Origin of the sequence: Streptomyces sp. MP131-18, from assembly GCF_001984575.1 — a bacterium.
Classification (GTDB): domain Bacteria; phylum Actinomycetota; class Actinomycetes; order Streptomycetales; family Streptomycetaceae; genus Streptomyces; species Streptomyces johnsoniae.
Window position 1 is genome coordinate 4,191,954 of the sequence record NZ_LZNS01000001.1, and the last position, 54,322, is coordinate 4,246,275.

Annotated in this window: 65 protein-coding genes, 1 tRNA gene and 1 pseudogene (2 of these 67 only partly in view); 51 read left to right on the forward strand and 16 right to left on the reverse strand. The window is 70.7% G+C overall.

Going from position 1 to position 54,322, the window contains the following annotated elements; translation table 11 throughout:
• Positions 1-266, forward strand: the end of a protein-coding gene (locus STBA_RS18820; protein WP_077060361.1) for an oxidoreductase. The gene continues 571 nt to the left of window position 1, outside the view; only the last 266 of its 837 coding nucleotides appear in the window; its start codon lies off the left edge, out of view; it ends in the stop codon at positions 264-266.
• 275 nt (positions 267-541) lie between these two features.
• Here the strand turns inward: STBA_RS18820 and STBA_RS18825 are convergent, their stop codons facing one another.
• On the reverse strand, positions 542-1,384 hold the full coding sequence (locus STBA_RS18825; protein ID WP_077060362.1) for an HAD family hydrolase: 843 nt from the start codon (positions 1,382-1,384) through the stop codon (positions 542-544).
• Between the two features lie 468 nt (positions 1,385-1,852).
• Between STBA_RS18825 and ssd the strand changes: the two genes are divergently transcribed.
• The 7 genes from ssd (at position 1,853) to STBA_RS18860 (ending at position 6,712) form a co-directional block, all read left to right on the forward strand.
• Positions 1,853-2,932, forward strand: coding sequence for a septum site-determining protein Ssd (gene ssd / locus STBA_RS18830; protein WP_077060363.1), 1,080 nt, complete (start codon positions 1,853-1,855; stop codon positions 2,930-2,932).
• Positions 2,933-3,069: 137 nt separating this feature from the next.
• Positions 3,070-4,251, forward strand: a complete 1,182-nt coding sequence (locus tag STBA_RS18835) for a TadA family conjugal transfer-associated ATPase (protein WP_077063426.1) — start codon at positions 3,070-3,072, stop codon at positions 4,249-4,251.
• The gene (locus tag STBA_RS18840; RefSeq protein ID WP_077060364.1) at positions 4,248-5,105 is read left to right on the forward strand and encodes a type II secretion system F family protein; all 858 of its coding nucleotides are present in this window, start codon (positions 4,248-4,250) and stop codon (positions 5,103-5,105) included. Before STBA_RS18835 ends, STBA_RS18840 begins: the two co-directional genes overlap by 4 nt.
• The gene (locus STBA_RS18845) at positions 5,102-5,725 is read left to right on the forward strand and encodes a type II secretion system F family protein (protein WP_077060365.1); all 624 of its coding nucleotides are present in this window, start codon (positions 5,102-5,104) and stop codon (positions 5,723-5,725) included. Before STBA_RS18840 ends, STBA_RS18845 begins: the two co-directional genes overlap by 4 nt.
• 154 nt (positions 5,726-5,879) lie before the next feature.
• Positions 5,880-6,017 carry a DUF4244 domain-containing protein gene (locus tag STBA_RS18850; protein WP_311619601.1) on the forward strand — a complete coding sequence of 46 codons (138 nt, stop codon included), beginning with the start codon at positions 5,880-5,882 and terminating at the stop codon, positions 6,015-6,017.
• A gap of 43 nt (positions 6,018-6,060) precedes the next feature.
• Complete coding sequence (locus tag STBA_RS18855; RefSeq protein WP_253194824.1) at positions 6,061-6,354, forward strand: TadE family type IV pilus minor pilin; 294 nt, start codon at positions 6,061-6,063, stop codon at positions 6,352-6,354.
• Positions 6,338-6,712: an Rv3654c family TadE-like protein gene (locus tag STBA_RS18860; RefSeq protein ID WP_077060367.1), complete on the forward strand. Its 375-nt coding sequence runs from the start codon at positions 6,338-6,340 to the stop codon at positions 6,710-6,712. Before STBA_RS18855 ends, STBA_RS18860 begins: the two co-directional genes overlap by 17 nt.
• Here the strand turns inward: STBA_RS18860 and STBA_RS18865 are convergent.
• Entirely contained in the window at positions 6,672-9,062 is a 2,391-nt protein-coding gene (locus STBA_RS18865) for a DEAD/DEAH box helicase (protein ID WP_079252019.1), read from the reverse strand. The two genes, STBA_RS18860 and STBA_RS18865, sit on opposite strands and share 41 nt — an antisense overlap.
• A gap of 136 nt (positions 9,063-9,198) precedes the next feature.
• Between STBA_RS18865 and STBA_RS18870 the strand changes: the two genes are divergently transcribed.
• From STBA_RS18870 to STBA_RS18930, 12 genes are all read left to right on the forward strand, one after another.
• Entirely contained in the window at positions 9,199-9,540 is a 342-nt protein-coding gene (locus STBA_RS18870; protein WP_049577173.1) for an STAS domain-containing protein, read from the forward strand.
• Positions 9,541-9,674: 134 nt separating this feature from the next.
• Entirely contained in the window at positions 9,675-10,094 is a 420-nt protein-coding gene (locus STBA_RS18875; RefSeq protein ID WP_077060369.1) for an ATP-binding protein, read from the forward strand.
• A 297-nt stretch (positions 10,095-10,391) separates the two neighbouring features.
• Positions 10,392-12,791: a sodium-translocating pyrophosphatase gene (locus STBA_RS18880; RefSeq protein WP_077060370.1), complete on the forward strand. Its 2,400-nt coding sequence runs from the start codon at positions 10,392-10,394 to the stop codon at positions 12,789-12,791.
• 47 nt (positions 12,792-12,838) lie between these two features.
• A complete protein-coding gene (locus STBA_RS18885; RefSeq protein WP_077063428.1) occupies positions 12,839-13,765 on the forward strand; it encodes a phosphorothioated DNA-binding restriction endonuclease in 927 nt (308 codons plus the stop codon).
• Between the two features lie 24 nt (positions 13,766-13,789).
• Positions 13,790-14,491, forward strand: a complete 702-nt coding sequence (locus STBA_RS18890; RefSeq protein WP_077060371.1) for an HAD family hydrolase — start codon at positions 13,790-13,792, stop codon at positions 14,489-14,491.
• Positions 14,492-14,560: 69 nt separating this feature from the next.
• Positions 14,561-15,256, forward strand: coding sequence for a hypothetical protein (locus STBA_RS18895; RefSeq protein ID WP_077060372.1), 696 nt, complete (start codon positions 14,561-14,563; stop codon positions 15,254-15,256).
• 33 nt (positions 15,257-15,289) lie between these two features.
• Positions 15,290-16,852 carry a methyltransferase gene (locus STBA_RS18900; RefSeq protein ID WP_077060373.1) on the forward strand — a complete coding sequence of 521 codons (1,563 nt, stop codon included), beginning with the start codon at positions 15,290-15,292 and terminating at the stop codon, positions 16,850-16,852.
• 207 nt (positions 16,853-17,059) lie between these two features.
• On the forward strand, positions 17,060-19,969 hold the full coding sequence (gene topA / locus STBA_RS18905) for a type I DNA topoisomerase (RefSeq protein WP_077060374.1): 2,910 nt from the start codon (positions 17,060-17,062) through the stop codon (positions 19,967-19,969).
• Between the two features lie 84 nt (positions 19,970-20,053).
• Entirely contained in the window at positions 20,054-22,957 is a 2,904-nt protein-coding gene (gene tmk, locus STBA_RS18910) for a dTMP kinase (RefSeq protein ID WP_077060375.1), read from the forward strand.
• A gap of 213 nt (positions 22,958-23,170) precedes the next feature.
• Positions 23,171-24,373, forward strand: a complete 1,203-nt coding sequence (locus STBA_RS18915; protein ID WP_077060376.1) for a DNA polymerase III subunit delta' — start codon at positions 23,171-23,173, stop codon at positions 24,371-24,373.
• Between the two features lie 49 nt (positions 24,374-24,422).
• Positions 24,423-26,009 carry an alpha/beta hydrolase gene (locus STBA_RS18920; RefSeq protein ID WP_077060377.1) on the forward strand — a complete coding sequence of 529 codons (1,587 nt, stop codon included), beginning with the start codon at positions 24,423-24,425 and terminating at the stop codon, positions 26,007-26,009.
• Positions 26,010-26,275: 266 nt separating this feature from the next.
• Positions 26,276-26,349 (forward strand) — tRNA-Thr (locus tag STBA_RS18930).
• 43 nt (positions 26,350-26,392) lie between these two features.
• Here STBA_RS18930 and STBA_RS18935 read toward each other — a convergent pair.
• From STBA_RS18935 to STBA_RS35785, 4 genes are all read right to left on the reverse strand, one after another.
• Positions 26,393-28,267 carry a site-specific integrase gene (locus STBA_RS18935; protein ID WP_077060379.1) on the reverse strand — a complete coding sequence of 625 codons (1,875 nt, stop codon included), beginning with the start codon at positions 28,265-28,267 and terminating at the stop codon, positions 26,393-26,395.
• Positions 28,268-28,533: 266 nt separating this feature from the next.
• The gene (locus STBA_RS18940; RefSeq protein WP_253194826.1) at positions 28,534-28,809 is read right to left on the reverse strand and encodes an integrase; all 276 of its coding nucleotides are present in this window, start codon (positions 28,807-28,809) and stop codon (positions 28,534-28,536) included.
• A gap of 106 nt (positions 28,810-28,915) precedes the next feature.
• Positions 28,916-29,590: a hypothetical protein gene (locus STBA_RS18945; RefSeq protein WP_077060380.1), complete on the reverse strand. Its 675-nt coding sequence runs from the start codon at positions 29,588-29,590 to the stop codon at positions 28,916-28,918.
• Positions 29,591-29,713: 123 nt separating this feature from the next.
• Positions 29,714-30,097, reverse strand: a complete 384-nt coding sequence (locus STBA_RS35785; protein WP_079252020.1) for a transposase — start codon at positions 30,095-30,097, stop codon at positions 29,714-29,716.
• 40 nt (positions 30,098-30,137) lie between these two features.
• Here STBA_RS35785 and STBA_RS39300 point away from each other — a divergent pair, with 40 nt between their 5' ends.
• Positions 30,138-30,272: a hypothetical protein gene (locus STBA_RS39300; RefSeq protein ID WP_290443891.1), complete on the forward strand. Its 135-nt coding sequence runs from the start codon at positions 30,138-30,140 to the stop codon at positions 30,270-30,272.
• 261 nt (positions 30,273-30,533) lie between these two features.
• Here STBA_RS39300 and STBA_RS39515 read toward each other — a convergent pair.
• Positions 30,534-30,974 (reverse strand): annotated as a pseudogene (locus STBA_RS39515) (transposase); the annotation flags it as partial.
• Between the two features lie 345 nt (positions 30,975-31,319).
• Between STBA_RS39515 and STBA_RS18955 the strand changes: the two are divergent.
• Positions 31,320-31,649, forward strand: coding sequence for a helix-turn-helix transcriptional regulator (locus tag STBA_RS18955; protein WP_079252021.1), 330 nt, complete (start codon positions 31,320-31,322; stop codon positions 31,647-31,649).
• 472 nt (positions 31,650-32,121) lie between these two features.
• Here STBA_RS18955 and STBA_RS18965 read toward each other — a convergent pair whose 3' ends face one another.
• Positions 32,122-32,634 carry a helix-turn-helix transcriptional regulator gene (locus tag STBA_RS18965; protein WP_171987730.1) on the reverse strand — a complete coding sequence of 171 codons (513 nt, stop codon included), beginning with the start codon at positions 32,632-32,634 and terminating at the stop codon, positions 32,122-32,124.
• A gap of 212 nt (positions 32,635-32,846) precedes the next feature.
• On the opposite strand from STBA_RS18965, the gene STBA_RS39520 reads away from it, so the two are divergent.
• The 29 genes from STBA_RS39520 to STBA_RS19110 all read left to right on the forward strand — a co-directional run bounded on the left by STBA_RS39520 (position 32,847) and on the right by STBA_RS19110 (position 48,915).
• Complete coding sequence (locus STBA_RS39520) at positions 32,847-33,053, forward strand: helix-turn-helix transcriptional regulator (protein WP_077060383.1); 207 nt, start codon at positions 32,847-32,849, stop codon at positions 33,051-33,053.
• A gap of 106 nt (positions 33,054-33,159) precedes the next feature.
• Positions 33,160-33,525 carry a hypothetical protein gene (locus STBA_RS18975; RefSeq protein ID WP_077060384.1) on the forward strand — a complete coding sequence of 122 codons (366 nt, stop codon included), beginning with the start codon at positions 33,160-33,162 and terminating at the stop codon, positions 33,523-33,525.
• A gap of 191 nt (positions 33,526-33,716) precedes the next feature.
• On the forward strand, positions 33,717-33,905 hold the full coding sequence (locus STBA_RS37220) for a hypothetical protein (RefSeq protein ID WP_143659513.1): 189 nt from the start codon (positions 33,717-33,719) through the stop codon (positions 33,903-33,905).
• 2 nt (positions 33,906-33,907) lie between these two features.
• On the forward strand, positions 33,908-34,306 hold the full coding sequence (locus STBA_RS18985) for a hypothetical protein (protein ID WP_171987731.1): 399 nt from the start codon (positions 33,908-33,910) through the stop codon (positions 34,304-34,306).
• Entirely contained in the window at positions 34,303-35,250 is a 948-nt protein-coding gene (locus STBA_RS18990; protein ID WP_077060387.1) for an ATP-binding protein, read from the forward strand. The genes STBA_RS18985 and STBA_RS18990 overlap by 4 nt, the downstream gene beginning before the upstream one ends.
• A 72-nt stretch (positions 35,251-35,322) precedes the next feature.
• Positions 35,323-35,853, forward strand: coding sequence for a hypothetical protein (locus STBA_RS18995; RefSeq protein ID WP_077060388.1), 531 nt, complete (start codon positions 35,323-35,325; stop codon positions 35,851-35,853).
• Positions 35,850-36,311 (forward strand): hypothetical protein, encoded by a 462-nt coding sequence (locus STBA_RS19000; RefSeq protein WP_077060389.1) that lies wholly within the window; start codon positions 35,850-35,852, stop codon positions 36,309-36,311. Before STBA_RS18995 ends, STBA_RS19000 begins: the two co-directional genes overlap by 4 nt.
• A 167-nt stretch (positions 36,312-36,478) precedes the next feature.
• Positions 36,479-36,772, forward strand: a complete 294-nt coding sequence (locus tag STBA_RS19005) for a hypothetical protein (RefSeq protein WP_077060390.1) — start codon at positions 36,479-36,481, stop codon at positions 36,770-36,772.
• Positions 36,773-36,944: 172 nt separating this feature from the next.
• On the forward strand, positions 36,945-37,310 hold the full coding sequence (locus STBA_RS19010; RefSeq protein WP_077060391.1) for a hypothetical protein: 366 nt from the start codon (positions 36,945-36,947) through the stop codon (positions 37,308-37,310).
• Positions 37,307-37,651, forward strand: coding sequence for an HU family DNA-binding protein (locus STBA_RS19015; RefSeq protein ID WP_077060392.1), 345 nt, complete (start codon positions 37,307-37,309; stop codon positions 37,649-37,651). The genes STBA_RS19010 and STBA_RS19015 overlap by 4 nt, the downstream gene beginning before the upstream one ends.
• 76 nt (positions 37,652-37,727) lie before the next feature.
• Positions 37,728-37,970 (forward strand): hypothetical protein, encoded by a 243-nt coding sequence (locus STBA_RS19020; RefSeq protein ID WP_077060393.1) that lies wholly within the window; start codon positions 37,728-37,730, stop codon positions 37,968-37,970.
• Entirely contained in the window at positions 37,967-38,308 is a 342-nt protein-coding gene (locus tag STBA_RS19025) for a hypothetical protein (protein WP_077060394.1), read from the forward strand. Before STBA_RS19020 ends, STBA_RS19025 begins: the two co-directional genes overlap by 4 nt.
• Positions 38,309-38,521: 213 nt before the next feature.
• A complete protein-coding gene (locus tag STBA_RS19030; RefSeq protein WP_077060395.1) occupies positions 38,522-39,676 on the forward strand; it encodes a hypothetical protein in 1,155 nt (384 codons plus the stop codon).
• A gap of 545 nt (positions 39,677-40,221) precedes the next feature.
• Entirely contained in the window at positions 40,222-40,779 is a 558-nt protein-coding gene (locus STBA_RS39305) for a WhiB family transcriptional regulator (protein ID WP_079252022.1), read from the forward strand.
• A 141-nt stretch (positions 40,780-40,920) separates the two neighbouring features.
• Complete coding sequence (locus STBA_RS19045) at positions 40,921-41,631, forward strand: hypothetical protein (RefSeq protein ID WP_077060397.1); 711 nt, start codon at positions 40,921-40,923, stop codon at positions 41,629-41,631.
• A 91-nt stretch (positions 41,632-41,722) separates the two neighbouring features.
• Positions 41,723-42,013, forward strand: a complete 291-nt coding sequence (locus STBA_RS19050; protein WP_077060398.1) for a hypothetical protein — start codon at positions 41,723-41,725, stop codon at positions 42,011-42,013.
• The gene (locus STBA_RS19055) at positions 42,013-42,615 is read left to right on the forward strand and encodes a hypothetical protein (RefSeq protein WP_077060399.1); all 603 of its coding nucleotides are present in this window, start codon (positions 42,013-42,015) and stop codon (positions 42,613-42,615) included. Before STBA_RS19050 ends, STBA_RS19055 begins: the two co-directional genes overlap by 1 nt.
• A complete protein-coding gene (locus tag STBA_RS19060; RefSeq protein WP_077060400.1) occupies positions 42,615-43,346 on the forward strand; it encodes a hypothetical protein in 732 nt (243 codons plus the stop codon). Before STBA_RS19055 ends, STBA_RS19060 begins: the two co-directional genes overlap by 1 nt.
• Positions 43,343-43,720, forward strand: coding sequence for a hypothetical protein (locus tag STBA_RS19065; RefSeq protein ID WP_077060401.1), 378 nt, complete (start codon positions 43,343-43,345; stop codon positions 43,718-43,720). Before STBA_RS19060 ends, STBA_RS19065 begins: the two co-directional genes overlap by 4 nt.
• On the forward strand, positions 43,710-44,510 hold the full coding sequence (locus tag STBA_RS19070) for a hypothetical protein (RefSeq protein WP_253194828.1): 801 nt from the start codon (positions 43,710-43,712) through the stop codon (positions 44,508-44,510). The genes STBA_RS19065 and STBA_RS19070 overlap by 11 nt, the downstream gene beginning before the upstream one ends.
• Positions 44,503-44,991 carry a hypothetical protein gene (locus STBA_RS19075; protein WP_077060402.1) on the forward strand — a complete coding sequence of 163 codons (489 nt, stop codon included), beginning with the start codon at positions 44,503-44,505 and terminating at the stop codon, positions 44,989-44,991. Before STBA_RS19070 ends, STBA_RS19075 begins: the two co-directional genes overlap by 8 nt.
• Positions 44,992-45,162: 171 nt before the next feature.
• Positions 45,163-45,321: a hypothetical protein gene (locus STBA_RS37845; RefSeq protein WP_171987732.1), complete on the forward strand. Its 159-nt coding sequence runs from the start codon at positions 45,163-45,165 to the stop codon at positions 45,319-45,321.
• A 292-nt stretch (positions 45,322-45,613) separates the two neighbouring features.
• Positions 45,614-46,033, forward strand: coding sequence for a hypothetical protein (locus STBA_RS19080; protein WP_077060403.1), 420 nt, complete (start codon positions 45,614-45,616; stop codon positions 46,031-46,033).
• Positions 46,034-46,109: 76 nt separating this feature from the next.
• On the forward strand, positions 46,110-46,424 hold the full coding sequence (locus STBA_RS19085; protein WP_077060404.1) for a hypothetical protein: 315 nt from the start codon (positions 46,110-46,112) through the stop codon (positions 46,422-46,424).
• A 110-nt stretch (positions 46,425-46,534) separates the two neighbouring features.
• Complete coding sequence (locus STBA_RS19090) at positions 46,535-46,798, forward strand: hypothetical protein (RefSeq protein WP_143659514.1); 264 nt, start codon at positions 46,535-46,537, stop codon at positions 46,796-46,798.
• Positions 46,798-47,253, forward strand: a complete 456-nt coding sequence (locus tag STBA_RS19095) for a hypothetical protein (RefSeq protein WP_077060406.1) — start codon at positions 46,798-46,800, stop codon at positions 47,251-47,253. The genes STBA_RS19090 and STBA_RS19095 overlap by 1 nt, the downstream gene beginning before the upstream one ends.
• Before the next feature lie 63 nt (positions 47,254-47,316).
• Positions 47,317-47,586 carry a hypothetical protein gene (locus tag STBA_RS19100; RefSeq protein WP_077060407.1) on the forward strand — a complete coding sequence of 90 codons (270 nt, stop codon included), beginning with the start codon at positions 47,317-47,319 and terminating at the stop codon, positions 47,584-47,586.
• A gap of 171 nt (positions 47,587-47,757) precedes the next feature.
• Complete coding sequence (locus tag STBA_RS19105; protein WP_077060408.1) at positions 47,758-48,522, forward strand: hypothetical protein; 765 nt, start codon at positions 47,758-47,760, stop codon at positions 48,520-48,522.
• A gap of 162 nt (positions 48,523-48,684) precedes the next feature.
• On the forward strand, positions 48,685-48,915 hold the full coding sequence (locus tag STBA_RS19110; protein ID WP_077060409.1) for a hypothetical protein: 231 nt from the start codon (positions 48,685-48,687) through the stop codon (positions 48,913-48,915).
• A 168-nt stretch (positions 48,916-49,083) separates the two neighbouring features.
• Here STBA_RS19110 and STBA_RS19115 read toward each other — a convergent pair whose 3' ends face one another.
• From STBA_RS19115 to STBA_RS19145, 8 genes are all read right to left on the reverse strand, one after another.
• A complete protein-coding gene (locus STBA_RS19115) occupies positions 49,084-49,407 on the reverse strand; it encodes a MazG-like family protein (RefSeq protein WP_077060410.1) in 324 nt (107 codons plus the stop codon).
• Positions 49,408-49,432: 25 nt separating this feature from the next.
• A complete protein-coding gene (locus STBA_RS19120) occupies positions 49,433-49,750 on the reverse strand; it encodes a hypothetical protein (RefSeq protein WP_077060411.1) in 318 nt (105 codons plus the stop codon).
• 309 nt (positions 49,751-50,059) lie between these two features.
• Entirely contained in the window at positions 50,060-50,953 is an 894-nt protein-coding gene (locus STBA_RS19125; protein WP_143659515.1) for a hypothetical protein, read from the reverse strand.
• A 97-nt stretch (positions 50,954-51,050) separates the two neighbouring features.
• Entirely contained in the window at positions 51,051-51,230 is a 180-nt protein-coding gene (locus tag STBA_RS37225; protein WP_143659516.1) for a hypothetical protein, read from the reverse strand.
• Between the two features lie 167 nt (positions 51,231-51,397).
• Positions 51,398-51,766, reverse strand: a complete 369-nt coding sequence (locus tag STBA_RS37230) for a hypothetical protein (protein WP_143659517.1) — start codon at positions 51,764-51,766, stop codon at positions 51,398-51,400.
• 154 nt (positions 51,767-51,920) lie between these two features.
• Complete coding sequence (locus STBA_RS19135; RefSeq protein WP_077060414.1) at positions 51,921-52,382, reverse strand: hypothetical protein; 462 nt, start codon at positions 52,380-52,382, stop codon at positions 51,921-51,923.
• 462 nt (positions 52,383-52,844) lie between these two features.
• Positions 52,845-53,366 carry an NUDIX hydrolase gene (locus STBA_RS36615; protein WP_077060415.1) on the reverse strand — a complete coding sequence of 174 codons (522 nt, stop codon included), beginning with the start codon at positions 53,364-53,366 and terminating at the stop codon, positions 52,845-52,847.
• A gap of 294 nt (positions 53,367-53,660) precedes the next feature.
• A protein-coding gene (locus tag STBA_RS19145; protein WP_077060416.1) for an ATP-binding protein crosses the window boundary here: on the reverse strand, positions 53,661-54,322 show its 3' portion. Its footprint extends 145 nt past the window's final position; only the last 662 of its 807 coding nucleotides appear in the window; the start codon falls outside the window, past its right edge; its stop codon occupies positions 53,661-53,663.

The following is a 54,322-nucleotide window of genomic DNA, read 5'->3' on the forward strand; positions in this document are numbered from 1 at the left end:
CGTTCGGTACGTTCAATGCGCTCGTCGCACGCGCGGCGGAGCGCCTCGTGCTGGTGGGCAGTGGGCTCGATCCCAAGGGGGTGACGCCTGCCGAGGTCGGGCACGCGGAGCTGGGGAACGAGGCGTATCTGTCGGCGCTGCGCGGCTACGCCTCCGGCACGGGCGAGGGAGTCGCGGGCTGGATCGCCCACTGCGGTCGGGCGGTCGAGCTGGGGGCGCGCGAATCGGTGGCGGTCTGCGAGGCGTTGCAGCGGGGCGCCGCCTGACGGCGCGTGGTGCGCGCCGGGGCGCATGAGGCGGCGGCACCGCCTCATGCGCGGTGCCGCCGCCGGGCATGGCCGTCGGGTGATCAGGGCGTGCACCGTACAGAGCCGATCAGGTCGGGAACCGCTGCCCGTTCCTGATGCGGCGGCCCGATTGGCGGGTCGGCTGCGCGTGGGTGCCCGGCGGTCATGTGTCCGGCCCCTGAGGACCGTTACGTCCTTTTGTACTCTGATCGGATCAAAACGCCAACCTCGCGGGCGAGATTTTACTTTCAGCGTCAAACAGTGGTGAATCGGGCGGCCGTGGCGCGAGCAGACCTGCGTCGGCTGGCGTACCACACGAGCCCGGCTGCGCAGGCCGCCGCGGCGACCGCCGCACCCGCGGCGAGCGCCGGCCGCGGAGGCATGGCGAGCGTCGGCAGCCGCTGCCGCAGCCGCACGGGGCGCTCGAACGTCAGGACCGGCCACTCCCGTGCGGTGGCCTCCTTGCGGAACGCACGGTCCGGGTTGACGACGTGCGGGTGGCCGACGGCCTCCAGCATCGGGACGTCTGTTATCGAGTCGCTGTAGGCGTAGCAGCGGGCCAGGTCGTAGCCCTCGGAGACGGCCAGCTCGGCGATGGCCTCGGCCTTGGCGGGCCCGTAGGCGTAGTACTCCACCTCGCCCGTGTAGCAGCCGTCCGCCACGACCATGCGCGTGGCCACCACCCGGTCGGCCCCGAGCAACTCCCCGATCGGCTCGACCACTTCGGCCCCGGAGGTGCTGACGATCACCACGTCGCGGCCCTCGGCGTGGTGCTGCTCGATCAGGGAGGCTGCCTCGTCGTAGATGATCGGATCGATCACCTCATGGAGGGTCTCCGCCACGATCTCCTTGACCTGGTTGACGTTCCAGCCGCGGCAGAGGGACGACACGTACTCCCGCATCCGTTCCGTCTGGTCGTGGTCCGCTCCGCCGAGCAGATAAACGAACTGGGCGTAGGCGGAGCGCAGCACCGCGCGCCGGTTGATGAGGCCGCCCTGGTAGAAGGAGCGGCTGAAGGTGAGCGTGCTCGACTTCGCGATGACCGTCTTGTCCAGGTCGAAGAAGGCGGCGGTACGCGGCTGGGCGAGTATTTTCACGCCCCGAGCATAAGGCCCGCCATTCGGCGTACGCTGGGGCGCGGTGGTTTGCCTCCGAGGGCTCTCGGGTACACCATGGAAGTCACGGATCGTTCGCGACCGTGCTAACCCGGTCCGACTCCTCCCCCCCCGAGTCGGCCGAGGAAGACGACCCCCGCTCTCCCCCCCGGCGGGGGTCGTCGCATGTCCGGGGGCATCACCCCGCTTCCGAGCGCAGCGCGGCAACGCGCCCCGGGGGAGCTGGGCACGAGGGCCATCCTACCCCAGCTCGTGACTGTATGTAACCCCAAGTAACTGCCGAGTATGTGTTCGTCAACGGCGTGCAGCGAGGGTGATCGAGTTTTCCACAATCGCGGAGTTATCCACAGATTTCCGTTGAGGCCCCCGAAATGCGACGAGTGACGGCACCGTGAATGGCGTGGCTGTCGATGCGTTCGGCGACTGACCGAACGCGCAGTGCGAAGGGGGATGGCCGTGCCCGAATCCATTTTGATTCTCACGGAAGACGAGGATCTTCTCGACGACCTGCTGCGCCTGTGCGCCGCGGCGGGCGCGCAGGCCGAGGTGCTGCACGGCGCCCCGGTGGCGGCCGACCAATGGGAGCGCGCCCCGCTCGTCCTGGTGGGGGACGACCGGGCGGCGGCACAGACCGCGACGGGGCAGTGGCCCGGGCGGCGGCCGGGCGTGCTCCTCGTCGGGCGCGACCTCGACGATCACACCGTCTGGGCGCGCGGCGTCGCCCTGGGCGCCGAGCAGGTGCTGCACCTGCCAAGCGACGAATCCTGGCTGGCGGACCGTATCGCGGACGCCGTCGAACGCCCGGGCCCGCCCGCGCTGACCATCGGCGTGCTCGGCGGACGCGGCGGTGCCGGGGCCTCGTCGTTGGCGTGCGCCCTGGCCGTGACCGCCGCGGCCGAGGGGCGGCGGACCACGCTCATCGACGGCGATCCGCTCGGCGGCGGCCTGGACATGCTCCTCGGCGGCGAACGCACGCCGGGTCCGCGCTGGCCGGCGTTCGTCTCGGCCCGTGGCCGGCTCTCGGGCGCCGCGCTGGAGGATTCGCTGCCGCGTCTGCACGGCGTGAGCCTGCTCAGCTGGGACCGCGCGGACGGTCCGCGGCTGCCCGCCGAGGCGATGTGCACGGTTCTGACGGCGGCCAGGCGCCGCGGCGGCATTGTGGTGCTCGACCTGCCGCGAGCGGCCGACCCGGCGGCTGCCGAGGCGCTCGCCCAGCTCGACCTAGGCCTGCTGGTGGTGCCGGGCGAGCTGCGCGCGGCAGCCGGCGCGCAGCGCGTCGTCGCGATGTCGGGCGCGCTGGTACGGGACCTGCGCGTGGTGGCCCGCGCCTCATCCGGTGGCGGCCTCGCGGGCGCCGAGCTGGCCCGGCTGCTCGGGCTGCAGCTCGCCGGCGAGCTGCCTGACGAGCCCGGCCTGCCCGCCGCCGCGGACGCGGGCGAGCCGCCGGGCGCCGACGCCAAGGGGGTCCTGGCCAGGTTCTGCCGTGATCTGCTCGACCGGGCCCTGCCCGCCGCGGGGGCCGCCGCATGAGCGCCGTGAACGGGCGGTCCACCGTCGCAGGCGGCCGGCAGGCGCCCGGAGCGCCTGCGGCCGGGGCCGCGCAGCGGGACGTGCTCGCGTCTGCCGCCGCTCCGTCGGTACCCGCCGCGTCCGTTGCTCCTCCCGGCATGGTCGAGCCGGCCGATCTCCCGGAGCTGCTCGAAGCGGTGCGGCTGCGGCTGGCCGAGGAGGGTGCGGAGCCGACGCCTGGCCGGGTGGCGGCGGCACTGCGGGACCACGGTCGGCTTCTCGGCGACAGTGCGGTGCTGTCGGTGGTGCGCGCGCTGCGCTCCGAGCTGGTCGGCGCCGGCCCGTTGCAGCCGCTGCTGGCCGAGCCCGAAATCACCGATGTCCTGGTCAACGGGCCCGCCGAGGTGTGGGTGGACCGCGGCCGTGGACTGGAACGATCGGCGGTGCGCTTCCCCGACCGCGCCGCCATCCGCAGGCTCGCGCAGCGGCTCGCCGCCGCGGCGGGCCGCCGCCTCGACGACGCGCGGCCCTGGGCGGACGCTCGGCTCTCCGACGGCACGCGCATGCACGCGGTACTGCCGCCCGTCGTCGTCGGCTCGCCCTGCCTCTCCCTGCGCGTGGTGCGCAGGCGCGCGTTCACGCCCGGCGAGCTGGGCGAGGCCGGCACCCTTCCGCCCGGTGGGGAGCGGCTGCTGCGGGCGATGCTCGCCGCGCGGCTGTCGTTCCTGATCACCGGCGGCACCGGCTCCGGCAAGAGCACGCTGCTCGCCGCCCTGCTCGGTCTGGTGCCACCGGACGAGCGGATCGTCCTGGTCGAGGATTCCGCGGAGCTGCGGCCGAGCCATCCGCACGTGGTCCGCCTCGAAACCCGGCCGGCCAATCAGGAAGGGGCGGGCCGGATCACGCTGCACGACCTGGTGCGCCAGGCGCTGCGGATGCGGCCCGACCGATTGGTGGTCGGAGAGGTCAGGGGCAGCGAGGTCACCGAGCTGCTGAGCGCGCTCAACACGGGCCACGACGGCGGCTGCGGCACCTTGCACGCCAACGCGGCGGCCGACGTGCCCGCGCGTCTGGAAGCGCTCGGAAGCACCGCGGGGCTGCCGCGGGCAGCTCTGCACAGTCAGCTCGCGGCAGCGCTGTCCGTGGTGCTGCACCTGGTCAGGGACCGCGAATCCGGACAGCGCAGGCTCGCGGAGATTCACGTTTTGCGGCAGGACGACACCGGCCTGGTGCACACCCTGCCTGCGGCCCGCTGGACTCCGGACGGTTTCGGACGCGGGCCAGGGTGGCCGCGGCTGGCCGCCCTGTGCGCCCAGGGCGGGGGAGGCGGTGCCCTGTGACCGGGCAGCTCGTTCCGTTCACCGCGGCCCTGTGCGCGGGGGCGGGGGCCTGGCTGCTGGTCGCGGGAGTGCCCGGGCGGGGCCGGTCCCGTGCGCTCTCCTCGGGCGGCGACCCGGGGGCGGTCGTCCGCCCGGCCCGGCGGCCGGTGCCGCGCGCGCCGGACGGCACCACCCTGCGCATCGTGCTCGGTTGCCTTGCGGTCGGCGCGCTGCTGTCCCTGTGGGGACGTTCCCCGCTACCGCTTCCGGTGGCCGTGCTGCTCGCCCCGGCGGCGGTGCGCTGGTGGCGCAGGCGCGCTGCCGTGCGCGCGGCGGAGCTGCTCCGGGAGGAGGTCATCGCGTTCTGCGTCGGGCTCGCGGGCGAGGTCCGCGCCGGTCGGCCGCCCGCGCAGGCGGTCGTGGCCATCGGCACGGCCGGGCTCGGGCCGCCGGGCGGCGGCGTGCTCGCCGCGGCCAGGTACGGCGGTGACGTGCCGGCGGCGCTGCGGGCGGCCGCCCACAGGCCCGGCGCGGACGGCCTGCGCGGGGTGGCGGCCTGCTGGTCGGTCGCGGTGGACGGGGGCGCCTCGTTCGCCGCGGGTCTTGAGCGCGTCGCGGGTGCGCTGCGGGCCGAGCGGCATCAGCACGAGGAGCTGCGCGCCCAGCTGGCGGGCCCGCGGGCGACTGCCGTGGTTCTCGCGACCCTGCCCGTCTTCGGCCTGCTGCTCGGCGCGGTCATGGGGGTGGAGCCGCTGCGCGTACTGCTCGGCACCCCGGCCGGTGCGGTCTGTCTCGTCATCGGCGCGGTGCTGGAATGGGCCGGGCTCGCCTGGGTGCGCGCCATCGTCGCCGCGGCGGAACGGGCCGGGCCATGACCGCCGGGGACACGTGGGCGGTTGGTCTGGCGGTGCTGCTCGCACTCGTGGCCCTGGCCGCGGCACGACGGCTGCGCGACAGCCGGGCGCTGGACGACCGACTGGCCGTGCTGCGCGACGAGCCGGCCACGGTGCCACGGCGCCCCCGGCCCGCCTGGCGTCCGCCGTGGCGACGCGCGGGTGAGTCGGAGGACCCGCGGCTGGCCCTGGCGACCGAGCTGCTGGCGGCGTGTCTGATCGCCGGGTCCTCGCCGGGCCCCGCGGCGGAGGCGGTGGGCGCGGCGCTGGGTGGGCCGCTCGGCGAGCGGCTGCGGCGGGCGGCGCGCGAGCTGCGGCTCGGGGGCGAGCCGGGAGCCGTATGGGGCGGGCTCGGCCGGCTGCCGGGCGCCGCGGGGCTGGCCCGGCGGCTGGAGCTGGCGGAGGCCGGCGGCACGCCGGTGGTGGCCACCGTGACGGCCGAGGCCGCGGAGAGCCGGGCCCGGCGCCGCAGAGCGGCGCAGATCCGTGCCAGACGGGCCGCGGTCCATGTGACGGGGCCTCTGGGGCTCTGCTTCCTGCCGGCCTTCCTGCTCATCGGAGTGGCTCCCGTCGTCATCGGCATGGCCGGTGAACTGCTGTGAAGCCCTGGCCCGGTCGAGCGACGCCCACGCGCAATGCCCAGGAGCAAGTACGTACGAGCGATGTGTACGAAGGAGATGACCGTTCATGTGGCCGATCAACAGTGTGATGAGGTGCCCGGGGAGCCGACGGGGTCCGTGGCTGCGCGACGAGGGGATGAGTACCGCGGAGTACGCCGTGGGGACGATCGCGGCCGCCGCGCTCGCCGTGGTGCTGTACCAGGTCGTGACCTCGGGGGCGGTGAGCGATGCGTTGCAAGGGCTGGTCGAACGGGCGCTGGACACGGAGCCGTGACCGTGCGGGCGACCGCGGCTACCTCACGGCCGAGAGCGCGCTCGTGATTCCCTCGCTGGTCCTGCTGCTCGGTCTGCTGCTGTGGGGCCTGGCCGCGGTCGCCGTCTCGGCCCAGTGCGGGGACGCCGCCCGCGCCGGTGCACGGGCGGCGGCCCGGGGCGAGTCGTCCGCGGCAGTGCAGCGCATCGCGGGCGCCGCGGCCCCCGAAGGGGCCGAGGTGCGGGTGACGCGGGAGGGCGAGCTGTACCGGGTGGCCGTGTCGGCCGCCACGCCGGGCCCCGGCGCGCTGACCTTGCCGGTCACCGGGGAGGCGGTGGCCCATGCCGAGGGCGGCTGAGCGGCGCGCCGCGGCAGGCGCGGGGGACCGGGGGTCGGCGACCGTCTGGGCGGCGCTGTGCGCCATGCTGCTCTGCCTGGTCTTCGCCGCGGTGCTCACGCTGGGGCAGGTGACCGGGGCCAGGCAGCGCGCCGCCGCTGCCGCCGATCTGGCGGCGCTCGCCGCCGCCGACGTGGCGCCGGACGGCGCGGAGGCGGCGTGCGCGCTGGCCCGGCGGGTCGCCGGGGCCCAGGGGGCCCGGCTGGTCCGCTGTCATGTCGGCGGTGAGATCGCCGATCTCACCGCCGAGGCCAGGGCCGGTCCCTACAGCGTCCGGGTCAGAGCCCGGGCGGGCCCTGGTGACGCAGCAGCTCCGTGAGGATGCGGAGGGCACCGGCCTTGTGCAGCGGCTCGTTGCCATTGCCGCACTTGGGCGACTGGACGCACGATGGGCAGCCGCTCGCGCACTCGCAGGCCGCGATGGCGTCCCGGGTGGCGGTCAGCCAGCGTCCGGCGGTGTGGAACGCCCGCTCCGCGAAGCCGGCGCCGCCCGGGTGACCGTCATGGACGAACACCGTGGGCAGCAGGGTGTCCGGGTGCAGGGCCGTGGAGACGCCGCCGATGTCCCACCGGTCGCACGTGGCGAACAGCGGGAGCATGCCGATCGAGGCGTGTTCCGCCGCGTGCAGCGCTCCTGGCAGCACGTCGGGGCCGACGCGGGCGGCGTCCAGCTGGTCCTGCGTCAGCGTCCACCACACCGCGCGCGTCCGCAGCGTGCGGGCGGGGAGATCCAGCCGGGTCTCCCCGAGCACCTCGCCGGTCAGCAGCCGGCGCCGAAGGAAGGAGACCACCTGATGCGTGACCTCGACGGAGCCGAAGCACAGCCGGGCCTCGCCCCACGGGACGTCGATGTCGGTTTCGAGCACCGAGAGATCGGTGACCTCGCGAGCGGACGTGGACCACGGCGGGTCGGCCTCCTCGACCAGGGCCACGGAGCCTTCCAGGTCGAGCTCCTTGACGACGTAGCTGCGGCCCCTGTGCAGGTGGACCGCGCCCTCGTGCACGGTGCTGTGGGCTGGGCCGGCGTCCACGGTGCCGAGCAGGCGGCCGGTGCCGTTCTCGACGACCCGGACCGGTTCGCCGCCCTGTCCGCGGATGTCGACCATGTCCGCGGGCCGCTCGCGCCGTGTCCAGTACCAGGACTCGCCGCGCCTGCGCAGCAGGGCGCGGGCCCCCAGTTTGGGCAGCAGCTCCCCCGCCGCGGGGTCGAACAGGCCGGGCTTCTCATCGAAGTCGGTCGCGGTGAGGGGCAGTTCCGCGGCCGCGGCGCACAGGTGCGGGGCCAGCACGTAAGGGTTGCCCGGGTCCAGGACCGTCGTTTCCACCGGCCGCTGGAACAACGCCTCCGGATGGTGCACGAGATACGTGTCCAGCGGGTCGTCCCGCGCGACGAGCACGGCCAGCGCGCCCTGCCGCTGCCGGCCCGCGCGGCCCGCCTGCTGCCACAGCGAGGCGCGCGTGCCCGGATAGCCGGCGAGCAGGACGGCGTCGAGCCCCGCGACGTCCACGCCCAGCTCCAGGGCGGTGGTCGCGGCCAGCCCCAGGAGCTCGCCGCTGTGCAGGGCGCGTTCGAGGGCGCGGCGTTCCTCGGGCAGGTAGCCGCCGCGGTAGGCGGCCACCCGCCCCGCGAGCGTTCTGTCGACCTCGGCGAGCCGCTCCTGGGCGATCAGCGCGATCAGCTCGGCGCCGCGCCGGGAGCGGACGAACGCCAGGGTGCGGACGCCTTGGACGGCCAGGTCGGTCAGCAGTTCGGCGGTTTCGGCGGTCGCGGTACGGCGGACCGGGGCGCCTTTTTCGCCGCGGGCCTCGGTCAGCGGCGGCTCCCAGAGGGCGAAGACCAGTTCGCCGCGCGGCGAGGCGTCCTCGGTCACCTCGACGACCGGCAGTCCCGTGAGCCGTGATGCGGAAACGCCGGGCTCGGCCGTGGTCGCCGACGCGAGGAGGAATACCGGCTCGCTTCCGTAGTGCGCGCAGAGGCGCCGCAGGCGGCGCAGGACCTGGGCGACGTGCGAGCCGAAGACGCCCCGGTAGACGTGGCACTCGTCGACGATCACGTAGCGCAGGGCGCGCAGGAAGGAGGACCAGCGGCGGTGGCCGGGCAGCAGCCCGCGGTGGAGCATATCGGGATTGGTGAGAAGGAGGTTCGCGTGGTCCCTGGCCCAGGCCCGCTCCTCGAATGAGGTATCCCCGTCGTACCCGGCGGGACGGATGTCGGTGCCGAGCGGCGCGGCCAGTCGGCGTATCGCCCGGAGCTGGTCCGCGGCCAGGGCCTTCGTCGGCGACAGGTACACGGCCGTGGCGCCGCGGCGGTTGGGGGCCGCCGCGCCGTCCAGCAGCGTGCTGAGGACCGGCACCTGGTACGCCAGCGACTTGCCCGACGCCGTGCCCGAGGAGATCACGACCGACTCGCCGCGCAGCGCGTGCTCCGCGACGTGTGCCTGATGCGTCCAGGGCCGCTCGATGCCGGTGGCCCGCACGGCCGCCACCACCTCGGGGCGTATCCCTTCCGGCCAGGAGGCATGACGTCCCGGGCGCGCGGGCAGCTGCTCCATGTGGGTGAGGCGCGCGGCCCGTTCCGAACGTCCGCGCAGACGTTCGAGTACCGCCCGTGGCGGCGGGCGGTGGGCGTCGGTCTCGACCGCTTCAGGCGGTGCACACTCATGGGACATCGGCACCGAGTCTGTCACTGGTCCGACGGACAATGGCTGTAAGACGTCGTCCTGGGCAGGCGACAAGTGGTTGAATGCCCTGGCGGCTGCCGATCCATGGGGGGCGACCGCTCGTTAGCAAGGTGCTGGAGGATCCGTGGACCTGTCCCTGTCGACCCGGACCGTTGGCGACCGTACGGTTGTCGAGGTAGGCGGCGAGATTGACGTATACACCGCGCCCAAGCTGCGCGAACAGCTGGTCGAGCTGGTCAACGACGGCAACCACCACCTCGTGGTGGACATGGAGCGCGTCGACTTTCTCGACTCCACCGGGCTTGGTGTGCTGGTCGGCGGCCTGAAGCGAGTGAGGGCCCAAGAGGGCTCGCTGCGCCTGGTGTGCAACCAGGAGCGCATTCTCAAGATCTTTCGGATCACCGGCCTGACCAAGGTGTTCCCGATCCACGAATCGGTGGACGAGGCCATCGCGGCCAACGACTGACAAGCCCCGTGCTCTGTCAGCAGAGCCGGAGAATAGAGTCACATCATCACCGCGGCCGTCCCGAGCGCCGTCGGTCCCGAGAGCATCGGTACCGCGGCCGGGGCGGCGTGCCCGCACGATCGAGGGGGATGGCAATGGCCACCGTCGAACTGCGCTTCAGCGCGTCGCCGGAGCACGTGCGCACCGCCCGGCTGGTGGCCGCCGCGGTCGCCCGCCGCGCCGGCGTCCATGAGTCGGTGCTCGACGAGCTGAGGCTGGCGGTGGGCGAGGCGTGCAGCCGTGCGGTGGGCCTGCACGCGGTGCACGGGTTGACGTCGCCCGTGCGGGTGGCGTTGACCGAGGGGGAGAAGTCGTTCTCGATCGAGGTGGGGGATGACGCGCCGAGCGCCGTGCCCGCTCCCCGTGACCAGTCCGCCGCAGAGGCCGCCGAGGAGACCGATGAGCTGGGGCTCGCCGTGATCAGCGGGCTCGTCGACGATGTCGAGGTGATCTCCGACTCCCGCGGCGGGAAGATCCGGATGAGCTGGCCGACGGCCACCGCTTCGCTTTCCTGATCTTCGCTTTCCTGATCTTCGTCCGCTCGGACTTCGTCCGGCCGTGATCTCCTTTTCGATCTTCCCGATCTTTTTTGATCTTCCTGAGTCGGCGCGGCCTTCCCGCTCCCGGTGATCTTTCCGCGCCTGATCATTCCAAGATGATTCCCTGGGGCGCAGAAGATCATCCCTCGTCTGCGTATTTTACTCAGACCGGTTAAATGTCATCCCCGGCCCCTTTTTCGATGCCCCGCACCTCTCTACACTCCGGCCACGTCTGTCTGTTTCGGATCAGCGCCGGAGCGTCAAGGAGGACGAATGGCTCATCCATATGTCACGCAGGCAGCCGAGGCCGCCGAACTCACCAGCGGGAACCGCGGCCTCATCCTGGTGATCGCCGTGGTTGCCGTGGCAGCCCTGGCCCTCGCCGTCGTCCTGGTGAGACAGGTCCTGGCCGCCGGTGAGGGCACCGAGAACATGAAAAAGATCGCCGCCGCGGTTCAGGAGGGCGCGAATGCGTACCTCGCGCGCCAGCTGCGTACCGTCTCCGTCTTCGCCGCCGCAGTGATCTTTTTGCTGCTGCTGTTGCCGGCGGATGACTGGGGCCAGCGCATTGGCCGCTCACTGTTCTTCGTGGTCGGCGCGGCATTCTCCGCCGCCACCGGATACCTCGGAATGTGGCTGGCGGTGCGCAGCAATGTCCGAGTGGCTGCCGCGGCGCGTGAGCAAGGCCGCGACCAGGCCATGCGGATCGCGTTCCGTACCGGCGGCGTCGTCGGTATGTGCACCGTCGGGCTCGGCCTGCTCGGCGCCTCCTGCGTGGTGCTCGTCTACGCGGCGGATGCCCCGAAGGTACTGGAGGGGTTCGGCCTCGGCGCCGCCCTGATCGCGATGTTCATGCGCGTCGGCGGCGGCATCTTCACCAAGGCCGCGGACGTCGGGGCCGACCTCGTCGGCAAGGTCGAGCAGGGCATCCCCGAGGACGACCCGCGCAATGCGGCCACCATCGCGGACAACGTGGGCGACAACGTGGGCGACTGCGCCGGCATGGCCGCCGACCTGTTCGAGTCCTATGCCGTCACCCTCGTCGCGGCGCTGATCCTGGGGGCCGTCGCGTTCGGCGACGCCGGGCTCGCGTTCCCCCTGCTCGTTCCGGCCATCGGTGTGCTGACCGCCATGGCCGGCATCTTCCTGGTCGCGCCACGGCGCGGCGACCGGACGAGCATGACCGCGATCAACCGCGGTTTCTTCCTCTCCGCGGCGATCTCCCTGGTCCTGGTCGCCGTCGCCGCCTACGCCTACCTGCCCGACAGCTTCGCCGAACTGGACGGCGTCACCGACACCGAGATCGCGTCGCACGACTCCGACCCGCGGCTGTTCGCGCTCACGGCCGTGGCCATCGGCATCGTGCTCGCCGCCGTCATCCAGCAGCTGACCGGGTACTTCACCGAGCCGAGCCGGCGGCCCGTCCGGGACATCGGCAGAACGTCGCGCACCGGACCGGCCACGGTGGTGCTCTCCGGCTTCTCGCTGGGTCTCGAGTCGGCCACCTACACCGCGCTGCTGGTGGGCCTCAGCGTGTACGGGGCGTTCATGCTGGCGGGCAGCACGATCATGCTGGCCCTCTTCGCCGTGGCGCTGGCCGGGACCGGGCTGCTCACGACGGTCGGCGTGATCGTCGCGATGGACACCTTCGGTCCGGTCGCCGACAACGCCCAGGGCATCGCCGAGATGTCCGGGGACGTCGAGGGCGAGGGCGCGCAGGTCCTCACCGACCTGGACGCCGTCGGCAACACGACGAAGGCGGTCACCAAGGGCATCGCCATCGCCACGGCCGTGCTGGCCGCGGCGGCGCTGTTCGGGGCCTACCGGGACGCCATCGCCGAGTCCATCGCCGATGTGGAGATGAGCGCGGCCGAGGTGCTGGGCGAGACCGGGCTGAGCCTGGATATCTCCCAGCCGAACAACCTGGTCGGTCTGATCATCGGTGTGGCGGTCGTCTTCCTCTTCTCCGGGCTCGCGGTCAACGCCGTGTCGCGTTCGGCCGGTTCCGTGGTGTACGAGGTGCGGCGACAGTTCCGCGAGCGGCCGGGGATCATGGACTACAGCGAACAGCCCGAGTACGGCAAGGTCGTCGACATCTGCACCAGGGACTCCCTGCGGGAACTGACCACGCCGGGGCTGCTCGCCGTGATGGCGCCCATCGCGGTGGGCTTCGGCCTCGGTATCGGCCCGCTCGGCTCGTACCTGGCGGGCGCCATCGGGGCCGGCGTCCTGATGGCGGTGTTCCTGGCCAACTCCGGCGGGGCCTGGGACAACGCCAAGAAACTCGTCGAGGACGGTCACCACGGCGGCAAGGGCAGCGAAGCCCACGCCGCGACCGTCATCGGCGACACGGTCGGCGACCCGTTCAAGGACACCGCGGGCCCGGCGATCAACCCGCTGCTCAAGGTCATGAACCTGGTGGCGCTCCTCATCGCCCCGGCCGTCATCACGCTGTCCTACGGCGACGACGCCAGCGCCCCGGCGCGCGCCGCCATCGCCATCACCGCCATCCTCATCATCGTCGGCGCCGTGTACAGCTCCAAGCGACGCGGCATCGCCGTCGAGGACGACGATGCGGCCGACGACGCGGGGAACGCCGGGGGCTCCGGGGATTCCGGGGACACCGGGGAGGCGGGCGGCAAGCAGCGGGCAACGCCGGTGCCCGGGGCCTGAGTCCGGCGGCGAACGCGCTGTCAGAGGCGTGTGGCAGGGTGGTCGGTGTGACGCGGGAGGAGTTGCTGACGGCGCTGACCACCCTGCGGCGTGCCCGGGTGCGCGGTCGCCGGGCGCCGCACAAGCCGCTGCTCGTGCTGTGGCTGCTGGGGCGGTTCGCGCGGCACGGCACCACGGCCGTCGGCTACACGGAGGCCGAGGAGCCGGTGAGCCGCATGATCAACGATTTCGGCCCGCCGGTCAGCACTGCCGCGGCGGCCAGGCAGCGGGCGGCGATGCCGTTCGTGCACCTGGAGCGCGCGCTGTGGGACGTGCGGGACGCGGCCGGGGAGCCGATAGGGCCGGGCACCGCGGCGAGCGGCCCGCAGCTGCGGGAGCGCGGCGCGCACGGCCGGCTGCGCCCGGAGGTCGAGAGCCTGCTCGCGGACGCGGGCACGCTGGCCGCGGCGGCGCGCGTGCTGCTCGACGAGCACTTCACGCCGACGCTCGACGTACCCATCTGCGAGGCCGCGGGGCTGGAGCTGACGGCGATCGAGGCGTCGGCGTTCCTGCTGGTCGAGCAGCGGCGCGCGGCGCGCCGCCGGGACGCGCGGTTCGCCGAGTCGGTGATGCTCGCCTACGCGTACGCGTGTGCGATGTGCGGCTTCGACGGGCGGCTCGGCCGCCAGCCGGTGGGGATCGACGCGGCGCACATCCGCTGGCACAGTCAGGACGGGCCGGACGAGGTGCGCAACGGGCTGGCGCTGTGCGCGCTGCACCACCGGCTGTTCGACCTCGGCGTGCTCGGTCTGACCGGCGAGGGCGCCATCCGGGTGTCCGGCCTCTTCGTTGCGGGCGGCGGGGCCGCCCGCGCCGTCGAGGAGCTGGCCGGGCGGCCGCTGGCCGCGCCGGGGCGCGGGAAGCCGCGGCCGGCACCGGAGTTCGTCGCCTGGCACGGCGCCGAGGTGTTCAAGAACGGCGCGGCCGTCGCCTGACGGCCGGGCGGGGAGGGAAGTGGGATGGCGTTCGACGCGGTGCTGTGCGACATCGACGGGGTGCTGCGGATATGGGACCCGGCGGCCATGACGGATCTCGACCTGGCGTACGGGCTGCCGCCGGGCGCGCTGGCGGGCGCCGCGTTCCGCCCCGACCTGTTGCTGCCCGCCGTGACCGGCGCCGTGGCGGACGGGGAGTGGCGGGCGGCGGTGGCGGCCGACCTGGCTGCGGCGTGCGGCGGTCCCGAGCGGGCGCGCGCCCTGGTTGCGGAGTGGTCGGCGGTCGGCGCGCGTGTGGACCGCGAGGTCGCGGCGCTGCTGGCGCAGGTGCGGCGGCGGGTGCCCGTGGTGCTGGTGTCGAACGCCACGACGCGTCTTGAGGCGGATCTGACGGCCCTGGGGCTCGCCACCGCCGACGCGGGCGGCGCGGGCGGCACCGGCGGCGCGGCGCCGGCCGTGTGCGATGCCGTGGTCAATTCCTCGCGGATCGGCGTGGCCAAGCCGGACCCTCGGGTGTACCGCCTCGCGGCGGAACGGGCCGGGGCAGAGGTGACGCGTTGTCTCTTTGTCGATGATACGGAGGGGCATGTGGCGGCCGCCCGCGAGGTCGGCATGACGGGCCTTCACTACCGGCGTGTCGCCCAGTTGCGGGAAGCCCTGCACCCGCTGGTGCAAATGGCTGCAATCCGGGACAAGGGCCTCGGCCATCACTCGGAAGAGGGATGACCGGCGTGTAAGTTCCCGCCCTAGCGGCACGAAGGTCGAGGAACGGGTCGAGGAACGGGACGAGGAACGGTGAACAAGAAGCTCGCGGTGACACTGTCCGGTGGTGCGGCGCTCCTCCTCACGCTGACGGCGTGCGGTGGCGACGACAACGAGGAGGTCGACCGGTGGGCCGCGTCGGTCTGTGACGGGCTCCAGCCGCAGGTGGAGCGCATCCAGTCCGCGTACGCCGCCATCGCCGAGGTCAGCGAGGGCAACCGCTCGCCCGAAGAGGTCCAGGAGGCGGACTCGGCGGCGTACCAGGACATTTCGGAGGCCTACGCGGGCATCGCCGACGTCGTGGACGAGGCGGGCGCCCCGCCGGTCGACGAGGGGGAGCAGGTACGCGAGGACGCTGTCGCCGCGCTGAACGATCTCTCCACCTCGTTCGCCGGGCTGAAGGAGGAGGTCGACGCACTGGACACCTCCGACCAGGCGGCCTTCGCCGAAGGGCTCGGCGAGATCGTGCCGCGTCTGGAGGAGCTCGGCCAGAGCGGCAACGAGGCGCTGAACCAGCTGGAGTCCGGCGAGCTTGGCGAGGCCCTGGGCCGTCAGGACGGCTGCCAGACCCCGTCCCCCTCGCCCGACGGCGGCTCAGGCGACGACTCCGGTGACGGTGCCGGGGAGGCAGACGCCGACGGCGGTCAGGGAGAGCAGGACGAGGCGCCGGAGGACGGGGCGCCGGAGGACGAGCAGGAGGCCGGCGGGGCGGCCGACGAGGGGGAGTGACCACAGACGAGGGGGAGTGACCACAATGGGGGCGTGAGCTACCCCCGACTCCCCGTTCCCGGCCCCGGCACCGCCCGGCTGCAAGAGGCCCTGCTGGCCGCCTCGTTCACCCCCGAGGGGCTCCGCGCCCGTCTCGGCGCGCCCGCCGACGCCGCCCTGGCGCGCGGCGAGAGCGTGCCGGCGCGGCGCGCCCTGCTCGGCGACGACGACCCGACGGCCGTGCTGGCACGGCTGTTCCTGCTGCGCGAGCCGGTTGCGCGCGGCCTGGCCGGTCGTGCCCTGCCGTTCGAGGCGGCGCTCGGGGAGGGCTGGCTGGAGCGCGACGGGGACGAGGTGCGCGCGACCGTGGACGTGCGCCCCTACGCGGGCGAGGACGGCCGCAGCTGGTGGATCGTCTGCGACGCGAGGCCGGGCCCGGCGCCCGCCGCCCCGGGCGCCCCCGGCGCCGCTGAGCCCGGCCGGGACGTGGTCCTCGGCCCCGGCGGCGCCTCGGCGACGCTTGCGGGGCTGACCGTGCGCCGCCCGGTGGGCCGGGCTCTTGACCTGGGGACGGGCAGCGGCGTCCAGGCCCTGCACGCCACCACGCATGCCCGGTCCGTCACGGCCACCGACGTGAACCCGCGTGCGCTGCGCATGGCCGCGCTGACCCTCGCGCTCTCCGGCGCTCCCGAGGCCGAGCTGCGTGAGGGATTCCTCTTCGAACCGATCTCGGACGAACAGCACAGCGAGGATTCCGGAACCGGCGAGGACGGGAACGGTTACGGGCTGATCGTGTCCAATCCGCCGTTCGTCATCTCGCCCGCGGGGCTCGGGGAGGGCCTGACGTACCGTGACGGCGGCCTGGCGGGCGACGCGTTGTGCCGCCGACTGGTGCAGGGCTCGGCCGCGCACCTCGCGGAGGGCGGCCTGTGCCAGATCCTTGCGAACTGGGAGCACGTCGCGGGCGAGGACTGGCGGGAGCGGGTCGCCTCCTGGGTGCCGCCCGGCTGCGATGCCTGGATCGTGCAACGCGAGGTGCAGGATGTCACCGAGTACACCGAGCTGTGGCTGCGCGACGCGGGACTGCACCGCGGCTCCCCGGCCGCGTACGAGGCGGCGTACGGCGCCTGGCTCGCGGAGTTCGCGACGCGCGGCACCGAGGCGGTCGGATTCGGCTGGATCGCGGTGCGCCGCGGCGGCGCGGAACGCCCGCACATGCTCGCCGAGGACTGGCCGCACGCCGTCGCACAGCCGCTCGGCGAGGCCGTGTGGACGCACTTCGAACGGCAGGACTTCCTGCGCGCCCGGGACGACGCCGCGCTGCTGCGCGCCCGCTACGTGCTGGCCGGCGACATCGTGCAGGAGCAGATCGGCGCGCCGGGGGCGGAGGACCCCGAGCACGTGGTGCTGCGGCGGCGGGAGGACATGCGGCGGGCCCGCGCCATGGACACGGTGAGCGCGGGCTTTGCGGGAAGCTGTGACGGAACGCTCGTCGCCGGAGCAATCCTGGACGCGATTGCGCAGTTGCTCGGCGAGGACGCGGTTGCGTTGCGTGACCGGACGGGCGAGTGGCTGCGACCGCTCGTTGAGCAGGGGTTTCTGTTGCCCGCGGAGTGAGCCGTGACCGCCTGCGACCGCCTCGGACACACTGTCGGTGACTGTTCATCGACAACATACCCGGAGCGGTCGGGCGGCGGGAATGGCGGATCTCGGGTTACCGTTCGAGATGCGTTGCGGCGTTTTCCCATTTGACACGCAGCAGGGATGTACCGTCACACTCCGCATCGTCAGTACTTTCCCCCGGGCTGGAGAGAAGAGCAGAAGTTGTCCCCGACCAGCGAGACCGCGAACGGCGGACGCCGCCGACTAGTCATCGTCGAGTCGTCCGTCAAGGCGAAGACGATCAAGGGCTACCTCGGCCCCGGCTATGTGGTCGAGGCCAGTGTCGGGCACATCCGCGACCTGCCGAGCGGCGCGGCCGAGGTGCCCGCCGAGTACAAGGGCCAGCCCTGGGCACGGCTCGGCGTCAACGTCGAGGCGGACTTCGAGCCGCTTTACGTCGTCAACAGCGACAAAAAGGATCAGGTCCGGAAGCTCAAAGCGCTGCTCGCCGACTCCGACGAGCTCTATCTCGCCACGGACGAGGACCGCGAGGGCGAGGCCATCGCCTGGCACCTGAAGGAGGTGCTGAAGCCCAAGGTCCCCGTGCGCCGCATGGTCTTCCACGAGATCACCCGCGACGCGATCCGCGCCGCGGTCGACAATCCGCGCGAGCTGAACCAGTTGCTCGTCGACGCCCAGGAGACCCGCCGCATCCTCGACCGGCTCTACGGCTACGAGGTCTCGCCCGTGCTGTGGAAGAAGGTCATGCCCCGGCTGTCCGCCGGCCGGGTGCAGTCCGTCGCCACCCGGCTGGTCGTGGAACGGGAGCGGGAGCGCATCGCGTTCCGGTCCGCGGAGTACTGGGACCTCGTCGGCACGTTCGCCACCGTGCCCGCGGAGGGCACGTTCGACGCCCGGCTGACCAGCGTGGACGGCCGCCGCGTCGCCCAGGGGCGCGACTTCGGGTCCGACGGGCAGCTGAAGAACCCGGCGCAGGTGCAGCACCTCACCGAGGAGAACGCCCGGGCGCTCGCCGCGGCACTGGCGGACACGGCCTTCGCCGTCCGTTCGGTCGAGTCCAAGCCGTACCGTCGTTCCCCGTACGCGCCCTTCCGCACCACCACGCTCCAGCAGGAGGCGTCGCGCAAGCTGGGCATGGGGGCGAAGGCCGCCATGCAGGTCGCGCAGCGGCTGTACGAGAACGGCTTCATCACCTACATGCGGACCGACTCCGCCACCCTGTCGGACACCGCGGTGGCCGCCGCGCGCACCCAGGTCGCCCAGCTTTACGGCGCGGATTACCTGCCGGACCGGCCCCGCGTGTACGCGAGCAAGGTGAAGAACGCGCAGGAGGCGCACGAGGCGATCCGCCCCTCCGGTGACCGCTTCCGCACGCCCGCCGAGACGGGCTTGACGGGAGATCAGTACCGGTTGTACGAGCTGATCTGGAAGCGGACCGTCGCCTCGCAGATGAAGGACGCCGTCGGCCAGTCGGTAGCCATCCGCGTCGCCGGTACCAGCGCGGACGGGCGGGACTGCGAGTTCAGCGCGACCGGCAAGGTCATCACGTTCCACGGCTTCCTCAAGGCCTACGTGGAGGGTGCCGACGACCCGGGCGCCGACCTCGACGACCGCGAACGGCGGCTGCCGCAGGTGACCGAGGGCGACCCGCTCACCGCGCGCGGCATCGCCGCGGACGGCCACGCGACCAAGCCCCCGGCCCGCTACACCGAGGCCTCGCTGGTCAAGGAGCTTGAGGAACGAGAGATCGGCCGCCCCTCCACCTACGCGGCGATCATCGGAACGATCCTGGACCGCCGTTACGTGTTCAAAAAGGGCACGGCGCTGGTCCCGTCCTTCCTCTCTTTCGCCGTGGTCAATCTCCTGGAGCAGCACTTCGGCCGGCTGGTGGACTACGACTTCACCGCTCGTATGGAGGACGATCTCGACCGCATCGCCACCGGTGACGCGGAGGCGGTGCCGTGGCTGCGCCGCTTCTACTTCGGCGCGGACGGCGGGGCCGCCCCCGGCGCGGGCGCCGCGGCCGACGCCGGGAACGGCGACGGCGACCACCTCGGCGGGCTGAAGGAGCTGGTCACGGACCTGGGCGCGATCGACGCGCGCGAGATCTCTTCGTTCCCCGTCGGCGACGGCATCGTGCTGCGCGTCGGCCGCTACGGTCCGTACGTCGAGGCGCCGCCCGAGCCGGACGCGGGGCCGGACGCATCGGCCAAGCGCGCGGACGTGCCGGACGACCTGCCGCCGGACGAGCTGACGACCGACCTGGCGAAGGAGCTGCTCGCCAAGCCGAGCGGCGACTTCGAGCTGGGCACCGATCCGGAGACGGGCCGTCAGATCGTCGCGCGCGACGGGCGGTACGGGCCGTACGTCACCGAGGTGCTGCCCGAGGGCACGCCGACGACCGGGAAGAACGCGGTCAAGCCGCGCACCGCTTCGCTGCTCAAGTCGATGTCCCTGGACGGCGTGACGCTGGGCGACGCCCTGCGGCTGCTGTCGCTGCCGCGCGTGGTCGGCACCGACCCCGAGTCGGAGCAGGAGATCACCGCGCAGAACGGGCGTTACGGCCCGTACTTGCGGAAGGGGACCGACTCGCGCTCGCTGACCAGCGAGGATCAGATCTTCACGATCACGCTCGACGAGGCGCTGGCCATCTACGCCCAGCCCAAGCAGCGCGGGCGAGCCGCCGCCAAGCCGCCGTTGAAGGAGCTGGGCGAGGACCCGGTCACGAAGCGTCCTGTGGTGGTCAAGGACGGCCGGTTCGGCCCGTACGTCACGGACGGGGAGACGAACGCGACGCTGCGCCGCGACGACGACCCCGAGACGATCACGGCCGAGCGCGGGTACGAGTTGCTGGCGGAGAAGCGGGCGAAGGGCCCGGCCAAGAAGACCGCGAAGAAGGCCGCCGCAAAGAAGGCACCGGCCAAGAAGGCACCGGCCAAGAAGGCGGCCGCGAAGAAGACAGCGAAGAAGGCGTCGGCCACCGCGACTCCGGCGGCGACTGCGGCGACTGCGGCGACTGCAAAGAAGGCGTCGGCGAAGAAGAGCACCACCGCGAAGACCAGTGCGAAGAAAACCGCGGCCAGGAAGTCGGCGGCGGCGGAAGCCGAGTAACCCCCCGCGGCGGTACCGCCCGTTCCCCGCGCAAATGTTCGGGCGGGTGGCGCCGCCCACAGGGGTGGCGGTTACGCTGGCCGAATGACGCGAGCAGAGCAACCAGAGGTTGTCGACCCCGCCCGCGGCGCCACCGACGAGGCGCTCGCCGCGGATTCCCGCGAGCGTGCCAGGCGCGCACTGTTGCAGGTACCCGAGCTGCGGCGGCTGTGGGAAGCGCAGTTCACCGGCCGCATCGGTGACGCCCTCGCGCTGCTGGTCCTGGTCCTGCTCTCGGTGCAGGCGGCCCTCTACGTCCCCGTCGGCGGCGAGCCCGTCTTCGGCGGCGAGTACCGCGGCGTCGCCCTGGCTGTCACCGTTGCCCTCGCCGTGCGCCTGCTGGCCACCCTGCTGGGCGGCGTGCTGCTGCTCGGCCCCGTGGCCGGGCTCCTGGCGCCCTCGGGCCCCCTCGACCGCCGGTGGACCATGATCGGCACCGACGGCCTCAGGGCCGCGCTGCTGATCGTTGCGCCGCTGTGGATCGACTGGGTGCCCGACAGCGCCTACGTCTACATCCTGCTCACCATCTTCGTCACCGGTCTGGCCGAACGGGTGTGGACCGTCGGCCGCGACGGCGTCGCACCGGCGCTGCTGCCCGCCCCGCCGCCGGAGGGCGCCGCCGTGCGCCCCCTGCCCGACCACCACGACGCGCTGCGCCGGCTCTGGCTGCGCAGCGGGTACATCGCGGTGCCGGTGGCCGCCGCCGCGCTCGTCGCCGCCTCGCTGATCAGCAATGTGCTGGCGACCAGGCTCGACTGGTTCTCCGACCACCAGGCGGCGATGGCCTCCTACGTGGCGGCCGGGTTCTTCGCCGCCGCCATCTCCGTTCTGTACTTCCTGCGGCTGCCCGGCAGCGAGCCTCGGCGTCCCGTGTCCCCGCTGGAAGGGCTGCGCCGCCCGTCCGCGGGCACCGCCCCTGACAAGGGGCGCACCGGCGCGATCCCGGTGCTCGTCCTCGGCTGCGCCGCGGTCGCCGCGGCCATCGTCGCCGCGGTCGCCCTCGGCGTGCTGCACGTTGCGGGTCTGGGCGGCGGGCCGGTTGCCTACGGTCTGCTGGTGCTGGCGCTGACCGGCGGCGTGGCGGGGGGCATCCGCCTCGCGCCAGCGGTGCTGCCCGCGCTGTCGCGGCGGCGGCTGTTCGCGCTGACGCTCGCGCTGACGGGCCTCGGCCTGTTCGGCACCGGGCTGATCTCCGACCCGGCGACCGTGCTGTTCACCGCGGCGGCCACGGGCATCGCGGCCGGTGTCGCCGCGCACACCGGGCACGTTCTGCTCGACCAGGAGGCCGAGGAGTTCCGCAGGCCGCGGCTGACCCGGCACCTGCACGCGGTCGTGCGCGTCGCCGTCGCGCTCATGGCGATGGCCGCGCCGCTGACCGCGGCGCTCATCGGCCCGCACCGCGTGGAGCGCGGCGACTTCGTCATCGACCACGGCGGCGCGGCGTTCACGCTCATGATCGTCGGCGTGCTGCTGCTGCCCGTCGCCGCCGTCGTGCTCGGCCGCACCGACGACCGGCGCGGCGTGCCGCTGCGGCGGGACCTCGTGGAGGCGGTGCGCGGCGGCGGCGAGCCCGACCCGGTCGCGACCGGGTCCGGGTTCTTCATCGCCGTCGAGGGCGGCGACGGCGCGGGCAAGTCGACGCAGGTCGAGGCGCTGGCCGAGTGGGTACGCGGCAAGGGCCACGAGGTCGTCGTCACGCGCGAGCCGGGCGCGACGCCCGTCGGCCAGCGGCTGCGGACGATCCTGCTCGACGTCGCATCCGGCGGGCTCTCGCACCAGGCGGAGGCGTTGCTCTACGCGGCGGACCGGGCCGAGCACGTCGCGTCGGTCATCCGCCCCGCGCTCGAACGCGGCGCCATCGTCATCTCCGACCGCTACACCGACTCGTCCGTCGCCTACCAGGGCGCGGGCCGGGACCTGTCCGCGACCGAGGTCGCGCGCATCTCGCGCTGGGCGACCGGCGGGCTCGTGCCGCACCTGACCGTGCTGCTCGACGTCTCGCCCGAGACGGCGCGTGAACGGTTCACCGAGGCGCCCGACCGCCTGGAGTCCGAGCCGAACGAGTTTCACCAGCGGGTCCGCGCCGGGTTCCTGGCGCTGGCCGCCGCCGACCCGGCCCGTTACCTCGTCGTCGACGCGGGCCAGGACCCGGAGTCCGTCACCACCGCCGCCAGGCACCGGCTCGACCAGATGCTGCCGTTGTCCGAGGCCGAGGTCCGCGCCCAGGAGGAGGCGCGGAAGCGCGCCGAGGAGGAGGCGCGCCGGCGTGCGGAGGAGGAGCGCAGGCGCAAGGAGGAAGAAGAGCGCCTGGAGCGCGAGCGTCAGGCGGAGCTTGCGCGCCTGCGCGCCGAGGAAGAGGAGCGCAAGCGGCGCGAGGAGGAAGAACGCCGCAGGGCCGAGGAAGCCCGCCAGGCCGAAGAGGCCAGGCGCCGCGCCGAGGAGGCCCGCAGGGCCGCCGAGGAGGAGCGCCGCCGCCGCGAGGCCGAGGAGCGGCTGCGCCGCGAGGAGGAAGAACGCCTCCGCCGCGAGGCCGAGGAGGAGGCGCGGCTGCGCGCCCAGGCCGAGGAGCGGCGCCGCGAGAAGCAGCGCAAGGCCGAGGAGGCGCTGCTGCGCGCCGAGCAGGCGCGCCTCGCCGCGGCCGACAACACCGACACGGTGCAGGTGCCGCTGCCCGTGAACAACCCGGACAACGAGCAGACCGCGATCATCCCCCGCGGCGAGGGCCCCGAGACCTCGGAGGACACCCGCCAGATGCCGCAGCCCGGCCGGGAGGACCCGGCGGCCGAAGGACGCAGGGCCCGCCCGCAGTGGGCAGAGGAGACGCCGCTCGACGACGTGCCGACGCTCGCGGACGAGCTGCTCGGCCCGCGCCGGGACGCCGATCGCGGGAGCGAGGACACGGGCGACGACGACGAGGGCGGGGACGGCGGGCGCGGTCGGCGGCGCTGAACGGCGTTCCCGTCGTTTTCCCCGCTTCCGGCCGGGCCGTTCCGCCCACACCGGTCGTTGTCAGTGGCGTGCCGCAGAATGGCAACGGCCGGCCCGGCTGGGGCCGGCCGTTGCGGCGCGGACGTGGTGTTGCGGCGCGGCCGCGGCGTTGCCGTGGCGTTGCGGTGCAAGAGGCGGCGTTGCCGTGCAGGACCGGCAGGAAGGAGCGGGGGCATGACGGTCTGGGAAGACCTGGTCGGCCAGGACCGGGTGACGGAGCAGCTCACCGCCGCCGCGCGCGACGCCCACGCGTACGTGGCGGCCGTGGACAGCGGCGCCGAGCCCGACCTGTCCGGCTCGGCGATGACGCACGCCTGGCTGTTCACCGGCCCGCCCGGCTCCGGCAGAGCCACCGCGGCCCGCGCGTTCGCGGCGGCGCTCCAGTGCACGAGCCCCGACCTCGCCCTGGGCGGCCGGCCCGGCTGCGGCTTCTGCGACGGCTGCCACACGACGCTCGTCGGCACCCACGCCGACGTCGACGTCATCCGCACCGACCTGCTCACCATCGGCGTCAAGGAGACGCGCGACCTGGTACGCCGGGCCCAGCTGTCCCCGGCCGGCGGCCGCTGGCAGGTGATCGTGCTCGAAGACGCCGACCGCCTCACCGAAGGCGCGGGGAACGTGCTGCTCAAAGCCGTCGAGGAGCCCGCCCCCCGCACCGTCTGGCTGCTCTGCGCGCCCTCGGGCGAGGACGCGCTGCCCACCATCCGTTCCCGCTGCCGCCATCTCGCGCTGCGCACCCCGCCGGTCGCCGCCGTCGCCGATGTCCTGGTGCGCAGGGACGGCATCGAGCCCGACGTCGCCCGCGCCGCCGCGCACGCCACGCAGGGCCACATCGGCCGCGCCAGGCGGCTGGCCACCGACGCGGAGGCCCGCGGCCGCCGCGCCGCCGTGCTGAAGCTCCCCGAGCGGCTGACGGACGTCGGCGGCTGCCTGCGTGCCGCCCAGGAGCTGGTCGACGCCGCCGCGGCCGACGCCAAGCAGCTCGCCGAGGAGCTGGACGAGAAGGAGACGGAGGAGCTGCGCGCCGCCCTCGGCGCCGCCGAGGGCAAGCGGCTGCCGCGCGGCACCGCGGGCGCGATGAAAGAGCTGGAGGACCGCCAGAAGCGGCGCGCCACCCGCACCCAGCGGGACGCCCTCGACCTGGCCCTCACCGATCTCGCCGGCTTCTACCGGGACGTGCTGGCCCGGCAGTTCGGCTCCTCGGTGGCCCTTGCCGGGGGCGAGAGCGCCGAGGCCGTCGAGCGGGTCGCCGTCGCGACCGGGCCCGAGCAGACCCTGCGCCGCATGGAGGCGATCCTCGACTGCCGCCGCGCGCTCGACCGCAATGTCGCCCCCCTGCTGGCCGTGGAGGCGATGACCGTGGCCCTGCGCTGAGAGGCTACGCTCCACAGGACCACACGGCACCGCACAGTCCGGGGGACCCATGCGCACCACAGGCCGCATCGCCCTCGCCGTTCTCACGGCGACCACCCTGCTCCTGACCGCCTGTTCGTCGAACGACCGCCCCGACGAGCGTTCGCCGTCCGACCCGGAGAGCGACGCCTCCTCCCCAGCGCCGGACGCGCCCGCTCTTGAGCCGCTGCCCGAGGAGATCCCGGCCGAGCTCCAGCCCTACTACGAGCAGGAGCTGACCTGGAGTTCGTGCGGTGCGGTCGGTTTCCAGTGCGCCACCCTCGCCGTTCCGCTGGACTACGAGAACGTCGACCCGGCCCAGGACATCCAGCTCACCGTCACCCGGGCCCGCGCCACCGAGTCCGGGGAACGGATCGGTGCCCTCCTGATGAACCCGGGCGGCCCCGGCGCCTCCGCCGTCGACTTCGCGCAGGACGCGGCGACCTACCTCTACCCGCCCGAGGTCCGCGCCCGTTACGACATGGTCGGCCTCGACGCCCGCGGCACCGGCCAGAGCGAGCCCGTCGAGTGCCTGACCGGCGATGCCATGGACGACTACACGCTGACCGACCGCACCCCCGACTCCGACGCGGAGGTCGACGAACTGCTCGCGGCCTACGACGACTTCGCCCAGGGCTGCCAGGAGCGGTCCGGCGCCCTGCTGGAGCACATCTCGACCATCGAGTCCGCACGCGACATGGACGTCCTGCGCGCCGCGCTCGGCGACGAGAAGCTGCACTACGTCGGCTTCTCCTACGGCACCAAGCTCGGGGCCACGTACGCCGGGCTCTTCCCCCAGCGCACCGGGCGGCTCGTGCTCGACGCCGCGATGGACCCGCGGCTCTCCACCCTCGACACCGACCGCGAGCAGGCCGGCGGCTTCGAAACGGCGTTCCGCTCCTTCGCCGAGGACTGCACCCCGCGCGACAGTTGCGCGCTGGGCAACGACGGCGCCGACGGCGCGTCCCAGGCCCTGCTGGACTTCTTCGCCGAGGTCGATGCCGAGCCCCTGCCCACCGGCGACGAGGAGCGGCCCCTGACCGAATCCCTCGCGAGCACCGGCGTCTCCTACGCGCTGTACGCCGAAGACCTGTGGCCCATGCTCCGCGACGCCCTCGCCACCGCCATCGAGGACGGCGACGGCTCGGCCCTGCTCGACCTGGCCGACGCCTACAACGAGCGCGAGGCCAACGGCACGTACGGCACCACCATGTTCGCGTTCCCCGCGATCAGCTGCCTGGACAGCCCCGCGGGCAACGAGGACGCCGACGCGGTCCGTTCCGCACTTGCCGCGTACGAGGAGGCGTCGCCCACCTTCGGCCGCGACTTCGCCTGGGCCACGCTGCTGTGCGCCGCCTGGCCGGTCGATCCCTCCGGCGCCCCCGTCAGCATCCCGGCTGCCGACGCCACGGACATCCTGGTCATCGGCACCCTCCGCGACCCGGCCACCCCCTACGCCTGGGCCGAGGGCCTGGCCGACCAGCTGGAGACCGGCATCCTGCTGACCTACGACGGCGACGGCCACGGCGCGTACGGCGGCGCGAGCGAGTGCGTCGACTCGGCGGTCAACGACTACCTCCTGGAGAACGTCAGCCCCGAGGACGGCACCACCTGCTGAACGACCTGCAATGATAACGGCATGCCATGCATCCGTTACCGCACCGCCATATCGGCGCACACCGAAGGTGACCCCCTCCCACCGGGGGTCACCGAGCAGGAACTGCTCACCCATCTGAACGCCTGCCCCGACTGCACCCGCTGGTCCAAACGCCTCCGCGCCCTGCGCGAGGCAACCGACGACCTCCTCCGCAGAAGGCGTTCGGGAGCACCCCCCAAACCTGTGTAGACTGACGAGCGCTGCGCCCCCGCAGGACGCACGCGCCCGCCGCCTTAGCTCAGTCGGCCAGAGCGACGCACTCGTAATGCGTAGGTCAAGGGTTCGATTCCCTTAGGCGGCTCACCCCAAGGCCAGGTCACACGTGGTGTGACCTGGCCTTTTTCTTACGCCCGAACCCTCCCGGATGGGAAGGGAATGATCTTCGCCCCCTCTGGCGTGAGCGTGGCGTGAGCGGAGGTATTTTCAGGAGGGGCGTCGCCCTCATGCTCCTCCTCCAGAATGTCTGTTCTCCGGAGCGGAACGAGCCGGACGGCTGCCTCGGCCGCCGCGGCTCCGCGCTGGATCTCGGCGGGGGACGACGTGCTGCCGCTCAGCTCGGGGGCATCCTGAACCGCGGTACGGATGGCGTCGGCAAGCTGCTCGACGAACGTCTCGGCGCGAAGGTCCAGCGTGGCCAGACGGGCGGCGAACGCCGGACTGTTCAGAAGCCGATCGGGGTCGATGGCCGAGAGGCTGGGCGCAGGCTTGGCCGCTTCGCCTCGGGGAATCATGCGCGCTGTGGCTTCGGCCGCCTTGAGGGCCACCTGGGGAAGCACGTGCTGATAGACCTCCCGTGTGACACGGGTGTCGCTGTGCCCCAGGGTTTCGGCCACGATCTTGGCGTCAACTCCGGCGGCGAGCATGAGCGAGGCCGCGCCGTGCCGCAGATCGTGCAGTCGGATCGGCGGCAGTCCTGACGCCTCGACGAGCCGATCGAACTCGGCGCTGAGCCAGCGAGGATCGATCCACGAGCCGTCCTCCGTCGTGAACAGCCGGCCGGTGTCCTGCCACGCCTCACCCAGTTCGCGCCGCTTCGCGTCCTGCCGTGCGAGTTGGTCGTCAATCACCTCATCGGTGATCGAGTCGAGGGCGATGACCCTTGCGCCGCTGTTGGTCTTCGGCGCGCTCTCACGGACTCCCCAGCCGTCCTCGGTCCGCGTCTGGACGAGTTGCTTGGCGATGGTGAGCGTCTTGACCTTGCGGTTCCGGTCCTGTCGCCGGCATCCGCATGCCTCGCCACGCCGCAGGCCGCGGAAGGCGATCACATGCCACACACCGTACAGCCAGTGATCTGCGACGAAGTCGAGCCACTGCCCGGTTTGTTCTGGGGTCCAGACCATCACGGGCGATGGCTTGATGCCGGTCCTCCGCCACTCCTCGACACACTCGGCCGTCCAGAACAGAGCCTTGGGCCGCTCGGCCGGCTCCAGTTCGACGTGACCCGCGGCGTTGAAGCTGAGCTGTCCTCGCTTGATCGCCGTGTTCAGGGCAGCCCTAAGGGTGGCCTTGATGCGATGCTGGGACGCCATGCCCGTGACGCGGCGGAACGGCGGCATGGCCGCGATGGCATCCTTCAGCCCTCTGCGGCGGGCGCGGTTCTCCGCCCCCTTCCACGGGATGCTGGCCAGTTCCTCGATCGCGGCCCGCCGCATGGCGTTCGCATCGCGGATCTCTTCGTTCGTTGCCTCGATGGCGGCGAACATCTCGTCGAGGTGCGGAACGGTCAGGCGGTCGCGTCGGATGTGCCCAAGGTGAGGTTTCAAGTGCACGCGTACGTCAACGTCGTATCGCGTCTTCGCGCCGTCGCGGAGTTTCTTCTTTCCGGCAAGCCACTCGTCGAGCCACTCACCGATCGTGATGTGGGTGATCAACGACTGACCGGTGCTGAACTTCTTCCTGGTTTCCTCCAAGTCCGGTATGGGGTCCTTCTCGCCTACCGAATCGAGCAGGTCGCCGATACGCGTTTGCCCCTCGTTGTCCTCAGCGCTGGGGAGGGCTAGCAATGCACGTACCTTGTCGAGGTCGGCCTGTGCCTTCGTTGACGTGGGATAACCGCTCCGGCTGAAGGACCGCCGCTGGCCCTCCTTGCTTGGTGGCAGCTCCTGGCGGATCGAGTAGGAGCCGTGCTTCTTCTGCCTGAGCTTCGGGCACTTACTGCCCAACGGCTTGCGGGTTTTCGGGTCCCGGCAGAAGCACCGCCTGTACGTCGAGCCCTTCACCTCCTGATCCCTCCCACAACGTCTGAGAGGCCGGTGAAGGTCAACGAAAGGGGGGCGTTCGCAGCGGAACGGCGGTGCGCGTTCACGAACCCTCGCAGGAGGGCATGTGCCATGGTGGGCATGGTGTCTCCGTCGTTGGAAGACGGCCCTGGGAACCGTAGGCAAGGCGTCAGGGCCGCCTGGTGTCGGTTGGGCATCGGGCCCTCGGTGCGGATGCGGTGCTGCAACACCGCGGAGTTCGCGCCGAGGGCCGTTCGATCTGGCGATCACACGGCCGTGTTGTCCGTATCGGCCGTGGGGGCCGGTGTGTCTGGGCTGATGCCGAGGACGCGCAGCAGGGCCGCGCGGGCGACGCGGTAGGTGCGGCCGGCCCGCAGCACGGGAACCGGGTACCTCCCGCTCCTGGCAAGGGCATAACCGGTTGAACGGCGCAGAGAGAGGGCGCGATTGGCGTCGTCGAGGGGCACACTAACCGGCAAGGCGAGCAACTCCTCGAGCGTCATGCCCGGTATCTCCGTCTCCTCGGCTCCGTGGTCGGTCACCGTGGACTCCTCCGATCTAACCTGCTCGGCCGAGATTTCCTGACGGCTCGGCGGATGAAGGAGGAGGGTAGGTGCGTGTACCACGCGGAGCTGGATGAAGAAGCCGTTAAGCGACGGAGACGTGGGTTTCGTCGTTCTCCTGGCCGACGTTGGCGGCTGGGGCGTGTGCGTGCCGCGTCCTCCAAGCCGACCGGACCACGTACGACACGGGATACCACCGTGAGTCCGTGGTGGATGTGAGCGCAGTCCAGTGACCCGTGGGGTTGGTGGAGAGTGAGCCGTCACCCCTGGTGGAGATGGCGTAGGCCACGGCTGCCACGGTGCGCAGGTCTACGTGGGTGTTCCGTGCCTGTTCCAGCGAGAGCAGCAGACGCGTGAGGGAGTGCCTGCTGCGTGCGACGAGTTCCTTGAGGGTGATCTCCAGCGAGACGTCCGAGAGCTGGCGGGCGGCGCCGAGGACCTGGCCGATGTCCGGACCGTCGACGTGATGGGCTAGGCCGTTGGGGGCATGGGGTTTGAGGAGCGCGCTGGCGGCCAGCACGGCGGCGAGGGTGGTGTCGTACACGGCCTGTTGCTGGACCTCGGTGTCGGGAGGCAGCGGCAGGTCGGCTTCAGTTGCTGCCCCATAGAGTTGGAGCGGGTCATTGGCGACGCGCAGGAACACCCCCTGGCGGTCGCCGTGCTCGCGCGGCCAGCGCAAAGCACGTACGGTCCAGTGGCCGTGCCGGGGGTGGTGCTCGGTAAGGTGGCGGCACAGGTCGCCGAGGTAAGTCTCGTCCATGATCTGCTCCTCTTCCTCTTCGTGATGCGTGGGTGCCAGGTGAAGTAGGGCGGCCGGTACCGTTCCCGCGTAAGGGCTCCCTCTGGGCCCGAGGTGATGTCCTAGGTATTCCGGCCACCCGGTCTATGGGTTCGACTCCTCGACGGGTGCGTCCTGGGAGCCGTGGGCGGGGAAGGCGCGCTCCTCGCTGTAGAACTCGTCGTGGATGAGGCAGTGGTGTAGCGAGCTGAGCAGCTTCCCCGCCAGGCGCCGCAGGGCTGCGGCGAAGGCGTCGCCGACCTCCCGCCGTCGGTCGTAGTAGGCGCGGCAGGCTGAGGAGTGAGGCAGCGCGGTAAAGCCCCACAGATGGCACGTGCCTTTGAGATACCGGTTGGCCACCTTGCGGTGGGTGACTGTGGTGCTGTTTCCGCTGGCCCAGGTCAGCGGGGCGACGCCGGCGTAGGCTCGGAGTCCGCGGGCGCTGGTGAAGCGGCCCAGGTCGTCGCCGAGCCAGGAGCCGAGCTCCAGTCAACGGCCCGACCCCGGGGAAGCTGAGGTACACCGGGGCGTGGGGATGGTCGAGGAACGCCTCGGTGGTCTGCTCGGTCAGCTCGTCCAGGATGCGGCAGGCTTGGTCGACCATGGCCAGGGTGGTGAGCATCCGCTGGCCCATGGCCTCCTCGACAGCCGCGGGCTGGCGTAGCTGAGGCTGGCGGAACAGGTCACGCAGGCGGCCGGCGTGCTCGTCGACCTGGCGAGTGCGCCCGGCTGCGGCCAGGACGTCGAACAGCTTCTTCTTGCTGATGCGGGCGGCGCGCCCCGGGGTGGAAGCCAGCGCCAGCACCGCGCGTGCCTCGGGCCGGAGCAGCCCGTGCGGCAGGTGGTCCCACGCCTGGAGGGCGGCGGGGAAGTACTCGCGCAGCTGGGAGCGCAGTTGGTTCCCGTGGTACTGCCGGGTCCGCGTGGCATGATGCTGGGCGCGTGCCAGTTCCTTGATCGCCGCTGCCTGCTCCGAGCGGCCGGCCAGTGGGCGGTGCCGGGTGCCGTCCATCCGGACGATGTTCGCCAACAACTCCGCGTCGCTCTTGTCATCCTTCTTCTTGGCTGGGCTGAGCCTGCCGCGATACCGGGCCACGACGGTCGGATTGAGCATGATCACGGGCTGCCTCTGGCGCATCAGCTCGGTGACCAGCAGCCCGCGGTCGGTTTCGATTACCACTGGAACCTGGCGACGGCTGTGGCGGTGGCTGGTGGGGTGGAGGCCCCGAAGCAGGTCAAGGAGTTCGGCGACACCGTCGGGGGTCTCGGCGATCCGCGCGCGGGCGACGACCTGACCTGCCCGGTCCACCACAGCGACGTCATTCAACTTCTGAGACCAGTCGATCCCGCACCACCACCGCGTCACCGATGACTCCTCCGTCGCGCCACACAGCGCGGGCCAGGCGGCCCGCCGTTCTCTCGTGAGGGCTCATAGGGCCGGGATCGCAACAGGCGTGTGCTCACTCGGCCCGCACCGCCTCAACCATATATGGATGATGACCAGAATGTCATGGGGTGATGGAGGGGTCGGCAGGCGGAGTCGCCACTCTCTAGGAAGGGCTCAATTCCCTGGTTCTCAACAGGCGTACGCCCGCCTGCCCGACGGTGGAGCTACCTATCGGTCGCTCATTCGAACAAACCCTATACGGTTGAAGCTGGGGGCGTTGAGTCGAAGATCAGCGATCCGCGAGATGATGAGGAGGGCAATCCTGTGGGTGACCAGGTGTGGGAGGACGGTGACATGCGGGCCGAGAAGCCCCGCTCCTACGTCATCGAGGGCCAGTGGCCGTACGCGGTCCTCGACGAGGAAGCGCCTGTCGCGGCTCACTACGGGCAGGAGGTGGCGCTTCGTGTCGCTGAGGCGATGAAGCTGAGAGGGCTGACGCAGGAAGCGCTGGCGCGGCGCGCTGACCTTGGTCAGGTCACCATCAGCCGGGTGCTGCAAGGCGAGGTGTATCCGGACCTGGTCACTCTCGCGAAGCTGGAACAGGCCCTGCGCGCTGACGTCTACCCGACCGGCCTGTACCGGGTGCACGAGTGAGCGGTCATGGCGCCTACTCGACCGGCGAGAGTTTGTCCGAAGAGAAGGCTCCTCCCGGACGGGTACGGAGTGTCATGGTGTGAGTGCGCGGGGCCCACGTCGATTGGGCCCCACGCACTCTGTCACGGAGAGTCCGCCGATGGGTCGAACCAGTCGCTGATCCACTGGTTGAGATGACGCTCCAGGTGACGTCGGTTGTCCTCGTCTCCTAAGAACCACTCGACGACCCACACAAAGATGTCCTGCCCTCCTGTCGCCAGGTCAGCCCCGTCGATGTAGATCCTCCCGCTGTGGGGGATGAACGGGACTGCCACGACGTGGACCCGCATCTGCGGCGCCCCCCTTACATGGAGATAGCCGCCCTCCACATAACTGACAGAACATCACGCGAGTTGCGACACCGGGAGGGTGCGACTGTACGACTCTCGTAAGTGCACGACTTTTTCACGTTTCATCTACGACTGGTGCCGGTTTACTGGTCTTCCTGCTGCTGCTCCAGCAGAATCCGGCGGATCTTCCGCTGGGCCTGGCCCCACGCCTTGAGGTCTTCGCGGACTTGATCCCGCGACGCGGTGGTTCCGCCGCGCTCAACCACCAGGGTCAAGACGGCAGTCGAGCCGTCCTCTCTGAGGTCCAGGACGTCGGTGTCGATGACCTCCCCGTCGGTGAGCTCCTGCAGCACGCGTTCCGGCAGCCGGTCAAGGAGGTCCTGGCGCGTCGCCTCCGTGCCGGAACCCTCTCCCGCTTGGCCGGCTACGGAAGTGGGCTCTCCTCCCGCAAGTACGTCCTCGATGGACCCGGCCGTCCAACCGACCTCTCGGGCGAACTTGGTGATCGTGTCGGTGACTCTCCTGGCCTTTCCCTGCTCGATCCGGCGGATCGTGTTGCGGTCCGCACCGATGCGCGCGCCCAGGGTCGCCTGCGTATCTCGGAGCCGGTCTCGGCTCTCACGCAGGTACGAGCCGAGTCGTGCCCAGTCCTTCATGCACGGCATGATGCCGCATCCCATGCAACAACGCGAGCCGCTGCGAGGTGCATGACCAGCGCATCGGTAGCACGAAGAGGGCGCACGTGTTGCATGGAGGGCGATAGGTGGCGAGCACCCAGGGCCTGCTGTAGCGACAACGGCAAGGCAGAAGCGACAACTTGTGAGCCGAGTTGTTGCTTGTGTCGCCTCCGAGCGATAAGTTCTGATGGGTGACGCCCAACGGAGCAGCCATCCGTGCCTTCCGTGAAGCTAGAAGTTTGAGCATTCGTGCTACAGCTCGGCTCGCCGAATGTGATCCGTCCCATCTCTCGCGACTGGAGAGAGGGCTGGCGGGTGCAGACGAGACGCGGCTGCGGCGCATCGCGGAGGTGCTGGAGGTTCCGGTCGCCGCCATCGTCCGAGAGGAGATGCCGTGACGACCGTGCTCCTGGGCTTCGCCTGGTCTCAGGGAGAAGGGGCCGCCGGACACGACCCGACGACCCCGTGACCTCCCCCCATCAACAGAGAACTGGAGGCAGGCCGATGCAACAGGGTACCCCTCGAATACAGAAGGCGGGCCGGCGCGAGCTGACGCTTGGTGATCAGCAGCTTCCCGCGGCGGCTCTGGTCGCCCTGACCGAGATGTTCCCGAACCTCCCCCGGCCGCACATCGTGCTCCCGAACTTCGACGCCAGCGGTTTCGAGCTGCACATCCACAGCTCCCTGGAGGACTGGGAGCGGTGGAGGGAGGCGCTGCAGGTGCCCTCCTCGACGGTGCAGCGCAATGATTCCCCGCCGCGCTTGATCGCTCAGACCACCTTCCGTGGCGCCTCGGTACGGCTGGTCGGCTACGAGTCCGATCCGGCTCAGGCGACCGACGCCCGCACGCCCAAGGCGATGGCGGCATGAGCGAAGTCCCCGTTCAGATCCCGGGCGTTCGTCCGTGGCTCCCCATCGGCGAGTCCGGTCATGTCTGCCGGTCGTCTGGGCATCGACGGCAGCGCCGCCGCAGGCAGTTGGCCTGGCGCATCCGGCAGATAGCTCCCCGCGCTGATCTGATCAACGTCTGCCCGGTCGAAACCGCGTCCACGACCCAGGACGTGGATCGCACCTACACCCTCAAAGTCCTGGATGCACAGGGCACCATGCTGACCCTCGGCTGCGACGTCCCGACCCGCATCGTGTCCCTGCTCCAGAGCGCGCACCCGGAAGCGGACTGGTCTCGTCCTGTGTCCTGGCGTGCCGATGCCGAAGCCGTGACTCCCGCGCCCGGCGGTGAAGGACCGTGACCTTGCCGATCTACGCGGCACTGGGTTCGGTCGCCGCCCTGGCAGCGCTGTGGCTGTGCATCGAGGCTGATGTCCGACGATTCGATCGCATCCTCGCCCTGGAGAAGCAGGCGCGCAAGGACGCTGCTTCGAAGAGCGCCAGCGGCTCGGCGCCGCAGCCCGCTTCGGAAGAGCCGATCACGCTCGGCACCTGGGAGATTCGCGGGGAAGGCCCCAGCGAGACCCCGACCGAGGTCCCGATCAGCGGACCGTTCACACTGCGGTACTCCTCAGACCTTGATCACGACACCTGGTTCGCCCCGGCGTACAACGACGCCACACCCCCCTGGGCAGGCGCCATCTCCGTCGAGACGCCACCGGAGTCCCCGACGCATCTTCTGAGGCAGGGGGCGACGGTATGAGCTTCGCCTTCTCCCCAGCGGTTCGCGAACAGTTCAAGGCACGGATCGCTCTGTGCGGCCCCTCCGGAGCCGGAAAAACCTACACGGGTTTGACGATGGCCACGGCCATGGGAGATCCGGTCGCCGTGATCGACACCGAGCACGGCTCGGCCGCGAAGTACGCCAAAGGCAAGGACGGTCAGGGATGGGAGTTCGATCACCTCGCCATGACGTCGTTCGAGCCCTTGGCCCTGGTCGAAGCCCTGGCAACGGCCGCTCAGCAGCGGTACCCCGTCATTCTGGTCGACTCGCTGAGCCACTTTTGGAGCGGACCGGGCGGGATGCTCGAACAGGCCGATGCGGGCGCCAGGAGGTTCGGCGGGAACTCTTTCGCGGGCTGGAAGGAAGCCCGGCCGATGGAGCGCCAGCTCATCGAGGCCATGCTCGCCTACCCCGGCCATGTCATCGCCACGATGCGTAGCAAGACGGAGTACGTCATTGAGGAGGACGACCGGGGACGGAAGTCTCCGCGCAAGGTCGGCATGCGTCCCGAGCAGAGGGATGGGATCGAATACGAATTCGATATCGTCGGCGATCTTGACTGGGGCCACGTCCTCACGGTTTCCAAGACCCGGTGCAGTGTCCTCGCGGACTCTGTCATCGCCAAGCCCGGTGCCGAGCTAGCTACGACGGTCCTGGAGTGGCTGTCCGGCGGTGCCGAAGTCCGCGATCCGGCGAGCTATATCGATCAGGCCCGTGATCTGGCCACGTTCGCCGACGCGCAGGAGCTCTACGCCGAGCTGACGGCCCGGCGGCTGCTGTACACGCCGATGCTGCATCCCCTTTCCGGGCAGCCGATCACGCTCGGCACCTACGTCATCGAGCGCGGGCACGAGCTGCGCTCCGCCGAGGCACGGGCCGCTGCTGCTGCATCATCCACCGTCCCTGCCGATCCGGCCGCCTAAGCCTGCCCCGACTCCTGCCGGGCGGCGGATGACGCCAGACCGCCGCCCGGCAGGCACCAAGGAGAAGACCACGTGGGACTGAAAGAGACCGCCACAAGGGAGGCGGTGCTGAAGGTGGTGACCGATTTGGTCACCCAGACCTACAGCGACGCGCGCGGCGATACCCAGCAAGCCCTGGACAAAGCCCATGCGGAGCTCGGTGTCGACCGCATCCGGCTCGAACTCCCGGACGGTACGGCGCTGGCCACGACCAGCCGTACCAGTCCGAAGCAGGAAGCGCGTGTCACCGATCCGGAAGCGTTCCTCGCCTGGGTACGCACCGCTTACCCCTCCGAGGTGGTGACCCGCACCATCACCGAAGCCAGGAAGTCCTTCACCGACCGGCTGTTGAAGGAGATGAGCAAGACCGGAGCGCCCGAACTCGCCGATGGCGAAACGGGCGAGGTCCACGAGGTACCCGGCGTCACCGTCGCGACCTGGCGGGAGCCCGGTCATGCCATTCGGCTCGCCGACGGCGCTGAGCAGGCCGTTGCCGACGCATGGCGTTCCGGGCAGCTCGCTCACCTGGGTCTCCCGGAGCTGAGCACCGGGGAGGCGCAATGACGCGGCGACAGCGACATGAAGTACACGAGCTGGCCGAGGAGAACGTCGCTCTTCACACGCAGCTGCGTGACCTGACGGGGCACCTTCAGCGCGCGGATGCCTCGCTGGAGATCACCCTCATCCAGTTCGTGGACCTGTGCGGTCGCTTCGTAGCACTGGCTCTCAGACAGAAGCTGCTGCGTACGGAACTGGCCGAGCAGAAGCGGGTTGCGGAATGGCAGGCCGAGCAACTGCTCGCCGCGACTGGGTGCCCTGAGCCGACCCAGCGGGCGCTCGGCATGGATCTGTGGCAGCGCGTTGCCGATGCCCTCAACGCGCTGGCGGACAGCGGGGTCACGGTCGAGCTTCATCCGCGCGGAGTGATCACCACGCCGCTGAGCGATACGCAGGTCCGCTGGGACCAGGCGACATCCTGCTGGCTGCTCTCGCGCCAGCAGCCTGCCGCGCTGGGGGGGTGAGACCGCGTGACGACAACGGCATGGCTGCTCATCGCCGTGGCCGCATTCGCCGTCTGGGCGGCCTTCGAACGTCTGCGGCACATCTCCCGCCGCCGGGCGCAGCGAAGGCTGTCAGCGCCGCTTCGACCTCCTGCCACCCCCACGAACACAGAGGAGCGTGACGACCGTTGAACGCCACCGTCCACCCCGGCCAGGTCTACCGCGCCTGCCACCCGATGGAGAACTATCGCCGTATCCGCGTCACCGAGGTCGCGCCCGGAGGCGATCAGGCCACGGTCGTGGACGCGGATTCCGGCACGCGCCCCCGACGCATCTTGACCAAGGTGCTGCACGCCTCCGCGGTCACGCGCAGCGGCCGCCGCCGCATGTCCGGATACGCCCTTGAGTCCCAGCCGGAGCCGCCGGCCGAGCCCCACGGCACAGCCGACAACTCGGCAGCCGACCACGTTGAGGAGCGGTGAGGTGACCGCTGTCGTCCTTTACCTGCTGCTGGCCGGGCTGCCTGCGGCCGCGCTGTGCAACACGTATCACTCCCTGCTGTAACCCCTAAGCCGCCCCACCGCCGGGAGATCCCCTCCCCCCAGGGCCCCGGCGGCGGGGCTCCGACCCTTGAGAACTGAAGGACAGAGCGCGGTGACGGTGACCGTGACGATCAACCCCTTCGAGCTGATACCGCTCCTTCTGCTGCTGACCGGCGCTGCCACCTGGTGTTTCGGCATCGTCATGGCGCTGGTGGGCGTTGGACGCGGACTGGTCTTCCTGGGCCGGGCCGTTTCCGGTCGCGTACGCCGCCGTCCGGCTGTTGGGCCTGAGCAGGGAACGGCCGCGTCGGTGGGCGAGATCACGGCTGAGATTCCGCTGCCCGGCAGCGAAGAACAGACCCTCAGCCTCCACCCACCGCTGCCCTTCCTCCTCGATTCCACTGACGAGAGCCGATCGACCGGCCGGGAGCAGCCCTGGCCTCGACGGGCGCCACACGATCCGGAGACTTCCTCATGAACACGTCTGACCCTCGCCATCCGCTGAACCTGCACGCCCTTGTCACCGCCGTTGCCGACGAGACGGGGGCGCCCCCACGCCAGACCGAGCAGATCATCTCCGCCTTCATGGACGTGGTGGTGCGCACGGTCACCACCGGGGGCGCTGTCACAGTGACCAACTTTGGCTCCTTCCACGCGGTGGAACGGCCGGCCCGCGCCGCGCGCAACCCGCAGAACGGCGAACGCATCCAGCTTCCGGCCACACGGCAGATGCGTTTTCGCGTCGCACCCAGGGCACGCCAGATCGTCGCCGCCGGTGATCCGTCCGCCAGCCGCCGCAAGCGCCCTCGCCGCCACTGACCTGTCAAACGGCCCCGCTGCCGGGAGATCCCTCCCCAGCCCCGGCGGCGGGGCTCCTCCTCAACCCGGGACACCCATGCACGACGAACGACACACCCTGCTCGGCAGAACCGTACGGCCGCAGCGCGGCGTTGCCCTCACTCGGGACTTCGCCACCTGTCGCGATCCCAGCGGCCGGAATGACCGGGTCTTCGACAGCTCCGGAATGGGCCCGGACAGCGGCTTCGTATGTCTCGCGTACGCAGCGCGCGGCACGGGCGACGAAGACTTCGGCCACCTGGGGCACGTCACCGCCCAGCACCGCGAAGGAAGCTCGTGATACCCGACACGCCCGAGATCGCCGCGGTGTACCGGGAGCGCGCCGAACTGCTGGCCTGGCTTGCCGCAACACACCCGGCTGTCGTCACTCCGGCGACGGACATCGAGGAACCCGGATGGATGCTGCTGTTCATCACAGCGGCCGGCCATCAGATGTCCTGGCACATCCACCCCCGCGACGCCGCGTTGTTCGAGCACGTGGAACACGTCGAGCCCGGGGACCCGCGCGCTCACTGGGACGGACACACCAGCGCCGAGAAGTACCAGCGGATACGGCAGATCATCACCGCCGTCACGATGATCTCGAATCTCCTGCAGGGCGGAGACGCCCGTGCCTGAACGGCCGCTGCCCACGGCGCCGCCCCAGCGCGGGCCGATGCCATCGTCACCGACGCCCTCAGCCGCGCCGACCCGGCCTGCCGTCTGATGGCTACCGCGCCCGCCGCCGCGAAGCCTGGCCGCCCGCAGGGTGGCCAGGCTGCCGAGGCCTGCCCTGCGCTCGGCGGGCGTGGGCGGCGGCGTGGGCAGCGGGTCCAGATCCCATGGCGCCTTGTGGCTTCCGCGCACTACGCCGACGCCGACCTCACCGTCTATACCAAGGTCGCCGCCCTGGCACAGCGCCGGGAGATGTGCACCGCGTCGGTGGAGACCATCGCCTCCTTCGTGGCGCTGTCGAAGTCCGCGGTCGAGCGAGCGCTGCGCCGCCTGGGAAACGCCTCACCGGACGACGGCGTGGTCGAGGTCTTCACCCGCCGTCGCACCCACCATCGCTCCGGCACCGGGCGCACCGCCGAACGCTGGGTCCGCGACCTCGCCGACACCCCCCATGAGCACTGGGTGTGGCTTCCGGTCGCGACCTGCGAAGCGCTGAGCCCTCGCCTGCTGCGCTTGTACGCCGCCCTCGCCTACGCCACCGTCCGTCGGCTGCCGGTCACCTGCGCCGAACTCGGCAACCTCCTGGGCGTGACCGAGCGGACCACCCGCGGTCTGATCGACCGGCTGGAAGACCTTGGCTGGATCAACGTCCACCGCCGCGCCGGGTTCCGCGGCCGCCACCGGTACGAGGTCCACGACCGCCCGCGCCAGCCCGTTCTTCCCGCGCTCGGCAGCCCGGAAGGCGATGACGGATCGGGTCCGGACGCGGGTGACGGATCGCTCGCGTATAAGGAAGACCCACTACTGAACGACCCGGAGAAAACGCAGGTAGTTCGTGGTGTCCGCCATAGGCGAGATACCGGTGGTGAAGCTGTGGATAACCCGCCGCCTCCCCGCCGTGCTGCTGGCGCGCAGCGCCGATCAGGCTCGGCCTATATCGGTCCGCCGCTGAGCCTGTCGCCGCGGGTCTGGGCATCCTTGGAGCCGGTACGGGACCTGCTGCCGGGCATCTCGGCCTTCTTGCTGCGCCAGGCGGCTCGCGAGATCGGAGCGCAGCTCGATACCTACGCCACCCCGGAGCGGATCGCAGCGCGCATTACCTGGCGCCGCGCCGGCCTGGACGGCGGACGTCCACACAACTCCGGCGCCTGGCTGCTGCACGCGGCCCTCCCTCGCTGGGGCTGCGGCCTGATCGCCTGCGAGTCCGGATGGCTGTGGGAGACCGGACGCCGCTGCGCAATCTGCGAGGACCTCGCCGCGGCGCGCCCTCCCCCTGCCGCCGCGCCGCTCGCGACACCGGCGTACACACCTGCCTCCCGGCCCGAGCCCTGACCTTGACGAACGGAGACCTCCACTGCCATGCCCAGCACCCACGACGCGGTCTCGTGCGCCACCTGCGGCCAGCGGGTCCTGTGGACCACCACCGCGCGCGGTGAACGTATGCCGATCGACGCCGAACCCGACCCCGAAGGGCGTACCGCTGTGCATCGGGACGCCGCCGGCCGTCTGCGCTCCCGCGGCCTGACCCGTGAACGACCGACCCTGGAGGGCGCGGAGTGGCCGGCCACCTCGCACTTCGCGACCTGCGCAGCCTCGCCGGGCACGCCCGCTCGACGCGGCGAGCGCCGCCGGCCTCTCCCGCGACTCATTCGTCCGCCCACCGGGCGGCCGCGGTGAACCCGCCCTCAGGCTGCCTTGGTCACGTGCCGCCTCACCGGTGCCTTCGATGGGCCCTCTCTCCGCTTCAGTCCGCGGAGAGGACGCTCCCGCGAGCAGCCGTGCTCCCTGCTGGCCCGGCTGTACCCCGCCCGGCTTCCGCCGTGCGGCGCCCTGCCTCAACAACCCGCCACCCAGCCATCGAACTTGGACGGCACGGCATGAACACGATCATCCCCGCCTTCCTGGCCCAGCTCGGCCCGAACGAACACACCCCGTGCTTCGGACAGAGCAGCCTCTTCATGAGCACCGCGCAGCAGTCGGTACGCCGTGCCAAGGCGTTGTGCGCCACCTGTCCCGTCCGGGAGGCGTGCCTCGAGCACGCCATTCGCACCGGAGAGTCCCGAGGTGTCTGGGGCGGCCGGACACCCGAAGAACGAGGCGTCGGCGCGGTCCCGGCCTGTGGCACCCGCACCGCCCGCCTGCGGCATCTGCGGCGGCGTGAGAACTGCCAGACCTGTGCGGAGGCCCATGCAGAGGAAGTACGCCGCTCACGGCTGGAGCGGCTGGAAGCGGAGCACGCCCGGCCGGAGGGCGGCAGCATGGCCGGCTACCGGCTGGAACGCCTCCTCGGCATTCCCACGTGCGAGGCGTGCCGCGCCGCTCGGCTCGCTTATGAGGCTGGCAGGCCGCGCTCCCAACGACGGCAGACCTGGAGCGGCGAGGCCGACTACCTCCGACGACGCGGCACGCTCCGCAACTTGAGCAGGGTGGCGTAGCTCCATGGCTGGGGTCTGTGCAGAGCTGCCTCCAGGTGCGGTGGTCTGCCGCGCCCTATTTAGAGATGTTGACAACCGGTTTTCTGCACGCTTAAAGTGGCGTGTGTTGGGCCACGACGAAGGCCAAGGAGGGGCAAGATCATGACGAAGTTCCCCGTCTTCAGCGTTGCGCAGGACCAGGGCAGTCGCAGCTACCAGTGCGACCACTGGGCCACGTATCGCGACGACACGACCGGCGCCCACGCCTTCGTCGTCCTCGACGGCATCGGCGACCGCGCGGCGGTACGCGACTTCGTCCACTACTACGCCCCGCGCCTGGCTGAAGCCACCGCCCGGCAGCCCAACCCCGCTGATGCGCTGGCCGAGATCCGAGCCGAGTGCCTCGGGGAGCTCCACGACGCGGTTGCGGTCGCGGCCGTCTACCGCCCCGACGACTCGAAGCTGCGCTTCGCCTGGTCCGGTGACAGTCGCGCGTACTGGCTGAGCCGCATCTGGGGCATCGAGTGCGCCACCCGTGACCACAACGCCGCCCAGGAGCTCCGCGACCAGGGCCGAAAACCGGGGCCGTACGACCACAACATCGTCACCTCCACCCTGGGGGAAGGGGAGATCGGGACAGCAGAGGTCGACCGGGACCGCGTGCTGCGAGCGCTGCTGTGCACGGACGGCGCCTACCACCCGCTCGAGACCTACAGGACGCCCCTCCTGGAGAACATCCTCGCCCTGTCCGACGACGCGCAGGAAGCTGCCACCGACCTCGTGCGCGAAGGGGTGACCAAGAGCCGCACCGCCGACCGTTCCTACGCCGACAACGCGACCGCGCTGGCGATCGACTTCGCCCCCTTGAGCTGACCACGCCCGGCAGGCAGCCCGGGAACCGCTGGAGCCCCGGGCCTCCCAACCATGCCCATCCATGAGCACCAGCGACTGACAAGGAGTAACCGTGATCGTCTCCTTCGAGACCCCGACCGAACCCGTACCGAAAGACGAGAAGACCCTGGAGCAGTTCGCGGCGGCGCTGAGCGCGGCACCGGGACAGTGGGCGCTGCTGGGCCAGTACATCGGGACGCCCGGCGGCGGACGTTCATACGCATGGTCGATCAGCCGGGGCACGCCTGAGCTCCCGGGCCGAGCGTTCGGCCCCGGGTTCGAGGTGGAGACGCGGACGATGCTGGGTGAGCAACGCGTCTACGTCCGCTTCTCTCCCGACAGCCAGCCTCCGCAGGAGTCCTGATGGGAACCCGGGGCTTCATCACCCTCGCCGTCGACGGTGAGAACAAGACCACCTACAACCAATGGGACAGCTACCCGGAGGGTCTCGGCCTGACCGTCGTGTCCTGGGCACGCGAAGCCGCCAAGGACCTGGACGCCGTCCGCAAGGCCGTCACCGCCCTGCGTGTGGTCACCGAGGACGACTCGCCAACCGACGAGGACATCGAGAGGCTGCGCCGGTTCGCCGACTTCGAGGTGGACCGGAGCGCCTGGAACGGCGAGACGTACGTCCCGCGCGAGCGGCCGTCCTGGTACCAGCTGCTCCGTCGCACGCAGGGCGACCCGGCAGCGATGATCCGCGCAGGAGTCATCGAGAGCGCGGACGAGTTTCCCGCCGACTCACTGTTCGCCGAGTGGGGATACGTCGTCGACCTCACCGCCGAGACGTTCGAGGTCTACCAGGGCTTCCAGACCCGGCGGCACCGGCAGGGCCGCTTCGCGGACATGACGCCGGAGCGCGACGGCTACTACCCCGTGCGGCTGGTGAAGTCATGGCTGCTGGCCGAGCTGCCCGGCGACAAGGACTTCGCCGCCGAGGCCGAGTGTGCCGGGGAGGTCTACTGATGGCCACCCACGACCAGCCCGACCCCATCACCCCGCTGCCCCAGGTCACCCGCCTGGAGACCATGCTCAACAGCCGCCGCGCGCGGCAGCGCGTCACCCTCGCCGACTTGGAAGACGCCGTCACCGTCGCCCGGGAGCTGGCCGCGCGGCTGGCGGAGACCGAGGAGACTACTGCTCGGTGGGCGCAGTACCTCGCCCCCACCCGCGAAGCCCTTGGTGCCCGGGACTGGCCCAGCCTCCCCGAGACCGCGCGTGCTCTGGCCGCCGAGCAGGACCAGCTGCGCGCCCGCGTCGCCGAGCTGGAGCACCAGCCCTCCCGACCGCCCGTGTGCGGTCGGGAGGGCGCCACAGGGCGCCCGTGCCCCGACCACGCACCAAGCGCCGACGTCATCGAGTTGACGTGGCGGGCGCAGGACGTCGAGATCGGGGACGACGACAGCGCCGATCTGATGCTCACCACCGAGGACGGTCGCCCGGCGATCCTGCGGCTCGACCCCGACCAGCGCCGCGCGCTGCTGGACGACCTCGCCAACGCCGGGACCGTCACCGAGTACGGCGTGCGCTTTCCCACCCGTGATCCGGATTTCGTGGTATCGGCCGACCGCGCCACGGCCGAGCGGGACATCGCCCGCGCCGCCCGACATGGCCTCCGTGCCGAGCTGGTCGTTCGCATCGTCCGGTACGGCGACTGGCAGTCCGCAGATGTCGAGGACGGAGGCGACGACCAGTGAGCATGCAGACTGCACTCCCGTCGCCTGCGGTGCTGGCCGAGGTGTACCGCGCCGCCGCCCAGCTCATCGCCGAGCGCGGGCTGTTCAGGGGCGGATTCAGCAGCATAGCGCGGAGCCCTGAGGAGCGGTGCTACTGCACGGTCGCCGCGATCCGCGTCGCCGCAGGCGTGGCTCCAGACGACGATGGCCACCCGGTCGCCGAGGCGGCGATCCGCCGCCTGGCGCCCATGGTCGATCCGGCAGTGATCAACTCCGATCCCGTCGAGCGTGTGGCGGCCTGGAACGACCGCCCCGAGCGCACCACGTGCGAGGTCGTCGCCACGCTGAACGCAGCTGCTGAGGACGCCGAGGGTGATGGACGCCATGGGCAGTGAGCCGACCATGCAGGTGCCGTCGGAGGTCATCGTCGCCGCGTTGCGGGACGCCTGGCGCGAGCCGGGAGCTGGCCAGCCGCTCTACGGCTCCGGCCCGCCGCTGCGGCCCATCGCCGAGAGCGAGGAGGACCAACTCATCCCGAGCGGGGGGAGCAGCCCGCTGTGGGAGATCGTGCGCTGGATGCCGGCCGAGCCGGACGGCCAGGCGCTGAGCCCCACGTCCCTGTCGGAGGCGTTCGCCCGGCCCCTCGCGTTTCGCCTGGACGTCCTGGGCGCCTCCCGGCACGCTCTGGCCACGCGCTTCACCTGGTCGATCATCTCACCGGGAGACGTGGCCTGGGTGGTCGCCCAGCTCGAAGGCCGGGCGGTCGTGGAGATCGGCGCGGGCACAGGCTACTGGGCCTGGCAACTTCAGCAGGCCGGAGTGGACGTGGCCGCCTACGACCCGCACTCGCCCGGCGAGGATAACCGTTACTGCACGGCCGGCCCGTACACGACTGTCCTGGTTGAAGACGCGTCGGCCGTGAAACGCCACCCAGACCGGGCGCTGCTGATGGTGTGGCCGCCCCTCGGTGGCGAGCACGCCCGCCACGCCCTATCCGTGTACGAGGGCGACCTGCTGCTCTACGCGGGCGAGGGACTTGGCGGATGCACGGCCGACGACGCCTTCTACAAGATGCTGAACGCCGAGTGGGAGCTGACGTCGGTCGCCCCCCGGCACGTGACGTGGTCGGGAATTCACTGCGAACTGGCCGCCTACCGGCGCAAGCGGGGTGAACACCGTGGCTGAGCCCCACCGAAAGGCGAGGGAAGACGGCCGGGCCGGGGCCGTGGAGGAACTGCTGGCCGCCGCAGGACTGCTGCGGCGCCGGGCGACCGAGGCGACGAACGGGCCGTGGTGGCGTCCGTTGGACACTCGGCACAAGGACATCGTGCTCGCCCCGCTTCCGGATGGCGAGCGCGGCACATGGACGGACGGCGTTGACCCGGCCACCGGCCTTCGCGAGTCGTGTGTCGTCGTGAAGGTGCCGACCTGGTCCACCGGGCGGCACTCCCGGTCCCGATCAGGCCGCGACCTGGAGTACATAGCGCTGATGGACCCCGAGGTCGGGCAGGGGGTGGCAGCGCTGTTGGAGCTGGCCGCATCCGAGGCCCAGGGCGACTTCGATAACGACCCGAAGATGACGGAGAAGGACCTGGCGGAGCGGTATGCCGGGCCGCTGACCGTTGCCCACCTGCTGCTGGGGGACAACCGGAGGACGATGCCGTGACGTTCCGGCCCTGGCCTCGGTCGAAGTCACCGGACGACGAGACGTTCACCGACGTCGGAGCCGCTCAAGAGACCTCTGGCACCGGCTGCCCGATCCTCTCCTCCACGCTTCACACCTTCCGCTTGACACGCGGACGACGCCCCGCACCCCTATCGCTTGAAGGAATCAGCCATGCGTCAGTTCTTCCTCGGCTTGCTGCTGGGCGCCCTTTCCGGCGGCATCACCTATGGCGGCACCAGCGACGGCCAGATGGCCGCGATCATCGGACTCATTGTCGCCATCCTGTGCTGGTTCGGCGGCGTCGCAGCCGTGATCTTCTTCGACGACTAGCCCTGCTGCTCGACGCCTCCAACTCCGGCTACGCCCCCTTCCCGCGGTCAGCGATGCCCGGAGTGGCGCTTCCCCGGCTTCACGGTCTGCGGGCGGCCAGCAAGACGACCACCAGCCCCGTGATCGGACGACTTCGCTGCCCGCCCGTTGGCCGCAGCGCCTGTTCCGCCGTCCGACCGCGTCTCAACCGCAACCCTTGTGCAGTCGCCCAAAGGTCCAGATCGGGCAGGCCCCCACCCCTGATTTAAGCGTGTTGACAAACGGTTTTCTGCATTCGTAAAATGGGATTGTGATGAGCCACGAAACCGACTACACCCAGCTCCGCGCCGTGCAGTTCGAGCAGGACGGCGACCGCCACACCGTTTACGCGTCCGTCCATGACCTTGAGCGCCGGAGCGAGCCCGAGCTCTTCGGAGGCGAACGCCGGGGCCTGTACGCCCGACTCCACGTCTCGACGCAGCCCGGAGAGCGCCCCACCGTGCGCCACATGTCCAGGCTGGTAGGCGAGCAAGCCTGGGTCGTCGACGGCGAGTTCGCCCCGAACGGTTTCCCGCGCCACAACAACGGCTTCGGCGCCCGCTACCTGCGCACCCACGGCCTTGTGGTCGAACTCGACAAGCTGCTGAACAACGCCGTCCTCGCCCAGGAACTCGCCGTCGAGATCGGCATCGACACCCCACTCGTCCTGGACGACGAGAGCCCCGAGGACTGAGCCCACGGCGCGGAGAACGCCCGTCCCGCCACCTCTCCGCGCCTCTTCGGCGGGAACGAACCCTCAAGGAGTCTCCATGAGCAGAACCCTCGTCGGCACCCGGTTCACCACCGGCTGCGGTCACTCCTGGAAGCGCCGCCACCCCAAGTGGACAGCTGGGGAGCTGCGCGGAGCCAGCACCGACTGCAACTACTGCGGAGTGCTACTCCTCATCGTCATCCCCGACGACATGCCGGACCACCTCTACCCCGCCAACGTCCACTGTCCCTTGTTCCACGCCCAGTTGGCGAAGGAGACGGATGGCCTGTGGCCCGCCGACGGTGCCGGCACCTTCTCCGTGGGCTTCTCGCCGACCCCCGAGCCCGACCAACCAGCGGACGGCCAGGCGTAGAGAGCCCTTATCAGGCCCTCCAGTTGAGGGCCACCGACCCCAGTGGTCGCGACCTCCCCATCTCTCCCCAGGGCGCCGCCGTGGGCGTCCCCACCATCTTGGACACGACCATGAGTGATTACGCACAGGCCAGGCTGCCGTACGTGTACACCGACAGGGATGGCGACACCATCGAGATCGGCTCCGTGCTTGCCAGCTCTTCCGCGGGCGACAGACCGGTCGTCTCCGTCACCGTCGCGGGAGTCGGGGGCGTCGCAGGCAACGGCCGCCGCGCGGTCGCGTACATCGAACTGGCCGATCTCGAAGCCGTCATCACAGCGCAGCGCGAGGCCGCCAAGGCCGCCGACAAGCTGACTTCGGGGGAGGTGTCTTGATGCTGTACGTGATGAGGTGCCCGTGCTGCGGCGACCCGCTGGCCGTCACCGAGGAGCAGCGGCACACCGCGACGAGTCTGCTGATCGACCCGGAGACCGGCCTTCCCCCGGACGTCGACCCGGAGACCGGGGCGCAGGTCAAGCCCCATCCCGAAGCGGTGAGGCGATCGAAGCGTCGCCCCATCTGCGCCTCGTGCCTGGAGCAGTTCATCTTCGAGGGACACGTCACCTGGAAGGTGCGCCTGCCCGGCGAGCCCGAGGCGATCGGCCACGCGTGGGGGGAACCGCTGACCGATGCTTCCGGCAAACCGCTGGCCACGCAGTGCCCATTTCCCGCGTGCAGCAAGGTCGTGGAGGTCATCAACGGCCGCATCGAGAAGCACACCATGACACCCAGTCTGTCGGATGTCTGCCCGTGCTCGGAGGCCATGGTGGTCTTCAGTGATCCAGCTTGAGGATCGGATCACTCATCGTGCTCCGTCATCCCAAGACCCGCTGTCCGTCGCGAAGGAGACCTCGTGCTTCCCGTGCTGGCAATCGTCGAGGCTTCGTGGGCCTTCGGCATGGTCGTGCTGGCGTGGCATCTGCGACGCGCCGCTCGCGACCCCGACTTCCTCGCAGCGATGAACCGTTACAGCCGGGAGGAGATCGCGCTCATCATGACCGTCGCCTGCGCCGCGTGGCCGCTGCTCCTCATTCAGCTGGCCATCAATCGGGTTCTCAACCGCCGCGATCGCCGTCGCCGTCGTCGGGACAGCGACCGTGGAAAGCCGCCTCCGACAGCCTGACGTCCGGGAAGCTCCACAACGGTCCTCCCCAGCGCCCGGCCCCAATTCCCCGACAGAGAAATGCTGTAGCTGCCTCACTGACCAGCAACGTAACGAAGTTCACCACGCCCGACATCGGCACCAGCAGAATTGAAGCCGAGTCGCGACCAGAATAGTCACAGGATGATGGGAATGAGTGCACTAAACTTGCTCGTGGTGGATTGGGACTTCTTCTTTCCCAATCCCACACTGAGTGCCGACCTCGGACACAACGCTGTCCTGTACCTCTGGGATCATTCGGAAGCCCCGATATTCCAGACAGCAGTCGTGTGGGCGCCACGCGCTGCCGCCTTCCAGCGGAATGGACTGGAACTTCCCATGACCGAGGGGTGGGAGAACTTCTGGAGAAGGTTCCATTTCTCGGAAGGGGTGACGGTGCTCTACGGGGACAGCAACCTACATGCGGGACGCATCTTTCCGACAACGTTCGGATGGGACCAACCGGCATGGGGCACGGTATCGCTGTGGGATGCGCACCACGACTGCGGATACAAGCGCACCATCTCGTTTGAAGAATGGCAGGCGCGGGGTGTTTTGAGCTGTGAGGACTGGATGCTCGCTCATTACGGCCGGGGCAGCACGCTGGAAGTGATCTATCCGGAATGGCGTAAGCGGGTGGGCACAGTAGAGCCTGAGCCGCTGGTGCCTGTTGACAGGCGCGTGGACGACGGCACGACCATCGACCGCCCCTACCACGCCGTGTACGTGTGCCGTTCCGGAGCATGGGTGCCGCCATGGTGCGATGACCAGTTTTCGCAGTTCATCGAGGGCGCGCCGGATTCGTGGCCCACAGAGATACCGGGCAATGAGTGGGTGCACCCGCGTCCGGATGTGCTCCAGGAGGCACGCCAGCAGATCAGGAACTGGGAGCAGTTGCAGGAGCGGCTGGGGGAGTAGGGACTCCCGTGTCGCGCCGGCGGACGTCGTCTCCTCCGGCCTGATGACGATGGCGAAGGCGCGCGACGACCTTCACCAGCTTCACTGCCCTGCCCCACGAGAAGACACGACAACGGGCCTATACCGTTCGATCGAACACGCTTCAAGGGAATGAGCTGAACTATGTCCGTACACAACAGCGCCAGCGGCAACATCACCGGTCTCATCCAGGGCGGGGACTTCGGGTCGATCACTTTCGGGTCCGGTGGCCCCGCAGTCGACGGCGAACAGATGCTGAGCATCAGCGCTCAGACACGAGACACCATCGTCGGCCTGCTCGACCGCCTCGCCTCCCTCGACCCGGAGACGGCCGCGGAGGCCCGGCAGACCGCCGAGCAGCTGCGAGGTCTCTGAGCTCGCAAACTCGGGCCATACGCCGTCGCGCGCTCCTTCCACCAGAGAGCTGAGTTGGGTTCGAGCGTTGAGCGTGGCCGGGGGACCTCGGACGGCGTGGCCAGTGCGTGATTCGCAAGCAGAACAGCGGACCGAGGAGATCGCGGCGACCAGCGACCAACTCCGGGTTCAGATGGTTGGTGTCAGGTCGCGGGCGGAGATCTTCTCCAGGTGTGCGGCGAAGGTCTGGCGGGCTTCAGGGGAAAGGCGGGCGAGGGTGACCATGGCTGTGATGATCACGTCGCATACCTCGGCTTCGACGTCTTGCCAGGTGTGAGTGTGCCCCTTGCGGGGGTTCTGACCGGTCGCTCCGAAGACTGCTTCGGCGACTTCTCCGGCTTCCTCCGTGATCTTGAGGATCTGGAGGAGGCGGCGCTGCTCTGCCGGGAGTGCGCTGCTGTGGTGTTCCAAGCGGGCGGCGAGGCGTTCGATTACGTCCCAGGTGTCGTGCATGGGGTGCTCCGATTCGAGGTGAGGCTCAGCGGGCGCCTTCGGCGCAGGTGACGTGTAGGGCGAGGGCGGAGTGGTCGGTCAGGCCCAGTTCCCGAGGCCGGTGGAGGTAGCCGCAGGACAGCAGCCGGGAGTGATGGGCGGTGGCGAGGAAAGCGTGGTCGAAACGGTAGCCGTTGCCGCCGCGGCCGAACCAGGAGTGTTCGACGGTCTGGGGATGGAGGTGGCAGTAGGCGTCGGTCAGTCCGGCTGCGGCGAAGGAGCGGTAGAAGTCGTACTCCCACGTGCCGAAGACGGGGTAACGGGGGGCATGGTCGGGTTCGAGGATGTTGAGGTCGTCGGCCACGATGGCGCCTGCGCCAGTCAGGAACGGTGGTAACGCTGGAGAGATGGGCGGTCAGCCCTGCCCGGTGGCCCGGTCGGCAAAGTCCGCGGTGGATGAACCCCACGGCTGCCGAGGCGAGCCCGGACCTGTCCGGCGCGTCGATCACGAAGGCCACCAGGTCCGGATCTCGCTGGAAGAGGCGCCGGGAGAGGTCGTTGCCCAGAGTCGAGCGCCACCCTTCGTCGACCACCCGGCCAGCGCCGACTTCCACGTGCAGTCGTATCAGCTCGCCAACGTCCCCGAGAATCGCTCGGCGCGGCGCTGGCTTGCTCACCAGGCGTTCCTCTTTTCCTTCAACACCAGCTCGCCGAGCTCCTCCGCCAACTCACGGGCGGAGGGCCGAGCATCCGGCTGGAATGCCAGCGCCCTGCGCAGCACCGCGCCGAAGTCGTCCCAGCCGAACGAACCGATTGCGTAGCGTGCCTGCCCGGAGGCGACCACCTCGCGCTTCGCCAAGAGATCACCCGGCGCGGGATCGACACCGGCTGCCTCGTAATCCACCGGCCACATCTCGGTCCAGCACCGCCACAGCGTCCCTCCCAGCGCGTACACGTCGGCCTGGGGTGTCGGTGTGGTCGGCTGGCCATCCAGCAGTTGCTGGGAGATCTCCGGTGCTTCCAGGTGCACGAGCATCCCCGTGTACGGGAGCCGTACGTCTTCGGGGAGAGCGTCGCCAGGGCCGTGGGCCAGGGCAAGGTCCAGGAGCCGTGACCGTTCGGCTGTGCGGATGACGTGCTCGGGCTGGAGGTCCCCGTGCGCCCATCCCTCCTGGTGGAGAGAAGCGAGCGCGCTGGCGGCGGAGGCTGCTGCCTGGAGCGAGTGGAGTCGCGCGGCACGGAGGAGCGGATTGTGGCGGACGCCAGCGAAATCCTCCCACAGAGAGGGGCCATGCCACCACGGCGTGGCCATCCAGGAGCCGCCGTCCGGCAGACGCCCGGCGCCCAGCACCCTGCCTGCGGTCTCTCCGATGGCGTGAATCACCGCCGCCTCCCGTGCTGGCAGCACGGCCCCCTCGCCATCGGGGGCTGCGGCCTTCACCGCCACCGTGACTCCGTTGATCACCTGCACACGCCACACCTGCGCGCCACGCCGGTTGGTCACTTCCTCGGCGTTGATCAAGGGACCGAAGTGCTTTCGGAGAGCGTTCGTCAGGTCATTCTGCATTCCTGTCGTCCAATCGTTCTGCGCGGCTGATGGGAACTGTTACGGCTGCTCTGCCGTGGCAGCCGCTCCGGTGCTGCCGTTCGGGCGTGGCGGCGCCTTAAGAAGATGGCGGGTCACCCGGCCGAGGCGGGGTCTTGGCCTTGTACTCCTGGGCGGCTTGGCCGTAGACCTGCTGGCCCAGGGCGCGCAGCGTGGGGTCTGACGAGTCAGCCAGCTCGGCAGCGGCGTCCAGGACCTCTTCGAGCTCTTCGTCGCTGGCGCCTGGTGTGGCGGTCATGCTGTGGTTGGATCCTTCGCTTACGGTCGGTGAGGGAGCTGTCCGGACCAGGCGCGCACGGCCGGTCACGGGGTCGGCGTCGGGTGTCAGGCCCGGCACGGTCGTCCAGACCGACCGGCCATCGTCGCGCGCCGTCGAGACCGCGCGCGCCAGCTCGGGCGTGCCGGTCAGGAGGTCCGGGTCGCGTGCGGGGATCGCGGCGCGGACGGCGAGGATCCGCGTGGGGGGCGGCGCCACTCGGCTGCCGTCCCGGCATCGGAACTCCGTGGGGGAAACTTCCTGAAGAGCACGCCGATAGGGGTGTAGAGGCGCTTGAGTGCGCAGTGGGGCCAGGACAGGACGGCGGCCTGGCGGGCGCGACTGTTGTCCCATTCGAGCGCGATGACCTCGAACGGCAGGCGATGCCCGGCCTTCACCTGGTTGCGTACCCTTTCTGCGGCCTCGGCTCCCGCGGCGAACAGGGCGGTCTCGACCTCGACGGCGTGGGCCGCTGACGGCATGCGGTAGCGGGTCCACCAGGTCTGACCTGATGCCATGGCCTGACCGAGATTCGGGCAGGCGTGGGCGACCGCCGCCGCGTACCGCGTGAGGCCGACTTCGACGGGGTCTTGGGTTCGAATGTCGGGCAGGGGCGGTACCCCGGCAGCCGGGAGGCCTGCCGGGGTACCGCGGTGTGCTGCGTGATGCTCATCAGGAAGAGCCGCCGGAGGAACGGGGCGAGTACTGGAGGCCGTCCGGGTCCCGACGCAGCGTGGGCACACCGCTGTCATCGCCGTCCGGCTTCTGAGGCGAGCAGTCCCAGCTGGTTGCGATGTTCCCGGTGTAGCGGTAGGTGTCCAGCGTTCCCTGGTCGACGACTCCCTCAGCATCGGCGAACCAGATGTCCGGAAGTGCGCCGAACTGCTTCTCGTAGGCAGCGATCCAGTTCACCGGGCCCTCGCCGGCGAGTTCCACGTGCTGGATGGAAGCGCCGGCGTGCGTCCGGCAGAAGGCCTCGTACTGCTCGGGGTGGTCCAGCATCCGATGCCACGCGACATCGATGAAGCCGGAGAACATCGGCATCTCGCTGTTCGACGGCTGGCTGCGGGTGAGGTGGAAGAACCGGCCCAGCTCGGCCAGGGCCTCGTCCTCGGTGAAGGAAGGGCGTTCCATGAGTAGGGTCATTCGGGCGATATCTCCTAGATAGCGTTGTTGCGGTTGGTGCTCCCCTCCGCGCGTCGAGGACGTCACGGAAGGGCAGTACCGTCCGCTGCCGGTCGCATTTCTGCCGGCCGACGGCGGACGGAGCAGTTGCCGGGACAGAGGAGCGGTTCAGACGGGCCGTCTGGATGTGCTCCTGTGCCCCGGATGCGTGAACGGCGGCTCAGTGTGCGCCGGCCGCCATCGCGTGAGAACGGCTGGACGGCGAGTGGCGGTGCCCCCTCCGGGCCGGGAGCAGGGGCTCACCGGCCCGGAGGGGGGTGCAGGCCCGCACCGAAAGGGGGTGTGCGGGCCGGGCCGTCCCTCCTTGAAGGGGGTGAACAGGGAGGGACGGCGCTCTCCCGCCCGGTGCCGGCTGGGGCCGTTTGCGCCGGGACCGCTCCGGAGCCGGGGCGGGAAGCGACGAGGCTGAGTTCACCCGGAGGGGGTGGTCCGTCTCCAGGCCGAGGTCACGATGGACGGTGGGTTACCAGTGAGGCAGGGCGCGGGATACTCCCCGTCCCGGACGGCTGCGGCGGCGCGGATGTGCCATGCCATATACGGCTCCGCCTGTTCGGTCAGTTCGTCCTTGGTGAGCCAGAGATGGGAATGCGCTCCCGCTCCCAGTGCGATATCCGTGGTGTCCCGTTCGACGGGGCCGCCGTCGAACACGATGGTGACGCCGTCGTGCGCACTCCCGCTCTCGCTGGGCATTTCGTGCACGACGAGCATCTTTCCGGGCGTGATCGTCAGGCCGGTCATCGTCAGACACGTCTGCTGGCAAGCCTTGTGGAAAGGGTCGTGGGCGTCGACGGGGCCGCCAGGCAGCCCAAGCACCCGCCGATCGCCGAACTCCTGCTCCACCAGCAGGACACGGCGCTTATCAGAGCTGTAGATCAGAGCTTGTGTGTATATCTGCCGACCGGGAGAATCGGCGAATTCGTGCACGACGTTCACGGGTGATTCCCTTCGTTCCGTGGCTGCGCTGGATCGACGACATCGGAACCTTCAGGACCGAAAATTTTGGCCAACAACTCCTCCTCCCGGCCGAGAGGAGTCGAGGTGGCATGTCTCACGGCAACGTCGAGGGCAAGACGGTTCATGGCTCCCTCGAGGTAGCCCGGCTGCGCTGTACGTTCGCGGACGCTCCGGTGGATGCGCCGTCGTTTCCGGCTCAACAGCCGTACCGTCAGCGACTGGCCCTTGAGACACCACCACCGGTGGCAGGCGCCGAGCCAGGTACGAGCCCTCCTAAGCACAGCTCGCCACCACCCTCGGGTACGTCGACGTCAGCGGAACCGGACGGGCGACGAACTCGTAGATTGCTTCGGCGCCTTCGGCCACGCAGCTCACCAGTTCTCCGCGGCGCAGTCGCTCCAGCGTCCCGGAGCTGCCAGCCTCGGTGCTGATCCACTCGTGTAGGGCATCTGCGGCTAGCGGGTCTTGGTCTTCGAGGTCGATGGCGACCTGACCTGCACGGGCGACGAGCGTGCCCAAGGCCACCGCAGGGTCGTCGGTACACCAATCGCCAAGAGCCAGCAGACGAGATCCGTCGTTCTGCTTCCAGAAGTACGCCACGGATTCGATGCGGTAGAGGGCTCTCGCGTATGCCCCTTCGATGGGTCCCGAGGGGTTGGCTTTGACTTGGAACCAGACGGTCTTCCCGGTTCCGAAGTGTCGGGGATCGTTGAACCAGTCGAGGGTGCTGACGGCGCTCTTGAGCATCCACAAGCCTCGTCCGGAGGTAGCCGTCCAGTCGTCCGGCTCCTTGATCACCGGCAAGGTCGAGCAGGGGTCGGTCACGCGAACGAAGACCGCAGCGCCGACCTCCCGCAACTCCAGGACGCAGTGCCGATCGCCCGCGTGGCGCAGCACATTGGTGAGCAACTCGGACACCCCCAACACCACGTCGT

Coding starts and splice junctions, on each gene's coding strand:
- STBA_RS39305 (WP_079252022.1), top strand. CDS start 40,222: ATGAACACGATCATCCCCGCCTTCCTGGCCCAGCTCGGCCCGAACGAA.
- ssd (WP_077060363.1), top strand. CDS start 1,853: ATGGCCGTGCCCGAATCCATTTTGATTCTCACGGAAGACGAGGATCTT.
- STBA_RS19115 (WP_077060410.1), bottom strand. CDS start 49,407: ATGCACGACACCTGGGACGTAATCGAACGCCTCGCCGCCCGCTTGGAA.
- STBA_RS18965 (WP_171987730.1), bottom strand. CDS start 32,634: ATGAAGGACTGGGCACGACTCGGCTCGTACCTGCGTGAGAGCCGAGAC.
- STBA_RS19085 (WP_077060404.1), top strand. CDS start 46,110: ATGAGCAGAACCCTCGTCGGCACCCGGTTCACCACCGGCTGCGGTCAC.
- STBA_RS19080 (WP_077060403.1), top strand. CDS start 45,614: ATGAGCCACGAAACCGACTACACCCAGCTCCGCGCCGTGCAGTTCGAG.
- STBA_RS18845 (WP_077060365.1), top strand. CDS start 5,102: ATGACCGCCGGGGACACGTGGGCGGTTGGTCTGGCGGTGCTGCTCGCA.
- STBA_RS19090 (WP_143659514.1), top strand. CDS start 46,535: ATGAGTGATTACGCACAGGCCAGGCTGCCGTACGTGTACACCGACAGG.
- STBA_RS19125 (WP_143659515.1), bottom strand. CDS start 50,953: ATGCAGAATGACCTGACGAACGCTCTCCGAAAGCACTTCGGTCCCTTG.
- STBA_RS18865 (WP_079252019.1), bottom strand. CDS start 9,062: ATGTCCCATGAGTGTGCACCGCCTGAAGCGGTCGAGACCGACGCCCAC.
- STBA_RS37230 (WP_143659517.1), bottom strand. CDS start 51,766: ATGGCATCAGGTCAGACCTGGTGGACCCGCTACCGCATGCCGTCAGCG.
- STBA_RS19135 (WP_077060414.1), bottom strand. CDS start 52,382: ATGGAACGCCCTTCCTTCACCGAGGACGAGGCCCTGGCCGAGCTGGGC.
- STBA_RS18850 (WP_311619601.1), top strand. CDS start 5,880: ATGAGTACCGCGGAGTACGCCGTGGGGACGATCGCGGCCGCCGCGCTC.
- STBA_RS18915 (WP_077060376.1), top strand. CDS start 23,171: ATGACGGTCTGGGAAGACCTGGTCGGCCAGGACCGGGTGACGGAGCAG.
- STBA_RS18945 (WP_077060380.1), bottom strand. CDS start 29,590: ATGGACGAGACTTACCTCGGCGACCTGTGCCGCCACCTTACCGAGCAC.
- STBA_RS18975 (WP_077060384.1), top strand. CDS start 33,160: ATGCAACAGGGTACCCCTCGAATACAGAAGGCGGGCCGGCGCGAGCTG.
- STBA_RS19000 (WP_077060389.1), top strand. CDS start 35,850: ATGACGCGGCGACAGCGACATGAAGTACACGAGCTGGCCGAGGAGAAC.
- STBA_RS18920 (WP_077060377.1), top strand. CDS start 24,423: ATGCGCACCACAGGCCGCATCGCCCTCGCCGTTCTCACGGCGACCACC.
- STBA_RS19060 (WP_077060400.1), top strand. CDS start 42,615: ATGGCCACCCACGACCAGCCCGACCCCATCACCCCGCTGCCCCAGGTC.
- STBA_RS19070 (WP_253194828.1), top strand. CDS start 43,710: ATGGGCAGTGAGCCGACCATGCAGGTGCCGTCGGAGGTCATCGTCGCC.
- STBA_RS37845 (WP_171987732.1), top strand. CDS start 45,163: ATGCGTCAGTTCTTCCTCGGCTTGCTGCTGGGCGCCCTTTCCGGCGGC.
- STBA_RS18990 (WP_077060387.1), top strand. CDS start 34,303: ATGAGCTTCGCCTTCTCCCCAGCGGTTCGCGAACAGTTCAAGGCACGG.
- STBA_RS19055 (WP_077060399.1), top strand. CDS start 42,013: ATGGGAACCCGGGGCTTCATCACCCTCGCCGTCGACGGTGAGAACAAG.
- STBA_RS19095 (WP_077060406.1), top strand. CDS start 46,798: ATGCTGTACGTGATGAGGTGCCCGTGCTGCGGCGACCCGCTGGCCGTC.
- STBA_RS19105 (WP_077060408.1), top strand. CDS start 47,758: ATGAGTGCACTAAACTTGCTCGTGGTGGATTGGGACTTCTTCTTTCCC.
- STBA_RS19020 (WP_077060393.1), top strand. CDS start 37,728: ATGCACGACGAACGACACACCCTGCTCGGCAGAACCGTACGGCCGCAG.
- tmk (WP_077060375.1), top strand. CDS start 20,054: ATGACGCGAGCAGAGCAACCAGAGGTTGTCGACCCCGCCCGCGGCGCC.
- STBA_RS19045 (WP_077060397.1), top strand. CDS start 40,921: ATGACGAAGTTCCCCGTCTTCAGCGTTGCGCAGGACCAGGGCAGTCGC.
- STBA_RS18835 (WP_077063426.1), top strand. CDS start 3,070: ATGGTCGAGCCGGCCGATCTCCCGGAGCTGCTCGAAGCGGTGCGGCTG.
- STBA_RS18860 (WP_077060367.1), top strand. CDS start 6,338: ATGCCGAGGGCGGCTGAGCGGCGCGCCGCGGCAGGCGCGGGGGACCGG.
- STBA_RS37225 (WP_143659516.1), bottom strand. CDS start 51,230: ATGACCGCCACACCAGGCGCCAGCGACGAAGAGCTCGAAGAGGTCCTG.
- STBA_RS18890 (WP_077060371.1), top strand. CDS start 13,790: ATGGCGTTCGACGCGGTGCTGTGCGACATCGACGGGGTGCTGCGGATA.
- STBA_RS19110 (WP_077060409.1), top strand. CDS start 48,685: ATGTCCGTACACAACAGCGCCAGCGGCAACATCACCGGTCTCATCCAG.
- STBA_RS18880 (WP_077060370.1), top strand. CDS start 10,392: ATGGCTCATCCATATGTCACGCAGGCAGCCGAGGCCGCCGAACTCACC.
- STBA_RS18875 (WP_077060369.1), top strand. CDS start 9,675: ATGGCCACCGTCGAACTGCGCTTCAGCGCGTCGCCGGAGCACGTGCGC.
- STBA_RS19015 (WP_077060392.1), top strand. CDS start 37,307: ATGAACACGTCTGACCCTCGCCATCCGCTGAACCTGCACGCCCTTGTC.